Here is a 57,671-nt window from a genome sequence, read left to right on the forward strand (position 1 = left end):
GCAGTCGGCTGCTTACCAGCGCAGCAGTCAACCCCTGCCTGAAAATAAAGACGAAAAACGATTCTACTCCCGCTACTATCCCCGGCGGATGATGGCCGAAGTCCTGCTGGATGCCATTTCGCAGGTCACGGAAGTACCGGATGAATTCACAAAGTATTACGAACCGAATCCACAGAAAACGGACTTTTATCCCAAGGGGACCCGGGCAATTCAGTTATATGATTCGTCTGTGATCTCCTACTTCCTGAAGACTTTTGGACGAAACGAGCGGATGATTACCTGCGAATGCGAGCGTTCCGAAGAACCAACGATGGTCCAGGTGCTGCACCTCTCGAATGGCGACACCATCAATAACAAGCTCAAAGCCAAAGAGAGTCGGGTCACAAAACTGCTGAATGCGAAACAGTCAGACCAGGAACTGGTCGAGCAGATATATCTGCTGTGCCTCTCTCGGAAACCCACTCCAGAGGAAAATACCAAGTTGCTCAATATTCTGAAAGAGACCCCGCAGGCCGAGAGACGCCAGGTCGTAGAAGACCTGTTCTGGGGTGTGCTCAGCAGCCGCGAGTTTCTGTTCAACCACTGATGAGATCGAACTCATTAACAACATTCATACCATGATTTAAAGTCGCTCACTTGAGGCTATCCATGTTGAAACTTTCTGATAAATTCCTGCTGGTTACCGCCTGCCTGCTGCTGTTTCTCCCACAGTCAGTTCCAGCTGCGGAAGCGCCCATTGATTATTCAAAACAGGTCGCCCCCCTGCTCCGCAAATATTGTGAAGGCTGTCATACAGCAGACGACGGGGAAGGAAAATTCTCGACAGAGACTTTCGCTGACCTACTCAAAGGGGGAGAACATGGCCCTGCGGTCCTGCCGGGTGACAGTCAATCAAGCCGATTGATCCGCATGATCAAGGGTGAACTTAAACCTGTCATGCCTCCGGAAGATAGCGGCGAGAAACTGACGGCTGCTGAAATCGCAGTGCTGACAGAATGGATCAATCAGGGCGCTAAAGGCCCCTCAGGCAAGGAACCGTTGCGGATGGAATTGACCGTTCCTGAGATCAAACCGGCACAGGGAATCTCCAAACCGATTGCATCGCTGGTCTGGTCTCCCGCAAGCGACCTGATTGCCATCGCCCGTTTCTCTGAGATCGATCTGCTTTCAGGGAATTCGAACAAACTGGTACGCACCATCAAAGGCCTGCCCGGGAAAGTGAATTCGGTTCGCTTCAGTAATGACGACAAGTGGCTGATCACATCTTCGGGAACCACAGGGCTGTTCGGACAGGCGGACATCTGGGAGGTGGGCACCAGGAAAAAACTTCACAAATTTGTGGGTCATAAAGATGTTCTCTATGCAGCACAGGTCAGCCCGGACCAGAAATGGCTGGCGACCGGAAGTTACGATAACAACATTATTCTCTGGGATATCGCAACCGGCAACAAAGTCAGAACGTTAAGCGGGCACAACGGTGCGATTTTTGACCTCGCATTCAGCCCGGATTCGACGGCGCTCGCGAGTGCCTCTGCAGATGCCACGGTCAAAGTCTGGCAGGTTGCCACGGGAGAACGGCTGGATACGCTGAGTCAGCCTCTCAAGGAACAGACATCAGTGAGCTTCAGCCCGGACGGGAACTACATCGTCGCTACGGGAGCCGATAACCGGATTCGCAAATGGCGATTTGTTTCCCGGAAGTCAGCACGAATCAATCCTCTGGTGATTGCCCGCTTTGCGCATGAAAGTCCGGTGATTCAGATCACTTATTCTCCAGATGGAAAATGGCTGGCTTCCATTTCGGATGACCGTTCGCTGAAAATCTGGGATGCAGACCAGTTGCAGTTACTGCATGTCATTGAAAACCTGCCCGCGATCCCCACGTCGGTCGCTTTTGCCCCCGACTCACAGACAGCCATAGTAGGCTTCAGTAACGGACAGCTGAAACGGTTTTCCCTGCCTTCCAGCCAGCCTGCAGGCAGCACCGGACAGATTATTGCCCGGCAGTCCCCTGAAACAGACGAATTCACACCGATGGCTTCTGCTGAAACAGTGCAGATTAAAGAACAGGAGCCCAATAATCAGCCTGGTCAGGCGACGCCTCTCAAGGGAGTCTCTGTCGTCGCCAGCGGTCTGATCAATGGCACTCAGTCCGGACAGACCGATGTCGACCTGTACCAGTTCCAATCCAAAGCGGGCCAGGAATGGCTGATTGAAACTAACGCCGCCCGTAAGAAATCAAAGCTCGATTCTAAAATTGATGTTCTGGATGCTGAAGGCAACCAGATTCCCCGCGTCTTGTTACGGGCGGTACGTGACTCGTATTTCACCTTCCGCGGCAAGGATTCCAACATTGTCAATGATTTCCGTATCCATAACTGGCGGGAGATGGAATTGAATGAGTACCTGTATTGCAACGGGGAAGTCGTCAAACTCTGGCTCTACCCCCGTGGTCCCGACTCGGGCTTCAACGTTTATCCGGGTCTCGGTCGGCGTTATACCTATTTTGGCACCTCGCCGATCACGCATGCGTTACACGAACCCTGCTATATCGTCGATCCCTATCCTGCGGGAACCGAACTGCCTCCCAATGGACTGCCGGTGTTTACGATTTTCTACGAGAACAACGACGATGGCAGACGCGAGCTGGGAGATGACTCGCGACTGATCTTCAAAGCCCCCAAGGACGGCACCTACCTGGTGCGTGTCTCGGATGTACGTGGTTTTCAAGGGCAGGATTTTCATTACGATCTGACTGTCCGTCCCCGTCAGCCCGATTTCAAAGTGACACTGAATGGGGCCAATCCCAAGGTCAACGCTGGCAGTGGACAGGAAATTGAACTGGTCGCCCAGCGAATTGATGGTTTTGATGGTCCGATCCGCGTGGACATTTCTGATGTTCCCCCTGGCCTGCATGTTACCAGTCCCATCATCATTCAGGCTGGTCACGACCGGGCTTATGGAACAATTTACGCCGATCCCGTTGAGGAAACGAACGGCCCCCTGGTTGCTCCCCGCCCCTCCGATAGCCGTTACCAGAGTGTAAACGTCTCTGCGACCGCGACTATCGCAGGCAAAGAAGTCAGCCATAATGTCAATCCTCTCGGCGTAGTCCAGGTTCAGAAGAAGCCGCGTCTGATGATTCGAATGGTCACCCTCGATTCAGACGGATTGAGTATCGCCGGAGATCAACTGGCTGAAATCCCAGACAAACCACTGGAGTTGACCATCCATCCAGGTGAAACAATCGCAGCTAAGGTTGTGGTGCTGCGGGATGGTTATAAAGGTGTCGTCGGCTTTGGTCGTGAATATGCCGGCCGAAATCTGCCCCACGGCGTGTTTGTCGACAACATCGGCCTGAACGGTTTATTGCTGCTGGACGATCAGAGCGAACGAACATTCTACCTGACCGCCGCGAAATGGGTGCCGGAAACAACCCGGCTGTTCCATCTGCGTGCTGATCAGGAAGGCAGACAGACTTCCATCCCCGTCCTACTGCACGTCAAACGCAAAGAAAAACTGGCCAACCGATCGAACTGAGCAGACAACCATTTGAAAGCGACACATCCGGACTCGATGGCCGTCTATCTGGTTCATTCAGGTAACGGCAGTGACGGATTGGAGCTCAGATCAGGCAGGGGAGCGTGAGGATAATCGACGTGCTGATAATGAATCGCCAGTTCGGGCGTCTGCAGTTTTTTTCCGCCCTGAAACCTTGAATTCAGAGTACGATCGAGGATCCCGCTGGTTAACAGCGTTCGCTCGACGGGATAACTGGGTTGTCCCGTATGGAACATGCGTTCGATGGCCTTCAGCAGATAGGCGAAATGCGGATGCGCGGGTTCGGTACGTTCTTCGAACTGGGTCGCCAGTGGTTGCGGCTGACCTTTCAGCTTCAGGGCTACTGACGTCCGATTCACGGACTGCAGCATGAAGACGGCTCCCATGAACCCATCTTTGTATTCAAACAGGAACAGCCCCGCATCAGGATCTTTGCGGACATCCCCTTCCCTCACTTTCGGCACTTCAGCGAGTGCCGCATCGAAGAGAGCCTGCGAGACAATCCCCTGATCGAGTATGGCCCACATGGCATCTCCCTCCAGGTATTGAACCCATTTCACGCCTGTTTCCGCTCCCCGACGGCGTTCTACCAGGCACTGGAAGCTCTCAAGGGCATGAATGCCATAAATGTCGAGCCCCGAGTAACCAATGCCGACCGCCGCTTCAATTTCAGACCCCGGGGGGACTTTAATTTCCGGTTCCCGATATGTGAGAGGCAGAGAAGAACCGGCCATGAAAGGGATTTTCATCTCCCGGGCACGATCATACATCCATTTGGCATCATTCCAGACCGGTCCGGGATGCTTATCATTGAAAACAGGTACAACCCGCTCATATTTGCGGAAGGTGTCGGTAATCTCTTTGAAAAAACGACGACGCGGATAGAGCTGCTGACCTTTTTCATTGAAGGGATAGTCACCGTGCTCCCCGATACTGATGACACCATCCACGGGTATCTGATCACCCCCCACCGTGACTGTTTTTTCGATCGTATCGAAAACAGGTATGTTATATTTTTCAGCCATCCCGCGAGAGAGGTCCCGATCAGAAACCTGATCTACATATAAAGATGACAGCTTCAGTGCAGGCCCCGGTCCGCCATCCTGTTTCCAGCCCTCCAGGATTTTCCCAATCAGCACATCAGCGTGAGTCCCTGGCTCATAAATGGAGATCACCGCTGCGACCGACTTTGGCTTCACCTGATTGTTCAAAGTCGCATAGCCACGTTGTGTAGAAACGCCACACGCGAGTGCAGCAGCACTGGCCAGCAAGTCCCGGCGTGTGATGTATTGTGAATCATTCATTATTCCGCCTCAGCCCTGCATTGATTCAGACAGTTGTCCCGAAAGAAAAGTAGACTCCTGATTCCGGGATGGAATTCAGGAGTCTACGTCATAGCACGATAAGTTAATCAGTTGCGAAGTACTTCAATGGGGAAACCTGGTACTTCGCGCTGACTCTAGTCTTTCTTCTTAAACAGCTCGTGTTTTGAATTCCCACCAGATCGCAGGTAGGCGAGCAGATCAAGGGCTTCTTCCTTCGTCAGCGTATCCACCAGCCCGGTCGGCATCATGGATGATTTGGAAGGCATCATCTCCTCAACGCTATCTCGGTTAATCGATGCCAGATCACTGGGATTGGTCATATCGGTCAGCACCATCAGGTTTTTACCACTCAGGTTAATGACCCGCCCGTTGACAACGCGACCATCATCCAGAATGAACATGGTGGAGGCGTACTGATCGGAAATCACCTTGGAAGGCTCGATAATCGATTCGAGCAGATTCTGGGCATTGAAACGCCCACCGACGCCGGTCAGGTCGGGTCCAATGGTTCCCCCTTCACCGGCAAACCGATGACATTTGAAACAGGCTGCCACAGCAAACATTTCACGGCCCCGTTCAAAGTTCCGCTGGCCATCATCGTTATTGGCCGCGTGTAACAGTTCATCAACGGTCCATTTTTTCACAACCGGCCGCGGTGGTCCCTGGGGAACCGGTTCCGCTTTTTCCAGATTGATTTCCAGAACCGGTTTGAGGGCTTTCTCTTCCGCATCGGTCAGCGTTTTGATGGCTTCCGCGCGAATGTTAACCAGGAACTTATCAAACGATCTTCCGCCCTTATGAGCAGTCGACTTCAGATACCATTCGAAATAACGCTTTCGCAGATCATTGTTCCAGCCACTGGCCAGACTGCTGAGCACCTTGGCATAGTGAATCTGCTCTTCCTGAGTCAGGGCTTTGTCCTGAAGTGCCAGAGTTCGCTCGATCACTTTAGGAGCGTTGAGATAAACCAGCAGACGACTGAGTTCCCGGTTCATGAAGACATCACTGGCAGGATAAGACTTGTCGATTTGTGCCAGGACATCAATTCGTTCCCGCTCAGTTGGTTCACCGAGTCTGATGAAGACGAGTTGATAAAGACGCAGCAGATCCATTTTCTCGGTCTGAGATAATGCAGCCCAGTCGAGGCCGTTCAATTTCTCCAGCAGGGCGTGTTTCACTGCTGGTTTCCCGTTCCGGGCCAGCGCGATCCCTGCATTGATCAGCGTAGCGGGATCCTGTTCGATCAACACACAGTTCTGCCACTGTTCGACAGGCTGATGTTCCAGGGCAATCCGGGCAGCATAACGAATGTGACGATCGGCATGTCCCAGGTATGGCCAGACCTTGTAAACGACTTCTTCATTCTGCTGTTCGTGATATTTTTCCAGATCACGACGCAGTGCCCGATAACCGGCCAACTCGGCTGGAGTCGCCGACACGGGAGCCGTCGATTCTTTACCGGTGTAGGTAATCCGGTACAGACCTGACTGGGTGCGGCGTCCGCCAATCGTGAAATACAGCGCCCCATCAACCGGATTGACAACCAGATCGGTAACCGGCAGCGGAGTCGCCGAAGCAAATTTTTCGTAGGTCGCGACGTATGACGCTCCCTCGGGTTTCATATGCACGGCGTAAATGATGCCGTAACTCCAGTCGGAGATGAACAGCGATTGCTGGTACTTCGCAGGGAATTTGGTTCCGGTTCCGAAAACAATCCCTGTGGGCGAACCCTGACCGATATTTACTACAGCCGGCAGGCTGTCGGGATAGTATGCAGGCCATTTGCCCGTTCCTGAACGCCAGCCGAATTCGCTGCCGCTGGTCACGTGATTGACGCGCGTCGGACGGTACCATGGAGATCCCACGTCCCATTCCATGTCGGCATCGTAAGTAAACAGCTCCCCTTCCGGATTGAAGGCAATGTCATATTCATTACGGAACCCACTACTGACTAATTCAAACTCCTTCCCTTCCGGATCGGTGCGACAGATCCAACCACCGGGCGCCAGCTTACCAGCCGCATGTCCGCGGGCATCCCACAGACGTGGCAGCAACAGGTCTTCATCCCAGTTACGGGGAACGAGTGATTTTTCAGGGTTGGGCAGATCGGTATGGTTGCCGGCTGCGATGTAGAGTGATTTTTTATCGGGCGAGAGAATAATCGCATGCGGACCATGCTCACCGGCACCTTTAATCTCACGCAGGAACTGCACATCGTCGAACTGATCATCCCCGTTAGTGTCTTTAAGACGATAGAGACCGGAAGGACGCGTATCCCCACCATTCACTACGGCGTACAGACTGTCGAAGGCATAGAGCAGACCATGCGCCATACCCATATCGACATTCAGTTTTTCAACCTGGGTATCGTTGGTTTTAGCACCAATCTTAGCCGGCGTGATGCGATAGAGAGCACCGTATTGATCAGAGGCGATCAGACGGCCTTTCGGGTCGATGGTCATACTGACCCAAGACCCTTCGACATCGGTAGGTACCGAGTAAAGCAATTCGACTTTGTAACCCTCAAGCAACTTGATCTGATCGACCGGGGTGGCAGTCGCAGAACGCGGTGGTTCAGAATCTTCCAGCGATATCGACTCGATTTCTACCAGACCTTTTCGGCTGGAAGGATCGAAGCGAAGTCCCGTCAGAGGAGAGTCAGCGTAAAAGACAAAAGTCAGATCTTGCCAGTCTTTGTTATTTCCACGGGTATCGAACTTCTCGGATCGTTCATCCGCATACCCGTTTTTCTGTTCTGTTTTCCAGTAGAGTTCTCCACGCAGTCGATTGGGAGCCCGCAGACGGACTTTGACTTTCTTCCAGCCAGCCGGGGATTTGAGTTCGCGGCCAAAATGGGGATCTTTACCAGTGCTGTTTACCTGCAGCAGATTGTCTTTGACATCCAGAGTGCAGTCACGATAGGGAGTCCACCCGTGTTCTTTCTGTTTGAAGGTCCAGACTTGAGTCGAATCGGGTGCGCTGGAATCTTTGGCCGCGAGCATGGCCTGGGATACCAGCAGAACACTGGTAGCAATACACAATGTTTTAAGTGCTTGAATCACGTTGCTGCCCCTGTAATGCATTAAAAGTTAGATGAAATATGAAGTTGAATGGGATCGTGCCATTGAACAGCGAGACTGATAGTCTGTTTCATCAGATCGTCTCAAGAGATCAATCACACGGGAAGGTAAGCCTGTGACGGAGGAGAGAATGCCCCGGGTAGGCGATCTCTTATGATAACAGCCAATTGAAGCATTGAAAACCAGTCTGTATTCTTTTTTATTTATTGATTTGGCTCGGGTATACTCGATATTTCTACGAAATCATTGCATCATGTGACTGAGTCAATCATCATAATATCAACATTTCATTCGACCTGATCTTACGCACAATAAATACAAGGAGCCTCACTTGATGACCTGTCGCGAACTGATTCGGAGCTGCACCCTTTTTGCAACTATCTTAAGTATTTCAATACTGTTACCCGCCTGTAACCAGCAGAAAGGGAACGGTAAAAAAACAGTTGCCTTCGTCACAAACGGAGTCGACCCGTTCTGGGTGATTGCCCAGAGAGGTGCTGAAAAAGCGGGTGAAGACCTGGATGTGAATGTCGAAGTGAGAATGCCCCCCCAGGGTGTGGCGGATCAGAAACGAATGGTTCAGGAACTGCTGGCTCAGAACGTCGACGGGATTGCGATCAGTCCGATTGATCCGGAAAATCAAAATGAGCTGTTAAAAGAAATCGCCGAGCGATCGATTCTGATCACTCAAGATTCCGACGCACCGGAAAGTCCCCGTCAGTGCTATATCGGCATGGATAACTACACCGCCGGTCGGATGTGTGGAGAACTGGTTAAGGAAGCCCTGCCAGACGGAGGCGAGGTCATGTTGTTCGTGGGACGTCTGGGTCAGGCGAATGCCCGTCAACGCAGGCAGGGTGTGATTGACGAACTTATGGATCGCTCGCACGACGGTTCACGCTACGACGAACCAGGTGAGGTCATCAAGAATGACAAATACTCGATTCTGGATACCCGTACGGACGACTTCGACCATCCGCAAGCCAAAGCGAATGCGGAAGACGCGATTGCCAATCATCCCAATTTAAAATGCATGGTCGGTCTGTTTGCTTACAATCCTCCGCTCTGCCTGGAGGCGATTCGTGACGCCGGGAAACTGAAAGAAATCAAGGTTGTCTCATTTGACGAAAATGAAGCCAGCCTGCAGGGAATCATGGATGGCACGGTCGTAGGCACCGTCGTTCAAAACCCTTATCAGTACGGCTATGAATCGGTACGCGTTTTGAAAGCACTCGCTAACGGTGACAAATCAGTGATCCCGGAAAATGAGATTCTGCACATTCCGGCTCGCAAGATCCGTAAGGACAATGTTGAGGAGTTCTGGACCGAACTGAAATCACTGCTCGGCGATTCTGCGAAAAAAGATCAGGGTCAGCCCGCAAGCGAGACAACAAAATCCGCAAAGAAAACAGATCCGGGAGCAACACCAGACCCCCGTTACCCACAACAGCAGAAGGAACCGCAGAAGGATGAGTAGTCCTGCCACGACTCATCCGGCACCACTGCTCGAAGTAGTTCAGATCTCCAAACAGTTTCCTGGCGTTAAAGCCTTGAGCCAGGTCAGCCTGACCTTAAACCATGGAGAAGTACTGGCCGTCATTGGTGAAAATGGTGCCGGTAAAAGTACGCTGATGAAAATCCTGGCGGGTGTCCAGCCTCCGGATTCAGGAAAACTGCTGATTGAAGGAGCTGAAGTCTCAATCTCTGACGTAGAGGCTGCGTTGGAGAACGGGATCGCCCTGATTCACCAGGAGTTGAACCTCTGTGAGAATCTGGACATCGCAGCCAATATTTTTCTGGGACGAGAACCCGCTTCCTGGAATGTGATAAACCAGCAGCAGACTTACCTCGAATCCGAAAAACTGCTCAAACAGGTGGGGCTGAATCTTCCCCCGCAAACTCTGGTAGGGGACCTGACCGTCGGGCAGCAACAGATGGTCGAAATTGCCAAGGCTCTTTCGATCAATGCCCGAATCCTGATTATGGATGAACCCACCTCATCTCTTTCTCTGCATGAATCGGAGGCCCTGTTTGCCGTCATTCGTGAGCTGAAGGCACGAGGGGTCAGTGTGATTTACATTTCGCATCGGCTGGGTGAGGTCAACGATCTGGCAGACCGTGTCGTCGTCTTACGCGATGGCGAAAACGCAGGCGATCTGGATCGTGCCTCGATCTCTCATGAACGGATGGTGCAATTAATGGTGGGCAGGAATGTCTCCCAGTTTTTTCCACATACGCCCCATGAACCCGGCCCGGTCGTTATGGAAGTCAAGAATCTCCGCACCCCTGCTTATCCGTCTCACTTCATCAACTTCTCGATCAGGCAGAATGAAATCGTTGGGATTTCAGGACTGGTCGGAGCAGGCCGTACAGAACTGATGCAGGTGCTGTTTGGCATCGACGCCCCTCTCAGTGGTTCCATCTCTATCAACGGACAGGCAATACAGATCAATTCTCCCAAGGATGCCATTCGTGCCGGTCTGGCACTGGTGCCTGAAGACCGTAAATTGCAGGGACTGGTGCTGGAGATGGCAGTCCGCGAAAACATGAGTCTGGCCAGCCTGACGCGCGATCGAAAATCACTGGGTAGAATTAATTTTAATCAGGAACGCAACATCTCCGAAGAGATGATCGCGGCGATGAAAATCAAAACTCCCAGCGATAGTCAGATCGTGCAGTTTTTATCTGGCGGAAATCAACAGAAGGTCGTGCTGGGAAAATGGCTGGCCATGAATCCCCGCGTGCTGCTGCTCGACGAACCCACCCGCGGCGTTGATATTGGGGCGAAGGAAGAAATCTACACACTGATGAATCAACTGGCCTCTCAAGGCATGGCGGTCCTGTTCGTCAGTAGTGATCTGGAAGAGATCCGCGGTATCTCTGACCGTGTGCTGGTCATGCATGAGGGACAGATGACAGGCGAACTCTCCCGCGATGAATTGAGCGAGGAGGCCATCATGCAACTGGCGACCGGCCAGACACTCAGCCACAGTCAGACGCAATGATCATCTAAGCTGAAATCATACCTGAGAATCAGAATCATGAAAAAAATACTGGGAATTTTAATCTTACTGATTGTTGTCTGCGGCGTGACTGCCATCTCGAATGAGAACTTTGTGTCTGCATATAACATTCAGAATGTCACGCGACTCACATCCCTGTTTGGAATTATCAGTATTGGCGTCGCCTTTGTCATCATTTCCGGCGGCATTGATCTGTCGATCGGTTCGGTGATCTGCCTGATTGGGACCATGTTGCCATACCTGCTGGCCAAAGGGGTTCCCGTTCCGCTTGCCTTCCTGATCGTCGGCGCTCTCTCAATCTGTATCGGCCTCGCACATGGTTTACTGATTACCAAATTGAAACTGCAACCCTTTATCGTGACCCTGTGTGGCCTGTTGATCTATCGGGGTGTCGCCCGGGGGATTACCGAGGATCAAACCCAGGGCTTCGGTACGGCTCATGCAGGACTCCGCTATCTGGCAACGGGCAAAATCGATCTCCCCTTCATCGAAGGTTTCAAGTTACCTGTCCCGTTCTTAATTATGCTGGGCCTGGCTCTGCTGGCTGCTTTCCTGCTGAATAAAACGATTTTTGGCCGCTATCTGAAAGCTATCGGAAACAATGAGGCAGCCGCCCGGTATTCCGGCATCAAGACCGATAAAGTGGTGATTACGGCCTATGTGATCTGCTCGTTTCTGGCAGGCATCGGGGGCATCCTGTTCGGCCTGGATATCAACTCGGTCCAGCCCGAGGGGATTGGTAATTTCTACGAACTGTACGCGATTGCAGCAGCGGTGCTGGGGGGATGCAGTATTCGCGGCGGTGAAGGGACGATTCTGGGAGTGGTAATCGGTGCCGCTCTGATGCGGGTTCTACGTAATTCAATCACCATGCTGGGGATTCCCTCCCAGCTGGAATTTGCTATCATTGGTGCAGTAATTCTGGTCGGCGTCGTCTCAGACGAACTTGTGAAACGTTATGCACAGAAACGCCGGGCGATTCAGCAGGCCAGACAGACATCGGGATAGTCGTTTCGAAAGCTTCGGAATCATCAGTATGATCACCTACGAATATTTTTGTGAATCAAACAACGAAACAGTTGAAGTCAGCCATCGCATGAGCGAATCGCTCAAAACCTGGGGTGAAGTCTGCGAGAAAGCAGGAGTCCCCCTCAACGGCACTCCCGCGGCAGCTCCGGTCGAACGTCTGATCTCAGGCGGATTGCTTTTCAAAGGGGAAAGCAGTAATAAAAAATCTCAACTTCCCATGGCCGATCCCGGCTGTGGACGATCCAATTGCTGCCGCCACCATTAATCTTCACATTTCCGCGTCATTGCATTGTGCTGCTGCCTGATGTGACTGTCACGACAAAAGGTATCCCGTGTCACTCTTCCGGATAAAAAATGGAACGGTCTACGATCCAGCCAATGGAGTCAATGGTGAGGTCCGCGACCTCTGGATTCAGGATGGTAAGATCATCGACCGTCCCCTGGATGCAGACTCGTTCACCGGTAAAACCCTGGATGCCAGCGGCTACACCGTGATGCCGGGTGGGATCGATATGCACTGTCATATTGCCGGTCCCAAAGTGAACGCAGGCCGAAAAATGACGCCCGAGATGAAGCGTCAGGCTGCTCCCATCTTCCGCACAGAACAGACGCGTTCCGGCACAGGAGGCGTGGTGCCCAGCACCTTCGCCACCGGATACCTGTTCGCCAGTATCGGCTATACCACGGCCATGGACGCTGCTATTCCAGGATTGCACGCCCGCCATGCCCATGAGGAACTGCAGGACACCCCGATTCTGGATAAAGGCTTCTACCTGCTGTTCGGCAACAATCATTTCGTAATGAAGCATCTGCGGAATCAGGATCAGAATGCGCTGGACTCCTATTGCGCCTGGCTGCTGGAATCGGCCAAGGGTTACACGATCAAAATCGTGAACCCGGGTGGTGTGGAAGACTGGAAACAGATCAGTCGCAAATCGATGTGGGAACTGGATGCACCCGTAGAAGGTTTCGGCGTGACTCCCCGCCAGATTGTACGCGGACTGGCAGGCACCGCTGATCGCCTGGAACTCCCCCACTCAGTACATATCCACTGTAATAATCTGGGAATTCCCGGCAACTGGGAAACGACTCTAAACACGATGGAATCGCTTGAGGGGCACCGAGGCCATTTAGCACACGTCCAGTTTCATTCGTATGATGGCGATCCTAACGACCCGAGCAGCTTTTCCTCGGCTACCCAGAAACTGGTTGATTACGTCCAGTCACACGAAAACATTACCGTCGACGTGGGACACATCAATCCTGGGCTGACTCTCTCCATGACCGGAGACACGCCGTTCAGTCAGTTCCTGCATAATATCAATCGCAATAAGTGGTACACCGCCGATTGTGAACTCGAAAGCAGCTGTGGTGTGATTCCGATTGAATACCGACCGCAGCGGAGCCTGATTCATGCCGTCCAATGGGCAATCGCCCTGGAATGGTATCTGCTGATGGAAGACCCCTGGCGGGTCGTGATGACCAGTGATCACCCCAACGGCGGTGCCTTCTATCATTACCCCGAGATCATTTATCTGTTGATGGATAAAAGCTTCCGAGATGAATTCCTGTCACAGATGCCCGAAGCAATCCGCGAACGAAGCGTGCTGGCCGATCTGACGCGTGAGTATTCGCTCTATGAAATCGCTATTATTACCCGGGCTGCTCCCGCTCGTGTGCTGGGCATGAAAGACAAAGGGCATCTGGGCACCGGCGCTCACGCTGACATCACAATTTACTCCCCGCAGCAAAACCGCCAGGAAATGTTTGAACGCCCCCGCTGGGTCTTTAAAGATGGAGAGATGGTTGTTGCCGATGGAGAAATTCAGGCGCACCATTTCGGACGCACCTTCTTCACCGCTCCTGAATTTGACCAGGAATTCCTGCCTCAGATCAAGGACTGGTTTAACGATAACTACTCGATCCGCTTTGGTAACTACCAGATCGATGAGGGTGAACTGCCGCTGGCTGAAAAAATAGCCTGCACACCCGAATAAACACCCCATCTCTATTTAAGAAACAAGGCAGAGCGGGCAGCAGGCTTCTCCAGTGACGTTAGATGGGGGAGATAGGTGGCATCGCTTTATCCAATGCCTTTTCGGATAAGACGTCTTCTTCCAGAGGCAGGAACTGCCCCTCATCCGGATTAAAATTGAATACCTCGCCAGTTTCGAATTTATAAACCCAGCCGTGCAGCTTTAGCTCTCCCCGGGATACAGCAGCAGCTACCGAGGGGTGAGTTTTCAGGTTTTCAATCTGTACGAGTACATTTTCCTGAACGGTCAGAATTAGACGTTTTTCGGGCTCGGTAAGATGCCCGTAATTCTCATCCACAATCCGACGCGTACACTCGGCGTGCTCCAGATAACTTTTGACAGCAGGCATCTTCTCTATGAGTTCGGGATTGAGCAGACCTGACATGGCCCCGCAATGGGAGTGGCCACAGACGATAATGTCTTTCACTTTGAGTGCACTGACAGCATACTCGATTGTCGCTGCTTCACCACCGTGAACCGCTCCATAAGCTGGTACAATATTACCGGCAGTTCGCTGAATAAACAGCTCTCCAGGTTTGGTCTGAGTCATGTAATTCGGATTAATTCTGGAGTCCGAACAGGTAATGAACAAGGCGAGCGGATGCTGCCCCTCAACCAGAGTTTCAAACAGCTTCTGGTCCTGGCTGAAATAGTTTCTTTGAAACTTGTGAATTCCATCGACAAGTTTTTGCATCTCATTACTCCCAAGATATTTAAATGTTGTTCAATTACCGCGGTAATGTAGTCAAAGAGAAGGTTTGATAAAACACCTTTTCTCAGACATTCTAGTCAGTCTCTCAGACAATAAATGTTGATTTCAGTATAATAAAATAAATGTGTGACAGGTGAGATAAACTTCTTATTCGATTACCATACACTCAAAATATACATTCATACACATCCGTAGTCTCGCCTGTTCCAAGGGTTCTACAGACTTGTCACCCCTGTTAAAAGTACGTATATTGTTTTCCCGTATACCAGTTTTTGACCTCTGCTATTAGCGGTTAAGTTTCGTCCTTCTGACTGTTTTTCAGCGGCGAAACTGAAACTGTTAATGCTGGAACCATTAATGAGACTCCTCGTTTATTTAATTCTCTTCTGCGTACTGATCTTTGGATCTATGCCTTCGCAGGTTGCTGTCGGGGAAGGACAATCCTCCCCCATCAATCAGCCTGTGGGTAAAGAGAGTAAATCCAAGGACGAGTTAAAAAAATGGGAACTCACTTTTCAGCTTCTGAGAATATCGAGCGACTACTTTAATCAGACAGATTATGTTGATCGCTCTATTCATGATGTTGCTGTCACCCCCACAAGAATCGCTTACAGCCCCGACTGCTCCCGGGCCCCACCAGTTTCTGCAGTCTAATTGCGCAAATTCATTTTCAAAGATTTGCCTGCTGACTTCAACAACTCTGTCTTTATGCTGCGTGCTCGCGATATTTAAGCAGCCTTCATTTTAATCTCTGACTGTCTTTGTAGCAGGCCCCCTGCTTTCCCGAGACGGTTGTTGATCCCTCATACGGAAGTTATGCGCACACTCAACCGGGCGCAGCGATAACTTGTGATTCATCATGAATAAACCTACTGAAATCAAACCAGGTGATCAGCCTGAGTTATCGACAGACTCTGAAAAACATGCTGAGCTGATCCAGGTTATAAAACATGCCGCACATTATCTGCCAGCTCAGGGTCCGATTACGGTCTTCGTGCACCACAATACGCTGCATGCCTTTGAAAGCCTCCCCTTTGAGAACGGTGTCTCCGCAGGCGGCAAGATCTTTGGCTGCCACCCATACCTGCCAGAAGAGCGCTATCGAAAAAAACTGGAAAACCAGCGGATCCGCGTCCAGGACCTGCAGGCAGTCTTACACGATGAACTTGCTGAACGGGCAGATCAACTGATTGGTACGTTTGGAACCCGGTACGCCCTCCGCCTGGCCATGTTAGAGTTTCCCCTCCATTCAGGCCCCGTAGCGGAATTACGCTGGTTCATTGCAGAAACCGATGCTTTACGTCGCTTTCGACAGGAAGTTTCGCCCGCCACCCGAGCCCAGACGATTGCCAAAACACAAAACTGGATTATGCGGGACTTCCGCGAAGGTAAGCATCCAAATGATCAAAAGTCCGAAATGATCATGAGCAGCCTTTGTAGTCAGTTTAATACGAAATCCATGGATTCATGGAATGCGCAGAAGTGGGAATCATTTGCATTACACTTCCTGTGGGAAGTCTGCCACAACCGCGTCCAGTCCGCTAATATCAAACCGATGAGCACTACTCATAAATCGGTCAGACACCGAGATCTGTTAATGAGTGCAACCGGCGTTGATTCCGATCTGATCGTAAACGAAGTCTTAATTCGATTCTGTGCAGCATTTCTCGATCAGGGATTTGGCGCATGGACGCTCCCCGAGCGCAATACAGGATTTTATCATGCATTCCTGAATTTATATTCCGGTTCAAAACTGAGTCCCTCTGTCACACTCTCAGGACTCAACAGCGAAATCAATCGTCTGCTGGTCTCTAACCTCAGCCCCCTGGAATCAATCAGCGAATCCCTCTCGCTGCTGGGAGTCCCTGACGAAGAACGCGATGATTATATTTCTCAAACGCTGCTTGCGCTGCGGGGATGGTCAGGAATTGCCTGGCAAATGGAATCCAATGCGGAATGGGCTCCCCACCCCGCTCCCAAAGGAACTCTGATCGAATTCCTGGCGGTCCGCCTGATCCTGGATCGTCTCGCTGTGACGGCAGTGATGCAGGAATCACTTCATTTTGAGGGCTCCCTGGAAACTGTCCGCAATGAGATCCTGAAAAACACCCACCCCAGTATGAAAGACCATCAATATCAACTGGCGTTTACTTTATTTCAGCTTTCACAAGTGCGTGGCTGGAACCCGGAAGACCTGATGTATCTGTCGGATGAACAGTGGAGACTGCTCATTCAGGAAATTGAACAATTTTCGAGCCTGGAACGTCGACGCATATTCCACCTGGCCTATGAACGAAAATACCGAAACGACATCCTCAACGCAGTTTCAGCACATACAAAACGCTACCGGGAATTAAAGGCTCAGGCTGAGCCCCAGCAACCGATGCAGCCCGCATATCAGGTCGTCTGTTGCATTGATGAACGTGAAGAATCATTCCGCCGGCACCTGGAAGAAATCGCTCCTGATTGTGAAACGTTTGGAATCGCCGGTTTCTTTGGTGTCGCGATGTACTATCGCGGCGCCGCAGATGCCCATTTCACACCGCTATGCCCGGTTAACATCAAACCGGTTCATTTTGTGCAGGAAGAGACTCTCTATTCGCTCGAACGCATCAGTCGTCGCCGCGCGGTCACACGTCGTCGCCTCGGTCGAGCCACCCATCAGACGCATGTAGGGACCCGGACTTTCCTCGGCGGTTTGTTAACCGGTCTGGTTGGTTCACTGGCGGCGTTTCCCCTGGTTGCTCGCACGCTCTTTCCACGTACAACAGCCCAGATCCGCGGGATGTTTCAGAGCATCGTTGCCCCTCCCACGACTCAATTAAGGCTGGAGCGAATCAGTGCCGAGCCAGGGAATCATGGTGATCAACTGGGGTATTCGATTGTAGAAATGGCTCAAATCGTTGAAGGCGGATTACGAGCCATGGGCTTGGCACGATCAGAACAGTTTTCTCCCCTGGTCATTATTTGTGGCCACGGATCTTCCAGCATGAATAACCCGCACGAAGCCGCGCATGATTGTGGCGCATGCGGTGGGGGTCGTGGAGGCCCCAATGCACGCGCGTTCGCTCAAATGGCAAACGATCCCCGAGTACGACGTATCCTGTCTGAACACAGTCTGGTTATCCCCGACGAGACAAATTTTTTAGGCTGCTATCATAACACCTGTAACGACAACGTCACCTGGTATGACCTCGACCGTCTTCCGGTCTCCCACCGGAAACTGTTTGAAACGGCAGACAAGCACATCTCCGCAGCCCGCGCTCATAATGCCCATGAACGTTGCCGCCGGTTTGAATCGGCCGATCTTGATCTCTCAGTTGATGAAGCACTGCGACATGTCGAAGGTCGTGCAGAGGACCTATCACAGGTACGTCCCGAGTATGGCCACGCGACTAACTCGATCTGCTTTGTCGGTCGCAGAGAATGGAACCGTGGACTGTTTCTGGATCGTCGTGCTTTTCTGACATCCTATAATCCCCTGCAGGATGATGAAGACAGCAAGATTCTGGAAAGGCTGCTCCAGGCGGTCATACCCGTTTGTGCCGGGATCAATCTGGAATACTATTTTTCATACGTCGATTCAACGGGTTATGGCTGTGGCACAAAGCTGGCACATAATATCACATCTCTGTTAGGTGTGATGGACGGTTCTGCCAGCGATCTTCGACCTGGACTTCCCTGGCAGATGGTCGAGATTCATGAACCCGTACGGTTACTCCTCGTCATCGAAACGACAAAAGAGGCCATGTCCCGGATTATCAATGACAATCCAGGAATTGCGAGACTGGTGAATGGTAACTGGGTACAGTTAGCGATCCTTGATGTGGAAACCTCCCAGATCCATGAATATCGAAATGGATTTTTCACACTATATCGGCCTGAGTCAGAGCAACTCCCGCGTACAAACTCTTCCATAGACTGGTACCGTGGCAAACGGGATCATCTTGGTTTTGCCTCCATTGAAAATCCTGCCGTCTCCCCTTCGCTGAAACAGGTATCGGTTACCCAATGAATTCTGAAATTGCATTCCAGTTCCTCGGCGTATGTATTGTAGCAGGACCTGCCCTGCTCCTGGCATTATTCGGTACAACATCGCTGATCAACAAACCACTTGGAGAGCGACTGATTGCCCAGGCGACCCAGACGGTCGTCGTCATGGGACTGTTTGCCTCGATCGCTGTCCTGGTTCTGATGCTTACCCTGGGCAAACGATATGTTCCCGTCGAAATGGGTAACTGGGTCGTGCTCCCCGAGCAACATTTTCACTTCCATCTGAAGTTTATTTTCGATCGATTATCAATTCCCTTTTGTATTCTATCGTTTATCCTTTGTGGCACCGTTGGCGCATTCGCCAGTCGCTATCTGCATCGGGAATCCGGCTATAATCGTTTTTTCATCTGTTATGCCTTGTTTCTGCTGGGAATGATAGTTTCTTCGCTGGCAGGAACGATTGAGACACTCTTTTTCGGCTGGGAATTAGTCGGACTCTCTTCAGCACTGCTGGTGGCATTTTTTCACGAACGCCTCAACCCCGTTCGAAACGGGCTGCGGATCTGGTCGATCTACAGAATTGCTGATGCCGCATTTTTGGTGGCGGCAATCATGCTACACCATTTAACTGGCGCAGGTGACTTCGCCGAACTGATGGGAACAGGTTCATGGCCCGATGGTCAGGCTACGATTTCAGAGCAACACGCGTTGATTATCGGACTCCTGCTGTTATTCGCGGCAGCGGGAAAATCAGCTCTTGTACCATTTTCCGGATGGTTACCGCGCGCCATGGAAGGCCCCACGCCCTCGAGTGCTGTTTTTTACGGATCACTTTCCGTCCATCTGGGCGCCTATCTGCTGTTGCGTGTCAGTCCGATTCTCGAGCTATCCCCGCTACTCAGCCTGGCAGTCATTCTGCTGGGACTGGTCTCCGCGATCTATGGTACTCTCGTTGCCCGCGTGCAAACTGATATCAAAAGTGCACTCGCCTTTGCCTCACTGACTCAGGTGAGCATCATCGTCGTCGAAATCGGATGTGGCTTACGTTACATCGCGCTGATTCACATCATCGGGCACGCCTGTCTGAGAACATTACAGTTGCTGCGAGCGCCGTCATTATTTCATGATTACCATTCACTCGAAAATGCGATTGGGGCTCATCTGACACAAAAACCATCACTGTGGGTTCGAATTATGCCCGAACGGTATCGTGTATCACTGTATCGATTTGAACTGGAACGAGGCTATCTGGATATGCTTTGTAACCGATTCATCATCACCCCCTTTGTTGGCCTGTTTCGTTATTGTGACAGTTTAGAATCGCGCTGGACTAATCTGATTTCCGGAGAAGATCAAAGAGAATCTGAATCCGTCTCCCCTGTCTCTGATTCTCTGGAGGATAATTAATGTTGCCCGAACTCCATCTCCCCTGGATGGAAATCTCCGTCCTGATCACTCTGCTGGGATCAATCTGGCTCAAATTCACTCCAGATCGGGATCGTGCTTACAAGCGCTGCATCCGCATCTGCACATTGACCTGTCTGGTCACGATCTGCGGATGGATCGACTTTGTAAGTCTCAAAACGTTTGCTGCCTCTGAACCGTTCTCCCTGTTTTATCGACTGTTCCATAAAAACCTCTTTGTGGTCGATGACTTGAGTGCCCCTTTGCTGCCGCTGGCAGCGCTGCTTTACCTCCTGACGGTGCTTTCCACGCTGAAAACCAAGGGACATAGTTTTTCTTTCAGTAACACCTTAATCTCCGAAGCGATCCTGCTGTCGACGCTCAGCAGTAAAGAACCGTGGATCATCATTCTCTTACTTTCCGTGGCAACAATCCCTCCCTTACTGGAATTCCGGTCCAATAAACGCTCAAGCCGTGTCTATGTTCTACACATGGGGCTGTTTGTCCTGCTTCTGGTCGCTGGAGGCTTACTTTCCAGCTTCAAGGATCAAAGCGGTACACTCTCACTGATCGCTGGCGCGCTGCTGACCACCGCTGCCTTATTGCGTAACGGAATCATTCCACTTCACTGCTGGATGACAGATCTATTCGACAAAATCACATTCGGAACCGCCTTACTGTTCGTCACTCCCATGACGGGCGCTTACGCCATTTTACGGCTGGTCTTCCCCATTGCCCCTGACTGGGCATTGCAGGGCATCGCGATTGTTTCCCTGATTACAGCAGTCTATGCAGCCGGCATGGCGCTGGTGCAACAGGAAGCCCGCCGTTTTTTCTGCTATCTGTTCTTGAGCCATTCTTCCCTGGTGCTGGTTGGTTTAGAAATGGCGACTCCTCTGGGACTGACAGGCGGATTATGTGTCTGGATTTCTGTTGGAATTTCGCTGGCCGGATTTGCATTAACCCTGCGTTCTGTCGAAGCCAGAACCGGTAGGATTTCCCTGAAAACCTATCATGGACTTTACGAACATACTCCCACCCTGGCAGGGTTATTTCTGGTTACGGGCCTCGCTTCAATCGGCTTTCCCGGAACGCTGGGCTTTATCGGGACTGAACTTCTAATTGAAGGAGTGATTGAGGTCTACCCACTGGTCGGTACTGCGGTTGTGATTGCGACCGCTTTAAACAGCATTGCGATTCTACAGGTCTACTTTCGGGTCTTTACGGGAACGCATCATTCGGCGTCTATATCGCTCCGGGCACGGATCCCAGAACATGTCGCCATTCTGATCCTGGTCGCACTTGTCATCGGCGGCGGCCTGTACCCACAACCGGGTGTCATCTCCCGAAATCATGCAGCCATTCAATTAATTCAACAGCGTGATGAGGCCTTTCAAGAAAACAAAGTTTCCGTTGATTACAGTCTCAGCGAACATAAACATCATCTAACGACGTCTCCCTGAATCAGCTGGCGATCAGTACTGTTACAACGGAATAAGTAGGTTTAAAAGTCTGTTTAGCAAGCAATCTCTTTTTAAATTCAGTCCACGAATCGTTATAATCCAGCAGTCAGGTAGTAACGTGTTTGAGACCTGAGATACCTTATTGCTCTCTTTTCAGATCGATAATAAATGACAGCCAAAATAGGAATTGTGACCGTATCCGACCGCGCCAGTCGAGGCGAATATGAAGACCGGGGAGGCCCGGCAATCCACGAGTACCTGAAAGAAGTACTGACCAGCGACTGGACACCTGAGGCACGTGTCATTCCCGATGAACTCTCCACGATCACAGAAACTCTGATTGAGCTTTGTGATCAAGATCAGTGCTGCCTGGTAGTGACAACCGGCGGAACCGGTCCTGCCAGACGGGACATCACGCCGGAAGCGACACTCGCAGTCGCGGAAAAAGAGATGCCCGGCTTTGGAGAACTGATGCGTAAGGTCTCACTGGAAAAAGTCCCAACCGCCATTCTCTCCCGGCAGACCGCCGTGATCCGAGGCGGGACGCTGATCATCAATCTGCCTGGTCAGCCCAAGGCGATTCAGGAATGCCTGGACGCTGTCTTTCCGGCTGTCCCGTATTGTATCGACCTGCTGGAAGGTCCCTTTCTGGAGACCGATGAGGAACGTCTGGTCGCTTTTCGCCCAAAGAAGAAATAGGCGTTATCCTGAGATCCGCGCAGCAAAACAGGAGTCGAGCATAAACCCGACTCCTGTTTATTTCTTTCCGAGATCTGGTCGTTTTAGACCATATCTGTAATTTCTTCCTCGATCGTTTCCAGTTGAATCGGCTTGATATCGAACTTGGGATTCTGTCCCAGGAAGCGCGCCGGATTGTTGTGGAAGATTTCAATCGCATCCTGAACCGAGTAGCCACGTGCCCGGTACTGCACGACACACTGCTGCAGGGTAAAGGGATCACTGGGTCCCCAGTCAGCTGAGGAGTTCACCAGGATTCGTTCGTGACCATACATTTCGAGCATGTCACAGGCCCGTTTGGGCGAGCACTTGGTAATAGGATAGAGAGTGAAGCCGACCCAGTAGCCCGCTTCCAGCGGTTCGCGGATCGTGTGTTCTTCGACATGGTCGATCCAGACCCGTTCCGGATTGACGTTCATGTGTGCCAGGACTTCCAGGGTCCGCTTGGTTCCGCGGACTTTGTCCTGCAGGTGAGGCGTATGAATCAGAATCAGCTGATCATATTTGATCGCCTGCTCGACCTGAGCTTCGAAGATCTCTTCTTCATTCTTGGTCGTCTTATGGAACCCGATTTCTCCCACGCCCAGCACGTTCGGCTTTTCGTAGAATTCCGGCATGTGCTTGAGCACTTCGTGGCTCAATGTCGGGTTTTCAGCTTCCTTGGGATTCACGGCAACCCAGCAGTAATGCTTAATGCCATATTCAGCGGCACGGGTTGGTTCGAATTCACTGATCTGGCGGAAGTAATCCACAAAGGTTTCCGGATACAGACGGTCAAAGCCGGCCCAGAAAGCAGGCTCAGCAACGGCTACGACACCGGACATTGCCATCCGTTCATAGTCCTGGGCTGTTCGGGCGATCGCATGATAATGAGGTTGGATGATTTGCATATTCGTCTCGCTGAAAATTTAGATCATTAAATGGCGGGGAGGAAGAACGTAGGAGAATCAGTCCAGGTCGGAGAAAAGCAGCAGCAGACGCTCCGATCGATTGGGCAGGTGACTTTCTTCACTCAAGATCTTGATTGCCTGATTCAGTTGGTCCAGACGGGAATCCTGAAAATTGTTGGCCGCTTCTTCATGATCGTGAGCGCGATCAACGCGATCCAGAGCCGCAGCCAGTTCCAGCAGGGCACAGCGGGCTTCGAGGTATTCCCGGTCCAAAACCTGTAAAGCTGTTTGCATCATTAAAACCTTTCGGGTTATCGTAACAGGTCGTGATCCATCATCTCAAAACAGTGATTTATCCACATTATATACCTTACATCGGTACTTCCTACTCCCTCAACTGAACTCAACCCGAAATCCAGCGAACCGGAAACAGAAATTCAGTATAAATGCAGCAGTCGTAGTAATTGGCCCAATCAAGTTCTGGTGGCCGATCCCGTCTGTTTTCGGGTTTACGAGTCCTGAGACCTCTGAGAAAGGCAGAATTCGTACAGTCTCAAAACATAGATATACCAATTACTTGGGATTTTTTTCGTCGGCGGAGACTGGCTGATTTGATTTCAGAAACTGTGCCAGTTGTGACAGCTGCTCCTGCATCACGGTGAGATAATCTCCCTTTGCCGGTTTTGTGGTCAGCGGGTTGAGGACGAATGAATTCAGGCCCTGCTCATCCAATTTCTCACGCAGTTTTTTACCCGGAGACCGTTCCCAGAGGACACCTGAAATCTGATGTTCTTTCTGCAGCGTTTGCATCTGTTCCCACTCACTTTCAGTGGGCGCTGCCCCCGGTTTCCAGTGCAGGTGAAACATTTCCCAGCCGCACCTCCGGGCCAGGTATTGATAGACGGGACGCCGGGAAAACCAGTGCCGTCCTGAATAATCAGCTTTCATCTGATCGAGCTGCTGATTGAGTGGCGCGAGCGCTTCCTTGAACTTGAGTAGTCGGGACTCAATCTGCTGCTCATCAGCAGGGTTCAAATTGACCAGGCGTTGCGCGATGGCTTCCGCCTGTCGGTACATCAGATTGGGATCGAGCCAGAAAAACGCGACAGTACCCGCATGGGAATGTGCTCCCCCAGTGCCATGACTGTGAACTTCAAAATCAGGGACTGTCACCAGCGCATCTTTGAGTGACAACGATGTCCTCAGAACCTTCGATCGCGGGAGAGAGAGCTTTTTCACCCAGTCAGCAAAATCAGCCCCATTCGTGATAATCAGGTCTGCCCGTTGGATCGTTTCTGTGACTTCATCGTCGGGAATCCACGTTTCGGGGTCTGCCCCGGATGGAACTGGATTCAGAACTTTGACTTCCGAACCAGCCAGTGAGACCACAATGAATTCCAGTGGGTAATTGACGACCACCACGACAGGAGGTGCGTCAGCTGTTGACTCCCCGGTTGGCGAGCTCTCTTTTGACTCACAGGCAGACAACAAAAACAGCGCGGTCAGCACTAACCACAGGGCAGAATTTCGCATCATCAGACTCAATCTATAATCCATATTCGCAGCAGCTGTTCGGCATACACTCGCACGACAGCTGTAATACATAACACCAGAACCAGACTGCTGACCAGAATCAAGAGCACTTCGGTCAGTTGCAGCTTCCAGATCATCGAACGACTGCAGCCCAGTTGAAACATCGTCTGCCGTTCGCGGCGACGGAGACGCAACGACAATGTAAACACCAGCACCAGCAGCAGTCCCACAGAGAACGAAACCAGGAAAGTATTCACGTCAAACAGCTGCTTGACTCGAAACACAACCTGTAACAGTTCATCTACAATTTCGACAGGCCGAATCATCTGCACATCGGCATCCTTAGAGTCATACATGCCCAGCAGCAGGACCTCTGATTTGGCATCATTGGGTACCACGATGATCGAAGACACCGGGAACGTACCGGTATTCCCATGGAAGTGAAACGATGCCAGATTTTCATCGGTCACTTCATTGAATTGAGGTACCGCCGCATTAGCAACAGTCTGCTGGTCATTTTGTCCGAGCACCAGATCTTTGCTGGTCTCTGCATTAATGGTCTGATGCCCATGACCGATTCCGGAAATGATCCATTCCGTTTTCAAATCCACAAACACAGCTTCATCATCCGGCGAATGGGCTCGCTTGAGCACTCCCACTACTCGCATTTTCAACGGGTAATTCCCCGACAGATCGAAGACATTCAACGGATCGGACATCAGGCTGTCGCCGGGTTTCAACTGCAAACGCTCGGCGACACTGGCCCCCAGCACACAATCCCCGAGTCGTTTCAGGCTGGTTCCTTGAGCTAACTCCAGCTTTCGAAATTCAAAATAGTCGAGCGAAGTCCCCACGACTGGTGCGTCTTGCGCAGTAAACCGGACTGCCAGCGGAATCGGCATGGCGTAACCCGATTCCTGAATGGTTTCCACAGCCTGCATATCGGTCGGTTCCAGATCAGCCCGACTGAAATACATACTCTGCAGTGCCAGGTCGAATCGACTGCCTTTCACACCCGCCACCAGGGGTGTGGCTTTGGCGCGGGAGTGCAGATCCTGCTCGAACCAGCTGACAGCAAATTGCAGCAGGACCGGCAGCAGGACCGCCAGCGTCACACATAGAATCAGTGTGACTGTTTTGAGTTTGTTATACGCCAGGTAGCGTAATGTGAGACGCAGAATCCCATTCATGCCGTTTTCACCATTTCATGAAAACGCTCGATGTCGATCGTCCGGTCGAACTCATCCAGCAGGCGATCATCATGAGTCACCATAATCAGTATGGCGTTGGTACGGGTGGCATGCTCCAGCAGCAGATCCCGGATCAGGCGTTTGTTGGCCGGATCCAGATTCCCGGTTGGCTCATCAGCCAGCAGGATCTGAGGTTGAGTCAACAGTGCCCGGCAGATCGCAACCCGCTGACGTTCTCCCTGGGAAATCTGATCAATGCGTGAATTAAGATACTGCTCGATCTGCATCGAGGCAGCCAAATCACGTGCCCGTGCCTGCACACTTTCATCCAGCTTGAGAGTCTGATTGATATAAAAAGGCAGCAGGATATTTTCCCGGACATTGAGATAATCAATCAGCTCAAATTCCTGAAAGACAAAGCCGATTTGAGAAATGCGATAGGCTCGTCTCTGGCTGTCATTTAGAGTCCGCAAATCAACATCACCTGCAGTCAACTCACCCTGATCCGGAATCAGGATCCCGGAGATCAGATTCAACAGGGTCGTTTTGCCGCAGCCACTGGGACCAATGACGGCGACTTTTTCCGCATCCTGAATCTCCAGCTCAGGAATATTTAACCGGAAACTCGATTCCGGATAGCCAAACTTGAGCTGTCTGATCTGAATCATGAGGAACTCGAATCCGAGGATTTAGTAGTCTTGCCTTTGCGCGATTTTTTTCTAACGGGTTCAGGCTCCGGCTTAACTTCTTCGATCTTGACTTCCCGCAAACCGGTTTCAAACCGCAGACGTTCCTGATCGAGCAGATTCATGCCCGTCAGTTTCCAGACACCTTCCACCGGCTGAAGATAGAAAACGGCCTGATAACGATTGGTGCGGGTATGGATATGCCCCCAGTGTTCTACAGTGCCCGAGACCGTCCAGGTCGACTGAACCGAAAAACTACGCTCATCAGTTGGCGAGATTGTATCCGCGGTGGAAGCGGAATGGGGTTCGATGGTCTTCCATTGCACGTCGGTCACCCGCGCTACGGCGCCCCCCTGCTCCTGCATTTTCAGGCTCTGGTTAATCTGCCGATAAAGTGTCTCCAGAAAAGAACCATCTGCACTCTTGGCGAGTGCATCGTAGATATCGCTCTCGGTGTGATAGTCAAAAGAGCGATAAATATTTTTGTGCAGGGTTTTGAAAACCGTTTCTGCTTTTTCTGCCGACACATGCGGAACCGGTTCCAAGGGACTGGCAAAAGTCACACGGGAGACCGGCCAGCAGAGCAGACTCGCCACCAGTAAAATAGCCAGCATGGTATAAGTCGATTTCCGTCTCTGACGTTGGCTGATCAAGCTTAATGCCAGCAGAAGGCAGAGAAATAATCCCCCTGCCGTCAGCATCGAGACCGACCACTGTGTCCGCGGCTGCAAAGCGACTTCTACCGGATTGACCTCCAGGCTGACTTTGCGTCCCGGATTGGTCCACACAAATTCGCTGTTCCGTTCCAGCTTGGAAAAGATCGGCTTGTAAGCTTTGTCGAATGCGAAGCAGACGGATTCCACGCTCCACACACTACGATTGAACATATCCCAGGTTACCTTGACTTTGTCGGGAGTCCCCTTGGTACTGTATGTCAAGATGATACCCACGCGGGCATTCGCAACGCTGACCCGCTTCTTATCCGCCGGCTTCGCGAAATCCTTGAAATCCAGCCCGTAAAAATCGAGGCGGCTGATCACCGGCTTCACTACAATTCCATCAATCTCGATCGGATTCGCTTTGGCAAAAAATTCCTCGATCGTGTCGCGCGATGCTTCCTGCTCAGCGACAGACAGAAAATCTTCATCCTTGCGTTCGAGCGTGAAGAATGACTCCAGCGTCGCCAGCGGAATCAGAATTTCGTGACGGATTTCAAAATCCTCAATGTAGAGAAACGAGTAAACGGTACCATAACTGGTAATCCCCAGCGTCTCTTCACGACGTTCTTTCAACCACTTCTGCCAGTCTTCCTCTGAAGCATCTGGAGCCAGCGGCGGGTGATCCCAGTTAAAGCGAATTGTCTGGGGCTCGCGGGGTTTCATTGAGACCGAATAGGGAGTCTCCGATCCTTCCTGCTTCAGGTTGAACTGAACCATGGCTGGAAAGCCCGCATTGGAATCGACGAGTTGCTGGCTGAAGGTCAAAAACTCTGGGGGCTCTTTGAGTGGATACTCCAATTGGAAATCCAGCATGAAGGCCATCAGGTCGCTCATGGCCACCCCTTTAGAGGAGACCGAAGAATCGTCGACCGAGACGACTTTTCCCTTGAGCCGCTCACCGTTAATGTCCCGCACCAGCAGGCGATCCAGCAGAAACTGTTTGTGCTTTTCGATCGCTTCTTTGATTTGTTTCTGCGAGACAATGTTCTCTTTGTCTGGTTCCAGCTTTTGAAAGAAGTAGAGATCCTCGACATAAATCTGCATCGAGATCACCACTTTTTCCCGCGTGACATAGACGTTTTCCTGGCTGACCGAAATGGGATGTGCTTCGGCTTTTTCTGAAAACCAGAGCCCCGACAGCAGCGTCAGGCAAATCAGCACAAGCAGTCGAGCAGACCGGAACAGTTTCCTGTCAGGGGCAGAGAGAAACGGGGAGTAAGCAACGCGCGTGAACATATTTGATTTCGCAGCAGGTCGTATCGGGCTATTTCTGACAGGTGAGACGTCAACAGGCAGGATCGTTACAATTCTATATTTTTTGATCGTACCGAGACCCGGTATAGAATTGCAATCGTGGTCCGCTTATAAGACACTACGAGTAGAAGATTCACAATGATTGAGAAAAAGGGACTCCCATGGAAGAAAATCAGGAATCTGTTCAACCCGAACCCGAGACAGATCAAGGTGTTACAGAAGAGCTGCCTCCCAACGAGAGTATCCGACTGCTCAAACGGACCGGACTCTGGTCCCTGGCATTTGTTCTGGCCGCTTCTGCGATGATTTACCAGCGTGCAACTGGTCCTACCTATCCCATGAAAGTTGAAGTGACGGGAGACATCGTCGCAAAATTGATCCGAACACACGAATCGACCAGCGACGCAATGGTAGAACTGCCGGTCGAGCAGAGTAAGGAACAGCCCCCCTCAGGCACACTGTATTATAAACGCTTCCGGACCGACGACGAATTCACGGCTGTTCCGATGCAGGCCGCCGAAAAAGATAAGCGTTATCAACTGGAAGCGCCCCTGCCCAAACAGCCGGCAGCGGGTAAGCTCGAATACTATATCGAGGCCAATCTGGAAGGTCAGGAACGCCGGTTTCCCCCGACTCAGGATTCGAACGTCGTCATCCGCTTTAAAGATCCTGTTCCTGACGGAGTGTTGATTCCGCATGTGACCCTGATGATTTTTTCGATTCTACTTGGCATGCGCACCGGACTGGCAGCCCTGTTCGCCCCTTACAACATGCGACAACTGGCGTGGCTTACTCTGTGCGGTATGACCGTAGGTGGGATGATTCTGGGTCCTTTTGTACAAAAGTATGCCTTCGGTGAATATTGGACCGGGTTCCCCCTTGGTGGTGACTGGACCGACAATAAAATGTTGTTCATGTTTCTGGCCTGGGTCTTTGCCTGCTCTGTAATCGGGTTGAATCCCCGGAAGAAAACCACGGCTCTGCATCGGGTCGTCGTGTTTACTGCAGCAATCGTCATGACGGTCTGCTATCTCATCCCGCACAGTATGGGGGGCAGTGAACTCGATTACAGCCAGGTCGATAAAGGTGTCGATCCCAGCAAAGCGATTGAGACAGGTCGGAAATGAACGCAGCTCATCTTCATCTGATGACAGTCCATGTTCCTGTTGTCGGTTGCTGGGGGCTGTTCATCCTGTTCCTGTTGTCAGCCCACTTACGTGATGAACGACTGTTTAAAATCAGCTGCTGGCTGCTGCTCTCCGTGCTCCTGCTGGCGACCGTGGCTTACTTTTCAGGGCCTCCCGCATATGAGCTGCTGGGAGACCAGTATCAGTTGGATCAGGAAACCGTCGAATTTCACGCGGTCCTGGCGCGGTCCTGCCTGCTGGCGATGGTCGTACTCTCGATGGTCGTCGGGAATGCACTGATCCAGGGTTTTCAGGGAGAAACTGTCCCACGCTGGCAACGCACGGTGATCATCGTCGGCACCCTGGCGCTCGCAGGCTTCTGGAGCGTGGCAGCACACTGGGGCGGCAGAATTCGCCATCCGGAAATCAAGTTCGAGACAACCGCTCCGGTCGAAGCGGTCAAGCCAGTTCTGGAATCAATGGAGGGGTGAACCGAAACGCTATTTAACGATTTCCGTTCCGATCCCTCTATCAGAATAAATTTCCAGCAGAATCGAATGGGGCAGTCGGGCGTCAACGATGTGCACTTTTCCCACACCGCTGGCCAGGGCCTCCAGGGCAGCGTCGACCTTGGGAACCATTCCGGATTCGATCGTGCCATCTTTAATCAGTGCCCGGCAGCGTTCTGTTTCCAGATGGGATACCAGTGTCCCCGGATCGTGTCGATCCAGGAAAATTCCCGGCACATCGCTGAGAAAGACCAGTTTTTCCGCTTTGAGGATCCGGGCCAGGGCTGCGGCAGCTGTGTCTGCATTCACGTTCAGCTTCTGTCCGGAAGCATCCAGGGCGACCGAGGGAATCACCGGAATCGCATCTGACTGACAGACCTCGGCAAGGAGTCCCTGATCAATATCATTGACATAGCCCACGTGTCCCAAGTCGATGGGACTGCCATCCTCGGCCTGTAGTGTCAGTTGCTCACCGCGCAGACAGTTTCGGGTGCCGAAATGCAGGGGTTCTGCCTGGGCTCCCTGGGCGCGGATCTCCTGAGCCAGTGATTCACTGATCTGATTCGCCAATACGCCGGTAGCGATTTCCAGTGTTTTCTCATCAGTATAGCGCCGTCCGTTCACGAAATGAGGTTCGATGCCGGCTTCATTCATGGCCTGACTGATCGCTTTTCCGCCGCCATGTACCAGGATCGGATACATGCCCACGGTGCGCATGAAGATGACATCGGTCAAAAAACTTTTGACTGCAGCCTCTTCTTCGAGGGCACTCCCCCCCAGTTTGATGACCACGTAGCGTCCTCGAAATCTTCTAATCCAGCTTAACGCTTCAATCAGGACGACTGCTTTACGAACGGCATCTTCCACTGTGAACCTTATTCCTTCCGAACTCATCAACACTTATTGATTTAACTGCGAGCATACCAGCTGGTGGACTCTCTGCTCACCCCGGCGGGTTTCATTTGAATCGATCCATTTTAGAAGACGGGGAGACAGTGTCAAACCACTGGCCCGGCTCACTGTAGCCAGAATCGGCTCCGGCGGCCTACCCTGTAATTTCGTTGTTTCCCGTTGAATTTTTTGATTTTGCCTCAACTTCAGTAGCAAATGATGCAAATCACAAATTCAATGATTTTTTCTCCGGGCAATACGACATAATCGAACTTGAGCCGGGCCCTGGGAAGGCAACACAATCGGACTGATCAGTACGGCCCCGGCAGATAGCGGGAATGGTGCGACAGTCCGCTTCGGCAATTTTGCGCCCACGCACACTCGAAGCATCTCATCTCCCACGAAGAACAGAATTGTTGTGTGGTCTTTCTTGTGAATTCCCCGATACTTAACACTACAACCCCCAATTGCAACACCTGAGAGAGTGCATAATACTTCTTCCCCAGAGACCCCCAGAAGATTGAGACGGAGAAACAACGTTGGCCCATTCACACTTGCCGATTCAACACCTGATGAAACAGATGGAAAACTTCAATTCGGAATCAATGAATCTGAATTGTCGCCCCTTATGGCTCAACAGCTTTGTCGACGAAGTTGCCGATATCTTTAACCCCTATGAAGAAGTCGGTCGCGTCGGTTTTGATTGTCAGTTCACCGAAGAATGCTGGGAAGTGGGCCTCTTCCTGGGCAGCACCGAAATTGTCGGCGGTGAACGGGACGGTCAATTTATCGCCGCCAGCTTTCAGTTCGACCTGCTGCAGCTGCTCGACCGGTTCGAATCTGTGAACCGATTCCATTTTAACTTCCTCGAACAGATTGAAGCCCAAAGCACATGCGATCCGGCTTCAGCCTATATCACCATCGAAGGACATCTGGCCGACCTGGAACTGGTCCGCCTGAATGTCTATGCGACTCCCCCGGAAGAAGCGGGACCGGGATTTCGCAAATCGCACGATGGGAAAATTGATACCGTCTGAGCCTCCCCGGCTCAGAAATAGACTCAACCAATCGTAAGCAGCGTCAAATATTTCGATTGCGCCATTCAGCTGCGATCCTCTGGTATCGCAGCTGAATGTTTTTATGACGCGTCTGTCGACAATGCTTCCGCCTGATGATCTTCAGCAAGCTTGCCATCACGCAGACGGAGAATGTGATCTGATTCCCTGATGTAGCGTTCGTCATGTGTCACAATCACGACCGTCGTCTTGTATTGCTCACTCATCTGCCTGAGGCAACTGAATATCTCTGCGCCGGTCTCGGTATCCAGTTCGCCCGTCGGTTCGTCTGCCAGAATCAGCAGAGGCCGCTTGAGCAATGCCCGGGCAATCGCCACCCGCTGCTGTTCCCCGCCGGAAAGCTGATTCGGACGATGTGTAATCCGCTGCTCCAGCCCCACCTGCTTTAGTAACTCCCGCGCCCGCTCTTTCTGTTCGGCAGTCACTCCCTGAGGCAGATAAGGAGCCAGCACGTTTTCCAGGGCATTCAGGTTCTTCAGCAGATTGAAATTCTGAAAGACAAAACCTACCTTCTCCCGACGGTACGTATCACGTTCACTCTGGGAAAGGGCTGCCAGGGAACGGTTCTGGACGAAGATCTCGCCGCTGGTAGGTGAATCGAGTGCCCCCATCAGATAGAGCAATGAGCTCTTGCCACTCCCAGAGGGCCCGAGGATGAACGAAAATGTGTGACCGGGGAATCGACAGCTCACGCCGCGAAGTGCATGGACTTCGGTTTCACCACTCTGATGAACTTTCGTGACATCTCGCACTTCAATCATAATTTCGCTACTCACTCTCTGATACAAGTCAATTCTTTGATTTCAGCTTAACCGCGTCGAATCGCATCAATGGGCGTCATCCTGGTCGTCCACCAGGCGGGATACAGGCCGCCCAGAACTCCCAGGCTGGTACTGAAGAACACGCCAAACAGTAACAACCCCGGGCTGGCATAGAGGTGAATCTGGTCTGCGAACTTCCAGTTGACGATTGCAATCGCGATCAGCCCCAGGATTCCACCCAGAACACCGCCAACAACGCCCAGTAACGAGCTCTCTGCAGTAATCAGCAGCATTACATCCCGATTGGACCAGCCATTGGCCTTCAGAATTCCGAAATCAACAATCCGCTCCATCACGCTCATCAACATCGTATTGATGATGCTCAGCATGGCAATCAACACACCGATGCCTGTCAGCAGTCCCAGAAAGATATCCAGATCCGCGGTAAAGGTTTCCAGACGATCTCCCCAGTCCGCAGCCGCCCGGACTTCCAGGGCACTCGGAGATTCTTGCTCTCTATCCTTAATGTTGGCTTCGGTCGATTTCGCAGACTGTTTTTTCACAGGAACCTCAGCCTCGTTCGGTTTCGATTCAGCAGGAGGATTGCCCTTTAGTCCCTGATCGAGGCTCTGCATGAGATCCTTGAGGAGATTGGAAGACGAGCCATTGGCCAGTGCCAGTGAAGCGGGCTGCCAGGAGGCCAGCTCACGATCCCGGAACTGGTCTTTAATCGATTCAACGAGCGGATCGTTTTTTATCTCGCCGGTCTGCTCGATATAGAAACAGCTGACACTCTCCGGATCAAAACGGGTGATTTCACGAACCACATTAATATCCAGAATAATGGCGACATCAAGCAGGATGGAGTCTGTTTCATAGAGCCCGATGATCTGGAGATCCTGACCATTCACCTCGATCGTATCTCCCACCTGTTTCTCATGCTGCTCGGCAATCTGGCGACTGATGACCGCGTTTAATTGGCCCTGATCATTGAGGTCCAGGAAGCGGCCTGCGTAAATAGAATCCCGGTAGATTCCATGTTTGAGCCGGGTGCGGGTCGGGAGATCAGTTCCAAACAGGAAGCGAGGTGGACTCACCACCGGTTTCCCATCGATGATATTGACCCGCGACCAGATTTCCGGATTCACAATAGCCACACCGGGGATCGTTTTGATTTCTTCCCCCCAGGCGCGAGGAACCCGTGAGAAGAGGGGGATGGGGGCCCCGGGCTGCATGGCCACAATACCTGAAATCTTCCCAAACGTCTGGGCGACCGTCTTTTCCAGTCCCCCCGCGATGGAGAACAGGCCTACCATGCCCGCGATGGCAATGGTTAACCCCATCAAGCACAGAAACGATCTCAGTGAGCGGCTCAGCAGGTTTCGAAAGGCAAATTTCAGCATGCAGGCAGTATTCCAGTCTCAAACAACATCCCTGACTTCAGACAGTACAGGCATTCTATGCAGATCGTTTCCAGCAATGAATGAATTTCATTCGTATTCTTTAAATAAAAGGACTGATTATAAGGAGTTATAGACGAAGCAAACTTGAAAACCAGCTAAAATCAAACGTAGAATGCTGCCAGACCTGAATCAGCTGAAGTGTGTGACTTCGGCCCTGATTCTCACTAAGAGCATTCGTTTAGTGTCAGTGTTTTCAGATACTCGCCAGAGGGCAGGACTCACCCCTGCTAATATCCTCTGGGAGCCAGTACGAATAAAATATCCATGAGTAAACGCGATTATTACGAGATCCTGGGAGTTTCCCGCAGCGCTTCTGCAGATGAAATCAAGAAAGCGTACCGCAAACTGTCCCGTAAGTATCATCCCGATATGGCTCCGGACGATAAAACCGCTGATCAGAAATTCAAGGAAGTCCAGGAAGCCTACGAGGTCTTGCGCGACGAGAATAAACGCAAACAGTACGACCAGTTCGGCCACGCATTCCAGCATGCCGGCCAGGGCGGTGGCGGCGGAGGTTACTATCAGGCCGGAGGCGGTGGTGGTGGCCCTGTTGACTTCGAGGATCTGTTCGGCGGAGGAGGCATCGATCTGGGAGACCTGTTCGGCGGTGCGTTTCGTGGTGCCAAGCGTTCTCAGCCCCGTCCGCAGAAAGGGGAATCGAAACGTCTGCAGATTGAAATTCCCTTCCACCTGGCAGCGGTCGGCGGACAGCATGAAATCAGCGTCCAGCGGGGAAGTTCTACCGAACGACTGACAATCAAAATCCCGGCGGGCGTCGATAATGGCTCCGTCATCAGACTCAGTGGTCAGGGAGGCCCCGGAGTTCACGGTGGTCCCACCGGCGATTTACTGATTACACTTAAGGTCGGCAGTCACCCCTATTTCAAGCGGGACGGAAGCAATCTGCTGCTGGAAGTTCCCATCACCCTGACCGAAGCGGCCCTCGGAGCGAAAGTTGATGTTCCGACTCTTTCCGAAGGGGAAGTCACGGTGACAATTCCCGCAGGTACATCCAGTGGTAGCAAATTGCGACTACGAGGTAAGGGAATCACAAATCAGAAAACCAAACAACCGGGTGACCAGATCTGCTCGATCAAAATCGTGGCCCCCAAAGACCTGAGTGATCAGGAAAAAGAACTCTACGAACAACTGCAGCAACTGAAACACGATAATCCCCGTTCGAAAGTATGGTGATCCCGATGAATGTCATCCAGAGGAAAACCGGGCATCCAGCCACTCACTCACTGCTGATCATCTGCCTGACCGTCACTTGCATGCTGCTGACCTCAACAGCAGTACCGGCACAGGCCCCGGAAGCGGGTTCGGCAACGGTCGAAGAAATGAAGCAGGCGGATGTCGATCTGCCCGCAGGTTCCACTTCAGAGGACGCGAACTCCGAAGATGAGAAAAAAGACGAACGCCCCCGGGAACTGGGTGTCATGATTCTGGTGGTCTGGATTCTGGCAGGGGCAGGAATCGGAATTCTGATCTTCACATCCCTGTTCGGACACTCGGTGCGCACGATGATCAGAAGACCGTATCCGCCACAGTCGCACGCCAGACATCTGCCTCCGACGGAAGAATCGGAAAGCGAACCGGAAGACGAATCTGCGACAGTTGAAAAAGATCCGCCTCAATCCTGATGTATCAGCCGCGTGTCGGCAGGCAGAAATTCTCTTGAAACAATACGGCCACCCTCCTACAAACCGGATTCGCAGTCAGCAGGATTTTGCTGCAATCTACGAAGCGCGCCAGCGGGCCGGAGACCAGAATCTGCTGTTGTTTGCGATTCGCAACTCACTGGGGCACTGTCGGCTGGGGGTCAGTGTTTCTAAAAAAAACGGGAATGCGATCCTGCGAGCCAGAAAGAAAAGACTGCTGCGGGAAGCATTTCGCCTGATCCGTCATCGGTTACCTGCAAACCTGGATCTGATCGCGATCCCGCGTCCTGATGTAGATGGGGACCTGAAAGCGTATCAGCAGTCCTTCCAACGTCTGACACGGAAACTGGACCAACGTCTGCCAACAGTTGAAAGCCCATGAAAGCCACGCTTGCCAGCATTGGCCGATTTCTCTATCAACTGCCGGCCATGATTCTTATTGGCCTGGTTCGCGTCTACCAGATGACACTCAGCCACCTGATCGGAAAACAGTGTCGCTTCCACCCGACCTGCAGCGCCTATTTCATTGAAGCCGTAAAAAAATACGGAGCCATGAAAGGCTCCGTAAAAGGTATATTGCGTATCTGCCGTTGTCATCCCTTTCATCCGGGGGGCTATGATCCCCCTTAAGATCAGGACTCCAAAGTCAACGCGAGGTGCTCTGAACCTGCGTGTGATGAGCGACCGATCGGCTCTATTTGCTCCAGTTAATTTTCCGGACGGGAGCCGCTTCTTCCTGTGAGATCATGGAAGGTACGGTCAATTCCCGGGGGTGATTCAGTTCCGGTTGAGTTTCCAGAGTGCGTGGTGCGGAGACCGGGGTTGCAGTCTTGAAATCAAACTTTTTGGCCTGCTGCATCCGCTGTTGAGAATACGGCCACATTTCGATCTGGTCATCCAGTGTTGAATAATCTTTCACGGGCAACTGTTCCAGGGTTGCAGAGACCCGCCAGGATTCATCCCATTTTGTCGCTTCTCCCGGGGGGGGCAGTTGCGGAAGCTGCTGCGATTTCAGTTCAGGCTGAGGCTGCAGTTTCTGAGGTGGCTCAGTCAGGGAACGAGCCGGTGGTTGTGGTGCCGAATACGCTGGAGTAGGCTCCAGATCGATCGACTCTGATTCCATCAGCACCTCCTGTGGAAAAGGAGATGATTCGATACAGGACATTCCTTCAGAGATGACTTCTGTTTCCGACACTTCCACGTAGCTGCCGGAAACCTTGCGTACCCAGTCTGGAGTTTTGACGTGTGATTTCATTTTCGAGTAGATATCTTTCACTTTGCCATTCATCTGTTTCACCTTGCGGGAAACAGAACTGGAGACTGTGGAATAATGGGGTACCAGTCCGAGGTGTTTCTCGGCTGGCTCAACCGGTTCCGAATCGAACATCGATTTGAAGTATTCCTGGTCTTCGACCTCCTCTTCCTGCGACGTTCTCAGGATATAAGAAACTCGTTCGTTAGCTGCCTTTTCCGGCTGGGGTGGAATCATGCTGGGCGGTGCTGCCGGGGGGAACGAATCATCTACGGGAGCTGGAGCAGGTTCGCTCAGGTAACGACTTGGGCTCTGGTAGCGCGGCAGGGGTTCCTTTTCGGTGAACGTCTCTATGTCATAGTCGGCTCCGGAGCGGGCCGCCTGCTGATAGACCTTCTCTTTTGCGTACTGACAGCCATATAACCCCGTCATGGTGGACAGACAGAGTGCTAATGAAATCGATTTCGAATATGGCAGTGACATGTTGAGTTCCTCGTTGCATCCCGTGTGGCGGGCAATTTGAAAAAACCACAATAGCCGTTTGACAAACAATCAGAATGTGGTATGGCACACGCAATCAAAATCGGTTTAACTGGTCACGACCTGCCAGCGGAAAGTGCTGAAACGATTAGAATCGCTGCAACCGCCCTCCGTTTATTCTTGGAAAAACGATTTCTCATAAATGCAAGTGTCGTGATTGATAAATCTATTTTTTGAGCTCTAACGGTCGTATAACCTGTAACTGATCTGTACCTGCTGATTTACACGGATCAAATCGGTTGTTCAGAATCAGACAGAAAAAACAGCTGGCCCGGTTGTAGCAGTTCTTCCCCATTTTTCAGGGCTACCGGTTTTGTCTATCTGATGGGATCTGATGAATTTCTGATAAGAGAGCCAGCCGGTATCGGCATTGCCCGGGGATATTGATTACAATAGAGGATGTAATCGTTCTGATCATGAAATGGAGCCACGAGGAGTAAACCGATGATCGATCTCAAAAAAATTCTTGTTCCCACTGACTTCAGTGAATTCGGGCAGCACGCTCTGCTCTATGGATGTGAATTAGCCAAACGTTTTGGAGCCGAATTACACCTGCTGAACGTAGTACAGGATGCGGTCGCCATGTTTCCGGAACCCAATATGATGGGGACCTCCATGAATGACCTGGTGGCTGACATGCAGAGCCTGTCAGAAAAGCAGCTGGCAGAAATGCCGGGACTTCCCGGATCAGAGGATCTTAGTGTCATCCGCAAGGTCTGTGTGGGACCAGCCTTTCTGGAGATCATCAGATATGCCAAGGAGCAGGAAATCGATCTGATTGTGATCGGCACCCACGGGCGAACTGGCCTCAAGCATATGCTGCTGGGAAGCGTCGCAGAGAAAGTGGTCCGCAAAGCCCCCTGCCCGGTACTGACGGTTTCCCACCCGGAACACGAATTTGTGATGCCAACCTAGGAATTCTCCCCTGTTATCATCAAACAGAATGCATATAATTCGTAATATAGTAATCTGTTAACACGTATCAGTTCATGATGAATTTTGATTTTAATCACCACCGTAAATTGAGGATCTAATGCCAAAACTGACAGTAGAAAATGTAGGAGAATTCGATGTGGAACCAGGCAAGCGTCTGGTTTTAGCCCTGACGGACGATGCCCAGATCGATCAATTACATGCCTGCGGAGGCGCAGGACGCTGTACGACATGTCGGGTTGAGTTCATCGAAGGCGAACCGGACAAAATGACGGTCGCTGAGAAAAACACCCTGGAAGCCCGCGAAGTTACCGGTTGCCGCCTGAGCTGTCAGATCCTCTGCGATCATGATATGACTGTCCGGGCCATCAGTCGTCTGGAAGGCAGCGGCCGTGCCGATGCCGGCAATCGCCCCAATGATGAGATTGAACCTCAGCCTGTTGAATGGGTTGAAAAATAATTACCTGAAGAATCTGCAGACTTCCTGAGTCAGAACGTCTCGCTGACGACTCAGGAGCCTGCAGCGTTTTTTACCCGCTCAGATGAGGGGGTACCTTTTCCTCTGAACAGAGGGAGTTTTCTATGCACAAAACTCTGATCGGAATCCTTTTCTCAGTCTGGTTGACTCTGTGTGGAGCAGACTCCACCTTCGCCAAGAACCGCGATCCCAAGTACCAGAAGGCCGTTTCGAACGCACTGGAATACCTGGCTCGTGAACAACGACGACAGGGTTACTGGGAAGCCAATGGGGGCCAGTACCGGGTCGCGATGACGGCGCTCGCCGGCAATGCGCTGCTGGCCGAAGGCTCGACGACTACTCGCGGGAAGTACGCCCGCAACATTCAGAATGCCGTCGATTACCTGCTGGAAATGAGTCAGCCGAACGGGCTGATCGGGTACAAGAACGACTATCATTACACCTATGGCCACGGCTATTCGATGGTCTTTCTTTCCCAGGTTTATGGTGAGGAAGAGGATGCCCTGCGTCGAGAAGAACTCAAAAAAGTCCTGATCAAGGCGGTGGAGTTTTGCGCCAGCGCTCAAACCACCCGTGGAGGCTGGGGCTATGTCTCCGCCAAAGATGGGAACGACTTCGATGAAGGTTCGACCTGCATCACCCAGGTTCAAGGCTTACGCGCCTGCCGTAACGCGGGCATTCCGGTCGACAAAAAAATCATCGACCGGGCCAAAAAGTACATCTCTGATTGTACGACTCAGGAGGGTGGGGTGCAGTACAGCATCCGTGGGGGCGGTGCCCGTCCCGCGATCACCGCCGCTGCCTGTGCCGCATTATTCAATGCCGGAGAATACGACTCCGATCACCTGAAAAACATGCTGGATTACTGTAAGAAAAATGTCTGGCCTGGCGGAAACGCCAACCGGTATTTTGGGCACTGGCATTACGCCCACTTTTACTATGCCCAGGTCATGTACCGTGGAGAAAACAAGGATTGGGACAAGTACATCAAGGATATTGGTCAGCAGATCCTGCGCAAGCAGTCGGCTTCCGGTGCCTGGATGGAAGGGCATGTAGGGCCCGTCTATACCACCGCTATCAATGCCACGATTCTGCAGCTCGATAACGGTTATCTGCCCATCTATCAGAAGTAGTCTGGATCCCGATCAGGCAGCCCCTAACTCCTGCAGATGGCAGACCACAGACTCTGCCAGTCGCTGGGGGTTGTAGCCTCCTTCCAGCAGACTGACGATACGGCCTTCACAATACTGGTTCGCCACGCCAGCCACGAGTCTGGTTAATCGGCCAAAGTCTTCCGTCTCCAGCCCCAACGAGCCGATCGGATCCTCTTTATGAGCATCAAAGCCGGCACTGATCAGCACCAGTTCCGGTTGACATTTCTCAGCGGCCTGAAGCAGCATTCGCTCAAACTTTTTAAAGTAGTCTTCGCGAGAAATCCCAAAGGCCAGGGGCAGATTCCAGATTGTCCCCAGCCCTTTCCCTGTTCCCGTTTCATCCCCCATCCCGGTTCCAGGATAAAATGGATGACGGTGCGCGGAATAGAAATAGACCTGGTCTTCTTCGTAAAAGATATCCTGGGTGCCGTTACCATGATGTACATCCCAGTCCACAATCAGGACCCGATTCAACTTGTGCTGAGCGACTGCATGCTTCGCAGCTACAGCCACATTGTTGATCAGGCAGAACCCCATCGCCTGTTTTGAGAGTGCATGATGCCCCGGCGGCCGCACTGCACAGAAGATCCGTTTCGTTTTCCCCAGTAACACCTGATCCACCGCCTTAACAGCACAGCCGGCTGCATACTGGGCGACTTCGAAAGACCGGGGACAGACGACCGTATCAGTCTCAATCCGCCCTCCACCATCCGCGCAAAACTGCTGCACTGATTTCAAATAGTCGGTGGAATGGACGCGTTCAATCTCCTGTCCGATTTTGATTATCGGATCGTTCTCCACTGTCAGACCGGCAATCTGTTTCGCTGCCACTTCGTCCATCACGGCCTGTAAGCGTTGAGGGCTTTCGGGGTGAGATCCGGTTTCGTGTTGCAGAAAGGTTTTGCTCTGGTAAAAAACGGTCATTGATCATCCTTCCTACTGGATCTGTTCAATTCCTGAGTCCGCTTCAGGTCCCCCTGCCACGCAGCTTGTCAGCCCTCTGCCTGCAGAATCGACTCCTGCCACGCCAGGTTGCTTTGCAGGGAATATACCGGTTCCACGCATTACTACGAGAGCTCTGTTTATAAATTTTGCGGGAAGACGCCAGCCTCCGTCAGATTCAGACCCGAAATCGGAGCCAGAAAGGGGAAAAAACTTGACAGCTCGTAAGGTAAAGCGATAACGTAAGATAATACAACCATCGGTTTTAAAACAACCTGAAGTCGCGCTCCGGGAATTCTCTCGATATTTCAGACAGTTCAATTCATACGAGCCGGTGGTTAACCACTTCGATTGTTATTAAATACTAGATTTAATTGGTAACGGCACAGCATTTATCGTATTATTATACTAAGTCATCTCCTCATTCCGTTTCATTCGGAACCATTTAAGCGGTCGGTATTTTATCACAGGAATTCTTTTCGGCTGCCATAGAGTTTTTTGCCTTATTTGTGTAATATTTTCTTGAATGTCACGCTCCCAATTGTAGTCGAGAAGACCCCGTAAGTTGTTCCGCGGAACAGGGGTTCGAGCAGAACGTTGAATGAAGGAACTTTCCGTGCGACAATCCAGATGCTCGTATGAGGCCTTTTCAGTAACTGAAGTGCCAGCCGCCAGAATTACTGGTTTCTTTCTGCTGGTTGCCGGATTATTCTTCGCAGACAGCTCCCTGCTGTTCGGTCAGAACGAGGCTCCAGCCAATCCGCCTGAGGCAAAACAGCAGGACGATAAAGCGCTCTCTGAATACAAACCCCTGATGAAGCCGGAAGAGGCCGTCAATTTTCGCAAGACCAAATTACGCGATTTTGATGAGCTCCTGCGGGGAGGAAAAATCAGCAGTAGTGCAGACAAGAAGCTGATTGCAGATGGTGCCCGTTACCAGTTGTACCTGATGACGTTTAAAAACGATCCCAACAAACCCGAAAATGCCACCGACCTGAAAAAGCTGCGTGCCAATATTCTGCGTGACATTCAATTTTCCGGACGCGTCTCTGGTAACTACCAGGCGCGTGAACTGTATCTGGAAGAATTAACCAAACAGGCTCCCGATCTGTTTGACAATCATCGCCTGGTCCGTTTCAGTGCGGTCGTGCTGCTCTCCGAACTGGACCTGCGAGATGAAGACCGCCGCAAGAAGACCAAACGGACCGCCTACACCCTGGCATACGCTCCGTTACTGAAAGTAATCGAATCCAAAACACAACCGACTGAAGTCAAAATCGTCGCCGCCAATGGCCTGGGTCGCATCGGTGAGATGGGTGATCCCAGTAATGCTCTGCGTGTGAAAATTGCTGAAGCCCTGATTCCCCAGCTCAAGAACTCGATTCAGGATCATTCCTGGTATCAGCGGAGCCTGGTCGATGCACTGGGATCTCTGGGAATTACCGACAACCTGGCGCGTCAGCCTGTTGTTGTCGATGCTTTACTGGACGCTATGAAAAACCCGAAGCGAACCTGGGGAGTCCGTTCTGCAGCCGCCTATAATATTGGTAAGCTGCCTCTCAATTCCCGTTCCGATATTAAATTGATTACGTACTCCATTGTAGATCTGACCCGCAAAATGGTTACGGAGTACAATAAGAACAATAATGCCCGTTTCTGGAAACGCTGTTTCTGGAATGTCTACCTGGCATTCAAACCGGCAAATCAGGGTTCTGAAGAGGGTTTGACACAGAAAAAAGTCAACCAGACAGTCGTTAACGATGCTTACAAGCAGATCATCAAACCGGTGGCGACCATTGTTCAGCCCGGCAATACTCCCAAAATCGGTGCTGATGTCACCAAGTCGATGGATGACTGGCTGAAAAAGAACCTGCCTAAAAACTTCCGGGTCGCTCCCGTTCAGGTTAAACCCAATAATCAGCAGGTTGCAGAAGGTAACTGACCGTTCTCTGTTTAGCTGCTGCCAGGTTGAACCTCCGCGAAAATTCTCTTTCCCGCAGATCAAATCAGAAATCAGATCGCTGCATTTTGTATTGAGATCCGCTAGACTGTCTGTATGAAAATTATAGACGTTCGCGCAATACAACCCGTGGGTAAGAACTCTCCCCCCGACTGGCGTACCAGCCTGGGACAGATTCTGGTTGCCATCGATACCGACTGTGGAATCACAGGCTACGGAGTCGGCGGCGGTGGACTGGCAGGGATTCACGTCGTCAAAACCGTCTTGCGTGATCTGCTCCTCGGTCAAAGCCCCAAAGATATCTCCCGGCTCTGGGATGAAATGTATCAGTCCACGCTGGCTTTCGGACGCAAAGGTCTGGCCATCATGGCCATCAGCGGCGTTGACCTGGCTTTATGGGACCTCAAGGGGAAAGCCGAGAAAGTACCCGTAGTTTCACTCCTGGGTGGCCAACCAGGTCAGCAGCTTCCCACTTATTGCACCGTCTGGAATACGCAAGATCTGGAGTCGATTGACTCTCACGCCGGCTATAAACTGCATCTGGGAAAAGTTTCCAATGCCGGTCAACAGGATGAAATGATCCAGGCTATTGAAACCGCCCGGACACTGATCGGCCCCGATCCCCTGCTGATGGTAGATGCCTGGATGAAATGGACGGTGGAATCAACCATTGCCATTTCCCGGGCGATCGAGCCTTTTCAAATCGACTGGATTGAAGAGCCGCTCTCTCCCGATGATCTGTCCGGTTATGCACAACTCAGCGAACAGTCGGCCGTCGCCATTGCAGGAGGCGAACATGAATTTACAGCAGCAGCGTTTACTCAACTGATAGACCAGAAACTGCACACCGTTTTGCAACCTGATGTCTGCTGGTGTGGCGGTATGACGGAATTGATCAAAATCTACAAGATGGCAAATCGTGCCGGCCTGCGTGTCTGCCCCCATCGCGGTGCGGAAATCTGGGCTCTGCATGCCATCGCAGCGCTGGATCCTGACCCGTTAGCTGAAACTGGCCGGCCCTGGATGACCTGGGTCACTGGTCAACCTGAAATCGACGGGGGGCTGATCTCTGTTACAGATCGCCCCGGCTGGGGACTGACATTTGACGAACAGTCTCTTGAACTGGTTTACTGATATTTTCAAAACGAATTAGATTCTTCTGCCTGCGAAAGCACGTTTCTATATGAACCTGTATCCTCACCTGACCAGCGTTATTGTATTTTGTCTTGTTGCCTCTCCGATGATCAGCGCCGGCTGCTCAGAAGAGCAACCTGCCGAGCCAGAGGCCCAGGTCACCAGGGAAGATCCTCCGATTCCTACCGCCCCGCCTGCACCCGTCGTATTGACTGAAGAAGACATCCACGAGCGACTGAAGAAAGATAACCCCAAGTATCAGAACACTGCTGAATTTGGTAAACGCCAGGGGAAAATCATTTCAGTGAATCTGTTCAATATGAACGTCGAAAACATCTCGGCGCTCAAAGGGCTCGAACTGGAATATCTGGACCTGACCAACTGCCCGGTAAGTGACTTGAGTCCCATCAAAGGCATGAAGCTGGAGCAACTCTTCCTGGAAGGAACCTATGTCACAGATCTGCGGCCCCTGCAGGGAATGCCGTTACAGGTTCTTCGCATGGAACACACGCCTGTCTCCGATATTGCACCTCTGGAAGGTATGCCGCTGAATCAGCTGAATCTGTTCGACACTAAAGTAAAAGACCTGAGTTTGATTAATACGCTCCCGTTGAGAACCCTCTGGATTCCCAAAACAGAGATCTCTGACATCAGCCCGCTGAAAGGGATGCTGCTGGAAAGCCTGGACTTTGAGAAAACCAAAGTTTCCGATCTGACCCCTTTGAGAGGGATGCAGATCCTGCGTTTGAATATGACGGGATCTGAAGTGACCGATTTAACTCCATTGAAAGGCATGCCTCTCCAACGTCTGATTTTCACCCCGTCGAAAATCACAAAAGGCATTGAAGTCATCAGGGATAACCCTACTCTGCAGGGCATTGGCACAAACTTTGACAATGTGAAAGCAGCCGCTGAATTCTGGCAGGAGTACGATGCCGGCAAATTCAAAAAGCAGGAATAGCCACAACACTCAGTCGATGAGCTGAGGCTGTTTCTCTTTAAACAGTTCTGACTTCCAGATCCCGAGTCGGTGCAGCCAGTACTGCAACATGACGTTGAGCGTCAACAGACCATATTGGGCACTGCGTTTGAAGTTAATGCTGGAGGCTTCCTCGAAATACCGCACGGGCACCGGGATGTCGCTGATTTTAAAGCCGAACCGAACCGACTGCGCCAGGAACTGGCTGTCGAATACAAAATCATCCGAGTTTTTTTCAAAGGGGACTTTCTCCAGCACTGCGCGACTGTAAGCACGAAACCCGCTGTGAAAGTCTCCCAGGTTCTGTCCCAGGGCAATATTTTCGATAATCGTCAGAAACCGGTTCGCAATGTACTTGTAGAGAGGCATCCCCCCCTCCAGGGTTTCTGCACGGGTTCTGATACGTGAGCCCAGAATTACGTCGCAGATTCCCAGTCGGATTAATTCAACCGCAACCGGGATCACTCGACTGTCGTACTGATAATCCGGGTGAATCATGACTACGTAATCAGCGCCCGCTTCCATTGCATACCGATAACAGGTTTTCTGATTTCCGCCATAGCCGGTATTACGCTCATGCTGGATGACCGTCAGCCCCAGTTGCCTGGCGACTTCGACAGTGTTGTCGCTACTGCAGTCATCCACGAGTACGATCTCATCAACAGAACCTGCGGGGATATCGGCTACAGTCCGTTCCAGTGTACTGGCTGCATTGTAGGCTGGCATCACAGCGATGACCCGACCTCTTTCAGAACGGGAACCGGGTTGGTGGGAAATCGAATCAGACATCGGAATACTATACTTCGAATCGGAGACAGAGACTGAGCTTCAGACAATTGGTGCCAGATCATTGTTCATGACATCCACTGCTGAGACAAGCCTGAAAGCGAGAGATTTGAAGATTCGCTCAGACTGGTGCAGAAGTCAGGCTGCAAACTCGATTTCGACCATCCGATTTCGCCTGATATAGCGCTCCATCGGCGGCTGCGACCAGCGTCTGTACACTTTCCATGGCTTGTGAAGTGTAGGTTGAAAGCCCCAGACTGGCAGTCACAGGAATCCGAGTATCATTGAACTCGATGGTAGCCGTTTCTATGGAATGCCGAATCACCTCTGCAATTCGTTCAGCCCCCGCCAGGCCGATCTCGGGCAGCAGGATTGCGAGTTCCTCACCTCCGTAGCGGGCCGCGATCACATTGTCCGACGAACGGATTTCTTTAATCCGATCCTGTAGAATTCGGGCTACCCGTCGTAGAACCTCATCCCCCGCCTGATGCCCGTAAGTATCGTTGATTGACTTGAAATGATCGAGGTCAATCAGGATCAGAGAACAGGCAGACTGAGCCGCCTGGGCCCGTCCGAATGCATTGTCGATCAATTCATCGAACGAACGCCGATTTACCAGTCCAGTCAAACCGTCCTGCCGGGCCTGCTTTTCAATGTTGGCATGATTGAGAACTTTGAGCAGCGTATTGGAGAGAAACTGTGATGCCCACGAAATCAGACGCAGAGCTCTTTCATCGAATGGTTGGCATTCCTGATTCGTCAGACAGATCGCCCCGATCCGTTTACGGTTTGTAATCAAGGGAGATACCAGTGCCGCACCAATCAGCGACCGAACTCCATGATTCTCCAACTGCTCACCTGACAGTGATGTATTCTCACCGGAGTTGAGTCCGAGTCGAACAAGAGTCAGTTCATGTTCTTTCCAGCGGGTTTTGACTCCCGCCTGCAGGGTCATGCCACAATCCACAATAGACTTACAGTTTGAAAATTCATGGGGTGTGGAAAGAAACAGACTTGCTCTGCTCGAGTTTGTTAACTGACGGAGTCGATCCAGAAATTCTTCCAGCATGATTACCGGAGTTTTAAACTGCTGGTCGGCGAGTGCCCGTAATTCAAGTTGCTCGCGGGTGACACGTAATTCAAAGCGATACGATTCGTAATCCTGATTTTTCACGATGTTCCGAGAAACGCAGACCAGCAGTCGCTTGGCCAGCTTAATCTGCTGCTGTTCATCCACCCCATCGGGGTAGAGGTTCGTCGTCAGGAACACACCAGAGATGGCATTTTTATCATAAACTGCGAGCAGACACAATTTGTGAATCCGCGGCTTGTCCTGCTCATCAAAGCATTGATAAATTTTCGAATTTCGTAATTCCTGCCCGCGCAGGATGATTACATTCTGTGTCTTTAACTGTTTGAGCTGACGCTCGTCGAACTCGAAAACAGCTTTGGAATTCCTGGTAATCCCCCGCGAGTCACGTACTTTGAATTCGCCGTTCACTCGGTTTAAGTACAATCCCAGCCCTTCCCGGATGGACGGTACATAGCGTTTTAACAGCAGGTCAATGGTCTGATCAAATTCAGACTGGGCCACAAACTCACGCAGGATGTGATTCTCAATCAGAGTCATTGCCCGGTCTGACTGGACATCATTCAGCTCTTCTTCCACATCGTGATAATGCTGCTGGAATTCCGCATTTTCCTTACGGACAGCAGACATTTTCATCGTGTAAACGACATATTGAAGCAGACACACACTGGCAATCGCCAACACGCTGGCACTGGACGCACCCGAAGCGACGTGGTTTGTGAAGACTTCAATAATCGAGGCAATAAGAAAATACAACGGGGCCCTGCGCTTTCTGAAAATCCGGCTGAATGAATAGAATTTTTCCATCCGTCTTGTGATAGCTTGCAATCAAACCTAGTTCAGAAACGGGTAAATGATGAACACATTTTTCATCACGGACCGGGGAATCAGCAGCCTCACATTCACTGTTCCCTGAATTCGTTATAATCCCGATAAACTGTATTTTTTCGCTTTCAGATCAACGCCCGTTGTTTTCTAATAGAAGCTTATCTAACCCCCTGACAACTCACTTGTTATACAGTTTCGGAACATCCCATGTACAAAAACTTCGCGACGTTCGTATCGAGTTCGAATGCTTCTAATTACAGTTTCCGTCTGCTCTTAATGAGCCTGGTAGTTGCAGTTTCCACGAGCACTTTCGCTGCTGATAAAAAACAGGAAGCTGGTAGCGACAAACCGGCAGCCCAAGCCAAAAAAACCAAAGAATGGGTCTCCCTCTTTAACGGGAAAAACCTGGATGGCTGGAAAAGTCCCCAATTCGGAGGAGAGGGAGAGGTCCACGTCGAAGACGGGAAAATGATCCTCGAAATGGGTGTCGATCTTACCGGTGCCACATTTACCGATGCCAAAAAGCTGCCAGAGACTAACTATGAAGTCGAACTGGAAGCCATGCGTGTCGATGGCACCGATTTCTTCTGTGGTCTGACCTTTCCTGTGAAAAAAGATCCCTGCTCATTTATTCTCGGAGGCTGGGGTGGTGCTCTGTGTGGTCTTTCCAGTATTGACGGCGACGATGCCTCACAGAACAGCACAACCACATTTCAAACCCTGAAAAAAGGGGAGTGGTATAAAGTGCGTCTGCAGGTTACCGATCATAAAATCCAGGTCTGGTTGAATGAGAAACAGATCGTTGATCAGAATCTGAAGGATCGTAAAATTTCGATCCGCCATGAGGTCGAGCTTTCCCGCCCCTTCGGAATCACATCCTTCGCCACCACCGCCGCCTTGAAGAACATCCGCCTGCGGAAACTCTCTCCGGAGGAAGTCGCGAAAACGGCACCGAAAAAGTGAGCTCGTGTTGATTTTTATCAACACGCTGGTGGATTAGCTCAGCGCTGAACCCCGCACAAAAATTCATAACTCTCTCATAAACCGCTACATATAAGGCGTTTATGAGAGAGTTTTTTATTTGGAGAGGGAACTGGTATCAGTTTTGCGAAGTATCAGGCACAGGGGATAGAACATTCCCCTGGTAAACGCTCTCGCTTGATTATCTAATTCATCTCTCAGCTCGGAATGGTACTAAATTGAATTCTCAACTGACCGCTCAGGTGGCTGCACTGATCAGTTCTCAAAGTTTTTCTCTGGTGGAGGGTTCCGATCCTTTCGCGCCAGAACTCCTGTGTGATTTCTGGTCGCATGGACAGAAACATATCAAACATCGACGAGCGACACTGGATGCATTCACCCAGTCAGAATCGAAAATTGAAGCTGCAGAGAACGAACTGGAAATCATTATTAGAGATTTCTTCGCCGAAGAGATGCTGATTCGAGTTGTCACCGCGATCTTCACAGCCGCTGATCAACGACGCGGACAATGTCAGGCCGAACCCATTGCCCGCAGCCTGTTCCTTTCCTTTCTGGATGTGAAACGGATCATTTTAAAAATACTGGTGTCCGAACAGGGATTAAGTACAGAGACTCTCAAACGCATCAATGCCACCCGTCGTTCGATTGAACGCTGGACCGACATGCTGCTTGGCCCATACGTGCAGAGACTGGGCCTCGAAGAATTTGCCCACGACGTAGAACGCGCTCGTGATTTTGGTGAAGATCAGTTGTCCGAACAGAATGCCATCCATGCTGCACAAACCTGGAATCTGATTAACGCCGGCCTGCGGATTTCATTTCCATCCGGTCTCACCAGTCAGACCACTGCGGACTGGGAGTCCATGCTGGGAGCCGTGCTGGCCTGCTTTCCGGCAGACTGTTTCAGTCAATCTGCGACGATCAAATCACTCCGACAAATACGCTACGAACGCAGCGGAACCGATGCTGAATCATCGCCAGACGGGTTGCCTGAGATTATTCGCCAGCGAATGCTTGGTCTCTTAATCAGTGATGTCAGTCCTGGTAAAATGAGCAAACAAATCAGCCCCTCTGATTCCCAAAAGCCTGCGTTCCCTTCCCCTCAGTCGATCAGTTTCACCCAGATCAGACACCGCAATCAGAAAGAGTCTTCCTGAGAGCAGAACCCGGTGCGGGAATCTTTCCGGAAAACCGGTTGACTTCAAACAGGACAGAGCGGTATGATCAATCTGTTGATATTTTTCTGAATCCGAAAATTCTCCGATTTGGAGTTTCTCTGTGACACATCGGTTTGGTACTTTTAGCTTTAATTTTGTGCGGCTGTCATTTTATTCAGCCTGGCACTTTTTTAGCTATTGGTTTACCGGAACAGGTTACCTGACCGATCGAAGCATACACCGTTCATAGTACTTGAACAGCCCCCGAAATTCGATTGGCCCTGTAACCTGCCTGGTTACAGGGCTTTTTTTATTCCCTGAAACTGAATTAGAAATGAGTCAAAGCCATGATTGTTGTAATGAAACCAGGCGCCACGGAAGAAATGGTTCAGGCCATGGTCAAACGGGTCGAGGAAATGGGCCTGAAGGCACACGTGATCGTTGGTGAAGAGCGCACCGTCATCGCGGCCGCGGGCATCAAACGTGACAGCCATCAGGAAGAACTGGAATCCTGTGCAGAGGTCGAAAAAGTCGTCCCGATCGTAGCTGCCTACAAGGTTGCCAGTAAAGAGACGAAACCAGAGCCGACCGTCGTCAAAACCCGGGATCTGACTATCGGCGGTTCTCACGTAGGCGTGATTGCCGGCCCCTGCTCCGTAGAAAGCGAAGAACAGATCCTGCAGGTTGCTCACCAGGTTAAGGCAGCAGGCGCGACGGGGCTTCGCGGGGGCGCATTCAAACCACGTACCAGCCCTTACTCTTTCCAGGGAATGAAAGAAGATGGCCTGAAGCTGCTGGCGCTGGCCCGCGAAGAAACGGGACTGGCAGTCGTCACGGAAGTCATGACTCCGCATCATGTCGACCTGCTCTGTCAATATGCCGACGTACTTCAAATCGGTGCCCGAAACATGCAGAACTACCACCTGCTGCAGGCCGTGGGTGAGACACGCCTCCCCGTGCTGTTAAAACGGGGACCAGCGGCTTCCATCGAAGAGTTCCTGCTGGCCGCAGAATACATCCTCGATCAGGGTAATCAGCAGGTCATTCTCTGTGACCGGGGTATTCGTACTTTCGAAACTCACACCCGCTTCACGCTTCCTTTGGCAACAGTTCCCTACCTGCATGAGCGAACTCACCTGCCTGTCGTGATTGACCCGAGTCATGGCACCGGCGTTGCCAGCCTGGTGCCTCCCATGTGTGCCGCTGCTATCGCCGCGGGTTGTGATGGACTGATTCTGGAAGTTCATCCAGATCCCTCACGGGCCATGAGCGATGGCGCCCAGTCATTGACCCCCGAGGCATTCGCCGAGACCATGGAAACCTGTCGTAAAGTTGCAGCTGCACTCGGAAAAGAGCTGGGATAATCGGGAACTCTGGATCGTTTCAGAATAGGAATCACAACATGAAGTTCTGCCTGTTTTCGGTGAGTTATGCCGGTTTCTGGGGTCAGCAGCAGCTCAGCCTGACGGAATTTATCGCTCAGGCTGCTCAAACCGGCTACGACTCTGTCATGCTCATGGGGAAACGGCCTCATCTGTCACCGCTGGATGTCACTCCCGAGCAGTTGGAGTCCATCAAAGATGCGCTCGCAGAACACCAGATTCAGTGTGCGATCATCGGTGGCTACACAGATTTCGCAGGCTCTTCAGCCACAGAGGTTCCTCTTCTGGAACTGCAGATCCAATACGTTCAGCAACTCTCCCAGATCGCCCGGGAACTGGGAGCCGGCACCGTGCGGATCTTTACCGCCTACGATACGCCCCGGATGAGTCCCCACGCACTGTGGGGACAGGTGGTCTCGGCTCTGCAGGAATGTTGTGATCGGGCAGCCGAGTATGACGTCACACTGGCAGTCCAGAATCATCACGATGTGGGTGTCCATTCCGACGCCCTGCTCGAACTGCTGCACGACATTGACCGACCAAACTGCAAGCTCGGATTTGATGCCTGGTCCCCTGCCCTGCGGGGGGAGAACCTGTATGATGCTGCCCGGAAAATGGCTCCGCACACCGCGATTACCACAAATGCAGATTACATCAGGCTACCGCGATATTCTTATCAACCCGAGCTGATCAATTACCAGAAAGAGGAGCCCGATCTGGTCCGGGCAGTCAAATTCGGTACCGGTTTCATCGACTACTCCGCCTTCTTCCATGGTCTGAAAGAGGGGGGCTTCAATGGAATCGCCACCTATGAAATGTGCTCTCCTATCCGGGGCGGAGGCAGCCTGGAAAATCTGAATGCCTACGCGGCTGAGTATTTGACCTGGATGAAAACTCATTTACTCTGAGTGTCCGGGATCGCCTCTAGCAGCTGATTCACGAGTTCCGTTTTCTCTTTCGCCAGATTCTGCACTGGGTCAGGAGTCTTGGAAACATCATAGAGTTCGACGCTGGCAGGCCGACCTTTCTTCAGCGTCGCCGTCAGCCGATAAGACTGGTCTCGCACGCTGACTGCAGAATTCCAGTAGCTGAATGCAAAATCACGTACCTTACTTTTCTGACCATTGAGAATCGGCTTGAGGCTGACGCCATCCAGTGGAAATTCGGTTTTCCGGAACGCCGGCTGACAAAGATCTACCAGGGTGGGATATAAATCGATGGTCTCGACCAGAGCGGCTGTTTTCAGTCCCGGTTGTGATACCCCCGGTGCCCGGATAATCAGAGTGCTGTTCAAGGCCCGCTCCAGTGGAGCATGCTTGGCCCAGAGTGCAGAATCCCCCAGAAACCAGCCATGGTCTCCCCAGACGACAACAATTGTATTTTCACTCAGGCCCAGTTCCTCAAGTGCAGTGAGAACCTTTCCCACCTGGCGATCGACATAGCGCACACAGGCCAGATAGCCGCGTCTGGTCTGTAAACGGTTTTCCCGGGCCAGCGGTCGGGTTTTGGGAAACTCCATATTATAGCTGTAGAACTCCCCGCTTTTATGCCAGTAGCTCGATTCCGTTTTCTCAGGGTGAGGTGCATCAGGAATCTCGATCTGGGAAATCGCCTCCCAGTCCTGTCGTGGCGCGACAAAGGGTAAATGCGGCTTGAAGAACCCCAGTCCCAGGAAGAACGGTTGTGTTCCGGTCTTGAATGCTTTGAGTTTTGTGATTGCTTCCTGTGCCAGCAATCCATCGGGCAGATCCTCATCCTTTTCGACGGTGAACTGCATCAGATCCCGAATTCCGCTGCCGTCTTCCCTGCTCCGTCCATTTGCATAGGCAAAAAAGATTCCCCAACCCCGCTTCCAGGAACCGAAGGGCGTCACCAGTTCATCCCATGCGTGCGGAACTTCGTCTCGACCATCACCACTGCCATTGTATTCAAATACGCGACCATCGGCCGTATGTGAGATTTTACCAATGCAGGTCGTCTGATAGCCGCTTCTGCGAAACAGTTCCGGCATGGTTTGCGCCCCGGCCGTCTTCTCTGCGGAAAGTGCAGATTTACCGCGATAGAAGGCCTGGTTGCTGCGGGTCACTCCCGAATTTCTCGGACTGCGTCCGGTCAACAGGGCATAACGAGAGGCGCCACAGGTGGGAACCTGTACGAAGTGATTTGTGAACAGGACCCCCTGCGCTGCCAGCCGATCCAGCGCGGGACTCTGCACGTGCGGATGACCATAACAGCCCAGTTCCGTACGGAGATCATCAATGGCGATGAATAATACATTGGGCGGCTTTTTCTCTTCAGCCCGAATGGAATCAGCCTGACTAAATTGTAAGAACGCAAAAGTGCAAATCATCACACAGGTAAAAACAAAGCGCATCGGAAGCCTCTAAATTAATCTGGTACTAAAGCAAAGTATCTCGTCGAACTTCCAGTATAACCAGAACCTTCCACTGCACGCATCCGCAGAGTCAGTCTAGAGAGATTCGCTCACAAAAGTAATTCAGAGGTCAGTCATCCATAACCAGTACGCCGGTACCGTTGATCTCATCGTTTTTGAGCAGGTTAAGCGCCTTGTTCGCTTCTTCCAGCGTAAATGTGGTGAGGTGTGGATGGATGGGAATCTGTGCGGCTTCCTGCAGGAGATGCTGACCGTCCTGACGTGTATTCGCGGTGACCGAACGCAGGTTGCGTTCGTAAAAGAGACTCTCCTCATAATTCAGTTGAGGGATGTCCGTCATGTAGATTCCTGCCAGTGCGAGTGTCCCCCCTTTTTCCAGGTACTTCAGAGCGGGAGGAACCAGCTCTCCCGCGGGAGCAAAGACAATTGCCGAATGTACTTTTTTCGGCATCTGCTCAGCATATTCCCCGACCCAGGTCGCCCCCATGGGCCGAGCGAGTTGTCGATGCTTCTCTCCCCGGGTGACCACATAAACTTCACAGCCCCGATGTTGCGCAATTTGAATCACCACATGGGCACTCGAACCAAATCCATAAATCCCCAATCGCTGGCCGGGCTGCAGTTCGCTGCGTGACAGAGCGCGATAACCAATGATGCCGGCACACAGTAACGGTGTCGCCTCTGTATGACTGAAAACATCAGGAATCGCGTACGCATACTCCTCATGCACGATAGCCAGTTCAGCGAAGCCGCCGTCCGCGTGATAACCGGTAAACAGCGACTGCTCACAGAGATTCTCTCTGCCGGACTGACAGAACTGACACTGGCCACAGGTCTTGCGGAGCCAGGCGATTCCAACACGGTCTCCGATCTGGAAACGCTGACAATCGGCCCCAGTCTGAATAACACTCCCGACCACCTGATGTCCGGGAATCACCGGGGATTTCGCTGCGGGTAGATCCCCTTCAATCACATGTAGATCGGTGCGACAGATCGCACAACAGTGTACCTTAATCAGGATTTCATGTGGCCCCGGTTCAGGGTTGGGAACATCCTGGCAGACCAGTGGTTCGGAACTGATCATCGCACGCTGTTTTAAGACCATGGCTTTCATGCGTCTGACGAACTCCTGCTGTCCCTGTCAGCAACATTGTCTGGAATATTTTTGAGTGCTGCCACTCACAGCCTTTAATCTCCGGCTGATTTCTCGAAGGCTTCCTGAACCAGCCTGATTTCCCGGTTCTCATGATCGCGAATGTCCGACATCAGACTATCAAACTCCCGCATGGCCTCGCTCCAGTTTTTAAATGGAGGCTGAGACTGCTTGAGCCGATCAATAAAATCGTCAAAGCGTGACAGGGTCACTGCATGCTTCTTCTGGAAATCGGGAACCATGATGCAGAAGCCAGGCTCTTCATCCATCAACGGTTTGAAGTAGCCTTCCTGCTCTTCGTCCTCAAAATGCTTCGCCAGTAAATCACGAAAACCGGCAACACGTGTTCCCATTTCACCAAATTTGGGTAAGCCATGCTCATCCAGTTCCGTCCACCAGCGATTCAGATCCTTCATGTGAGCCAGAAGCTGTTCATGCTCATCGAGCAGATATTGCAGGTGTTCATGGGGATCTTTCTTTTTGGTGTTTCCTTCTTCAGACATCATTTTGCGCTTATTCATTGCCTGATCCTTTCTCTATGGAATCACTTTCACACAGTAACATCACTCCTGGTCTGGGAAGCAGAACCCTGTGAATCCAGTTCTGCTTCGACTTCTACAATGCGGGAGACCGTTTTCATCACGGCATCGGGGTTCAGTGAAATACTGTCAATCCCCTGCTTAACCAGGAACGCGGCGATCTCCGGATAATCACTGGGAGCCTGACCACAGATACCAATTTTTCTTCCGGACGCTTTCACCCGTTGAATCGCGGTCGCCAGCGAATCCATGACTGCCGGATCCCGTTCATCAAAGATATGTGCCACGACTTCTGAGTCACGATCGACGCCGAGGGTTAGTTGTGTCAAATCATTGGAGCCGATCGAAAACCCGTCGAAGATTTCCGCGAAAGCCTCGGCCTGAATGACGTTACTGGGAATTTCACACATGATGTAAATTTCCAGCCCGTCTTCGCCCCGCTTGAGTCCATGTTCTGCCATGACTTCCAGTACCTTGCGGCCCTCTTCCACAGTCCGGCAGAAGGGGATCATCAACTTCATATTCTTGAGTCCCATCTCTTCACGAACTTTTCGCATCGCCTGGCATTCGAGCCCGAAAGCGTCGCGGTAGCGCGGGTGGTAGTAGCGGGATGCACCGCGGAAGCCGATCATCGGGTTCTCTTCTTCCGGCTCATACTTCTCGCCCCCGATCAAATTCGCATATTCATTTGTTTTGAAGTCACTCATTCGCACGATGACATCGCGGGGATAAAAGGCCCCTGCGATCATTCCGACACCCTGGGCCAGAGTATCTACGAAGAAAGCGGGCTTATCACTATAAGACGCCGTCAGACGATCGATCTCTGATTTAAGTATCGGATCTTCCAGTTTGTCGTACTCCAGTAAAGCCATGGGGTGAATTCGAATGAAGGAGTTGATGATGAACTCCATCCGCGCCAGCCCCACCCCCTCGCTGGGCAGCATTGACAGGCGGAACGCTTCATTGGGATTTCCCACAATCATCATGACTTTGGTTTTCGGATGCTTGAGTTCGGACAGATCGACTTCCTGAACTTCGTAATCCAGTTGACCATCATAGACCTGCCCCGTATCACCCTCGGCACAGGATACGGTAACCATCGATCCGGAGGGAATCGCTGTCGTCGCATTTTCGGCTCCCACGATCGCAGGAACCCCCAGTTCGCGACTGATAATCGCGGCGTGACAGGTCCGGCCTCCACGGTTGGTCACGATGGCGGACGCCTTCTTCATGATTGGTTCCCAGTCCGGGTCGGTCCGGTCGGTCACCAGCATATCTCCTTCCTCAACCTGATCCAGGTTTTCAGCACTTTCCACGACCCGGGCAACACCATGGCCGATCCGCTCTCCCACGCTATGCCCGGTCGCCAGCACGTGGCCATGTTCTTTCAGATGAAATGTTTTGAGGACTTTGAGTTCCTTGCCCCCATGAATGGTTTCCGGTCGTGCCTGGACAATAAACAGTTCATCGGTCAGACCATCTTTGGCCCATTCGATGTCCATGGGACAGAAATGCCCACGGACTTCTGAATAATGTTCCTCGATGAGACAGGCCCAGCGTGCGAGTTTGAGAATGTCTTCGTCGTCGATGGCGAACCGTTTCCGATCGACCGGATCCACGGGGACATTGCGAGTCATTTTCTCCCCGCCGGTATCGTAGATCAGCTTGAACTCTTTCGATCCCAGTGTTTTCTTAAGAATCGGCTTGAAGCCTTCTTTGAGAGTCGGTTTAAATACGTAAAACTCGTCCGGATTGACACTCCCCTGGACGACATTTTCTCCCAGCCCGTAAGCAGCGTTAATCAGAACTGCCTGCCGAAAACCGGTTTCCGTATCGATGGAGAACATCACTCCCGAAGCGGATT

General features: G+C 51.7%; 50 protein-coding genes (2 of these 50 cut by a window edge). 30 read left to right on the forward strand and 20 right to left on the reverse strand.

What is annotated here, in order from left to right; translation table 11 throughout:
• Together HG66A1_RS19090 and HG66A1_RS19095 are read left to right on the forward strand one after the other, a co-directional pair.
• A protein-coding gene (locus HG66A1_RS19090; RefSeq protein ID WP_145187531.1) for a DUF1549 domain-containing protein crosses the window boundary here: on the forward strand, positions 1 to 586 show its end. The gene continues 1,922 nt to the left of window position 1, outside the view; 586 of the gene's 2,508 nt are visible here — the last part of the coding sequence; its start codon lies beyond the left edge, outside the window; it ends in the stop codon at positions 584 to 586.
• A 62-nt stretch (positions 587 to 648) separates the two neighbouring features.
• The gene (locus tag HG66A1_RS19095) at positions 649 to 3,540 is read left to right on the forward strand and encodes a c-type cytochrome domain-containing protein (RefSeq protein WP_145187534.1); all 2,892 of its coding nucleotides are present in this window, start codon (positions 649 to 651) and stop codon (positions 3,538 to 3,540) included.
• 53 nt (positions 3,541 to 3,593) lie between these two features.
• On the opposite strand, the gene HG66A1_RS19100 is transcribed toward HG66A1_RS19095, so the two are convergent.
• A complete protein-coding gene (locus tag HG66A1_RS19100) occupies positions 3,594 to 4,865 on the reverse strand; it encodes a hypothetical protein (protein ID WP_232106615.1) in 1,272 nt (423 codons plus the stop codon).
• Positions 4,866 to 5,020: 155 nt separating this feature from the next.
• Positions 5,021 to 7,948, reverse strand: a complete 2,928-nt coding sequence (locus tag HG66A1_RS19105) for a c-type cytochrome (protein WP_145187537.1) — start codon at positions 7,946 to 7,948, stop codon at positions 5,021 to 5,023.
• Between the two features lie 352 nt (positions 7,949 to 8,300).
• Here HG66A1_RS19105 and HG66A1_RS19110 point away from each other — a divergent pair, with 352 nt between their 5' ends.
• From HG66A1_RS19110 to HG66A1_RS19130, 5 genes are all read left to right on the forward strand, one after another.
• Positions 8,301 to 9,443, forward strand: coding sequence for a sugar-binding protein (locus tag HG66A1_RS19110; protein WP_232106616.1), 1,143 nt, complete (start codon positions 8,301 to 8,303; stop codon positions 9,441 to 9,443).
• On the forward strand, positions 9,436 to 10,971 hold the full coding sequence (locus HG66A1_RS19115) for a sugar ABC transporter ATP-binding protein (RefSeq protein WP_145187543.1): 1,536 nt from the start codon (positions 9,436 to 9,438) through the stop codon (positions 10,969 to 10,971). Before HG66A1_RS19110 ends, HG66A1_RS19115 begins: the two co-directional genes overlap by 8 nt.
• A 36-nt stretch (positions 10,972 to 11,007) precedes the next feature.
• Positions 11,008 to 11,997, forward strand: coding sequence for an ABC transporter permease (locus HG66A1_RS19120; protein ID WP_145187546.1), 990 nt, complete (start codon positions 11,008 to 11,010; stop codon positions 11,995 to 11,997).
• Positions 11,998 to 12,025: 28 nt separating this feature from the next.
• Positions 12,026 to 12,283, forward strand: coding sequence for a zinc ribbon domain-containing protein (locus HG66A1_RS19125; protein WP_145187548.1), 258 nt, complete (start codon positions 12,026 to 12,028; stop codon positions 12,281 to 12,283).
• A 67-nt stretch (positions 12,284 to 12,350) separates the two neighbouring features.
• Entirely contained in the window at positions 12,351 to 14,015 is a 1,665-nt protein-coding gene (locus HG66A1_RS19130; protein ID WP_145187551.1) for a formylmethanofuran dehydrogenase subunit A, read from the forward strand.
• Positions 14,016 to 14,073: 58 nt separating this feature from the next.
• Here the strand turns inward: HG66A1_RS19130 and HG66A1_RS19135 are convergent, their stop codons facing one another.
• Entirely contained in the window at positions 14,074 to 14,748 is a 675-nt protein-coding gene (locus HG66A1_RS19135; protein ID WP_145187554.1) for a carbonic anhydrase, read from the reverse strand.
• A 360-nt stretch (positions 14,749 to 15,108) separates the two neighbouring features.
• On the opposite strand from HG66A1_RS19135, the gene HG66A1_RS19140 reads away from it, so the two are divergent.
• The 5 genes from HG66A1_RS19140 (at position 15,109) to mog (ending at position 22,325) form a co-directional block, all read left to right on the forward strand.
• On the forward strand, positions 15,109 to 15,420 hold the full coding sequence (locus HG66A1_RS19140; RefSeq protein ID WP_145187557.1) for a hypothetical protein: 312 nt from the start codon (positions 15,109 to 15,111) through the stop codon (positions 15,418 to 15,420).
• A gap of 205 nt (positions 15,421 to 15,625) precedes the next feature.
• The gene (locus tag HG66A1_RS19145) at positions 15,626 to 18,781 is read left to right on the forward strand and encodes a DUF2309 domain-containing protein (protein WP_145187560.1); all 3,156 of its coding nucleotides are present in this window, start codon (positions 15,626 to 15,628) and stop codon (positions 18,779 to 18,781) included.
• Positions 18,778 to 20,166 carry a proton-conducting transporter membrane subunit gene (locus HG66A1_RS19150; protein ID WP_145187562.1) on the forward strand — a complete coding sequence of 463 codons (1,389 nt, stop codon included), beginning with the start codon at positions 18,778 to 18,780 and terminating at the stop codon, positions 20,164 to 20,166. The genes HG66A1_RS19145 and HG66A1_RS19150 overlap by 4 nt, the downstream gene beginning before the upstream one ends.
• On the forward strand, positions 20,166 to 21,626 hold the full coding sequence (locus tag HG66A1_RS19155) for a proton-conducting transporter membrane subunit (RefSeq protein WP_145187565.1): 1,461 nt from the start codon (positions 20,166 to 20,168) through the stop codon (positions 21,624 to 21,626). Before HG66A1_RS19150 ends, HG66A1_RS19155 begins: the two co-directional genes overlap by 1 nt.
• 168 nt (positions 21,627 to 21,794) lie before the next feature.
• Positions 21,795 to 22,325 (forward strand): molybdopterin adenylyltransferase, encoded by a 531-nt coding sequence (gene mog, locus HG66A1_RS19160; RefSeq protein WP_145187568.1) that lies wholly within the window; start codon positions 21,795 to 21,797, stop codon positions 22,323 to 22,325.
• 83 nt (positions 22,326 to 22,408) lie between these two features.
• On the opposite strand, the gene HG66A1_RS19165 is transcribed toward mog, so the two are convergent.
• The 6 genes from HG66A1_RS19165 to HG66A1_RS19190 all read right to left on the reverse strand — a co-directional run bounded on the left by HG66A1_RS19165 (position 22,409) and on the right by HG66A1_RS19190 (position 28,618).
• Positions 22,409 to 23,254 (reverse strand): TatD family hydrolase, encoded by an 846-nt coding sequence (locus HG66A1_RS19165; RefSeq protein WP_145187571.1) that lies wholly within the window; start codon positions 23,252 to 23,254, stop codon positions 22,409 to 22,411.
• A gap of 57 nt (positions 23,255 to 23,311) precedes the next feature.
• A complete protein-coding gene (locus HG66A1_RS19170) occupies positions 23,312 to 23,551 on the reverse strand; it encodes a hypothetical protein (protein ID WP_145187574.1) in 240 nt (79 codons plus the stop codon).
• Positions 23,552 to 23,827: 276 nt separating this feature from the next.
• Positions 23,828 to 24,790, reverse strand: coding sequence for a metal ABC transporter substrate-binding protein (locus HG66A1_RS19175; protein ID WP_197996683.1), 963 nt, complete (start codon positions 24,788 to 24,790; stop codon positions 23,828 to 23,830).
• A 5-nt stretch (positions 24,791 to 24,795) separates the two neighbouring features.
• The gene (locus HG66A1_RS19180; RefSeq protein WP_145187580.1) at positions 24,796 to 25,977 is read right to left on the reverse strand and encodes an ABC transporter permease; all 1,182 of its coding nucleotides are present in this window, start codon (positions 25,975 to 25,977) and stop codon (positions 24,796 to 24,798) included.
• A complete protein-coding gene (locus HG66A1_RS19185) occupies positions 25,974 to 26,645 on the reverse strand; it encodes an ABC transporter ATP-binding protein (protein WP_145187583.1) in 672 nt (223 codons plus the stop codon). Before HG66A1_RS19185 ends, HG66A1_RS19180 begins: the two co-directional genes overlap by 4 nt.
• Positions 26,642 to 28,618 carry a hypothetical protein gene (locus HG66A1_RS19190; protein ID WP_145187586.1) on the reverse strand — a complete coding sequence of 659 codons (1,977 nt, stop codon included), beginning with the start codon at positions 28,616 to 28,618 and terminating at the stop codon, positions 26,642 to 26,644. The genes HG66A1_RS19185 and HG66A1_RS19190 overlap by 4 nt, the downstream gene beginning before the upstream one ends.
• A gap of 179 nt (positions 28,619 to 28,797) precedes the next feature.
• Here HG66A1_RS19190 and HG66A1_RS19195 point away from each other — a divergent pair, with 179 nt between their 5' ends.
• Both HG66A1_RS19195 and HG66A1_RS19200 read left to right on the forward strand, forming a co-directional pair.
• Positions 28,798 to 29,763, forward strand: coding sequence for a hypothetical protein (locus HG66A1_RS19195; RefSeq protein WP_145187589.1), 966 nt, complete (start codon positions 28,798 to 28,800; stop codon positions 29,761 to 29,763).
• Positions 29,760 to 30,254: a hypothetical protein gene (locus HG66A1_RS19200; protein WP_145187592.1), complete on the forward strand. Its 495-nt coding sequence runs from the start codon at positions 29,760 to 29,762 to the stop codon at positions 30,252 to 30,254. Before HG66A1_RS19195 ends, HG66A1_RS19200 begins: the two co-directional genes overlap by 4 nt.
• Before the next feature lie 9 nt (positions 30,255 to 30,263).
• Here the strand turns inward: HG66A1_RS19200 and argB are convergent, their stop codons facing one another.
• Complete coding sequence (gene argB / locus HG66A1_RS19205) at positions 30,264 to 31,139, reverse strand: acetylglutamate kinase (protein WP_232106617.1); 876 nt, start codon at positions 31,137 to 31,139, stop codon at positions 30,264 to 30,266.
• Between the two features lie 563 nt (positions 31,140 to 31,702).
• Here argB and HG66A1_RS19210 point away from each other — a divergent pair.
• A complete protein-coding gene (locus tag HG66A1_RS19210) occupies positions 31,703 to 32,200 on the forward strand; it encodes a hypothetical protein (protein WP_145187598.1) in 498 nt (165 codons plus the stop codon).
• A gap of 101 nt (positions 32,201 to 32,301) precedes the next feature.
• Here HG66A1_RS19210 and HG66A1_RS19215 read toward each other — a convergent pair whose 3' ends face one another.
• Together HG66A1_RS19215 and HG66A1_RS19220 are read right to left on the reverse strand one after the other, a co-directional pair.
• Positions 32,302 to 33,000: an ABC transporter ATP-binding protein gene (locus tag HG66A1_RS19215; RefSeq protein WP_145187601.1), complete on the reverse strand. Its 699-nt coding sequence runs from the start codon at positions 32,998 to 33,000 to the stop codon at positions 32,302 to 32,304.
• Between the two features lie 47 nt (positions 33,001 to 33,047).
• Entirely contained in the window at positions 33,048 to 34,403 is a 1,356-nt protein-coding gene (locus HG66A1_RS19220; RefSeq protein WP_145187604.1) for an ABC transporter permease, read from the reverse strand.
• Between the two features lie 324 nt (positions 34,404 to 34,727).
• Here HG66A1_RS19220 and HG66A1_RS19225 point away from each other — a divergent pair, with 324 nt between their 5' ends.
• The 4 genes from HG66A1_RS19225 to yidD are packed head-to-tail and all read left to right on the forward strand — an operon-like array spanning position 34,728 to position 36,754.
• The gene (locus HG66A1_RS19225; RefSeq protein WP_145187607.1) at positions 34,728 to 35,657 is read left to right on the forward strand and encodes a DnaJ C-terminal domain-containing protein; all 930 of its coding nucleotides are present in this window, start codon (positions 34,728 to 34,730) and stop codon (positions 35,655 to 35,657) included.
• Between the two features lie 5 nt (positions 35,658 to 35,662).
• A complete protein-coding gene (locus HG66A1_RS19230; RefSeq protein ID WP_145187610.1) occupies positions 35,663 to 36,106 on the forward strand; it encodes a hypothetical protein in 444 nt (147 codons plus the stop codon).
• A gap of 34 nt (positions 36,107 to 36,140) precedes the next feature.
• Positions 36,141 to 36,506 carry a ribonuclease P protein component gene (gene rnpA / locus HG66A1_RS19235; protein WP_232106618.1) on the forward strand — a complete coding sequence of 122 codons (366 nt, stop codon included), beginning with the start codon at positions 36,141 to 36,143 and terminating at the stop codon, positions 36,504 to 36,506.
• The gene (gene yidD, locus HG66A1_RS19240; protein WP_145187613.1) at positions 36,503 to 36,754 is read left to right on the forward strand and encodes a membrane protein insertion efficiency factor YidD; all 252 of its coding nucleotides are present in this window, start codon (positions 36,503 to 36,505) and stop codon (positions 36,752 to 36,754) included. The genes rnpA and yidD overlap by 4 nt, the downstream gene beginning before the upstream one ends.
• Before the next feature lie 64 nt (positions 36,755 to 36,818).
• Here the strand turns inward: yidD and HG66A1_RS19245 are convergent, their stop codons facing one another.
• Positions 36,819 to 37,859 (reverse strand): hypothetical protein, encoded by a 1,041-nt coding sequence (locus HG66A1_RS19245; protein WP_145187616.1) that lies wholly within the window; start codon positions 37,857 to 37,859, stop codon positions 36,819 to 36,821.
• A gap of 81 nt (positions 37,860 to 37,940) precedes the next feature.
• Between HG66A1_RS19245 and HG66A1_RS32080 the strand changes: the two genes are divergently transcribed.
• The 4 genes from HG66A1_RS32080 (at position 37,941) to HG66A1_RS19260 (ending at position 40,460) form a co-directional block, all read left to right on the forward strand.
• On the forward strand, positions 37,941 to 38,093 hold the full coding sequence (locus HG66A1_RS32080) for a hypothetical protein (RefSeq protein WP_155366620.1): 153 nt from the start codon (positions 37,941 to 37,943) through the stop codon (positions 38,091 to 38,093).
• 267 nt (positions 38,094 to 38,360) lie between these two features.
• Positions 38,361 to 38,831 (forward strand): universal stress protein, encoded by a 471-nt coding sequence (locus HG66A1_RS19250; RefSeq protein WP_145187619.1) that lies wholly within the window; start codon positions 38,361 to 38,363, stop codon positions 38,829 to 38,831.
• A 118-nt stretch (positions 38,832 to 38,949) separates the two neighbouring features.
• On the forward strand, positions 38,950 to 39,309 hold the full coding sequence (locus HG66A1_RS19255; RefSeq protein ID WP_145187622.1) for a 2Fe-2S iron-sulfur cluster-binding protein: 360 nt from the start codon (positions 38,950 to 38,952) through the stop codon (positions 39,307 to 39,309).
• A 122-nt stretch (positions 39,310 to 39,431) separates the two neighbouring features.
• Complete coding sequence (locus tag HG66A1_RS19260) at positions 39,432 to 40,460, forward strand: prenyltransferase/squalene oxidase repeat-containing protein (RefSeq protein ID WP_145041985.1); 1,029 nt, start codon at positions 39,432 to 39,434, stop codon at positions 40,458 to 40,460.
• Positions 40,461 to 40,472: 12 nt separating this feature from the next.
• Here HG66A1_RS19260 and HG66A1_RS19265 read toward each other — a convergent pair whose 3' ends face one another.
• Positions 40,473 to 41,405: a histone deacetylase gene (locus HG66A1_RS19265; protein WP_145187625.1), complete on the reverse strand. Its 933-nt coding sequence runs from the start codon at positions 41,403 to 41,405 to the stop codon at positions 40,473 to 40,475.
• 634 nt (positions 41,406 to 42,039) lie between these two features.
• Here HG66A1_RS19265 and HG66A1_RS19270 point away from each other — a divergent pair.
• From HG66A1_RS19270 to HG66A1_RS19280, 3 genes are all read left to right on the forward strand, one after another.
• Positions 42,040 to 43,365, forward strand: a complete 1,326-nt coding sequence (locus HG66A1_RS19270; RefSeq protein WP_145187628.1) for a HEAT repeat domain-containing protein — start codon at positions 42,040 to 42,042, stop codon at positions 43,363 to 43,365.
• Between the two features lie 114 nt (positions 43,366 to 43,479).
• Positions 43,480 to 44,517, forward strand: coding sequence for a mandelate racemase/muconate lactonizing enzyme family protein (locus HG66A1_RS19275; RefSeq protein ID WP_145187631.1), 1,038 nt, complete (start codon positions 43,480 to 43,482; stop codon positions 44,515 to 44,517).
• 49 nt (positions 44,518 to 44,566) lie between these two features.
• The gene (locus tag HG66A1_RS19280) at positions 44,567 to 45,478 is read left to right on the forward strand and encodes a leucine-rich repeat domain-containing protein (protein WP_145187634.1); all 912 of its coding nucleotides are present in this window, start codon (positions 44,567 to 44,569) and stop codon (positions 45,476 to 45,478) included.
• Positions 45,479 to 45,487: 9 nt separating this feature from the next.
• On the opposite strand, the gene HG66A1_RS19285 is transcribed toward HG66A1_RS19280, so the two are convergent.
• Positions 45,488 to 46,285, reverse strand: a complete 798-nt coding sequence (locus tag HG66A1_RS19285) for a glycosyltransferase family 2 protein (RefSeq protein WP_232106619.1) — start codon at positions 46,283 to 46,285, stop codon at positions 45,488 to 45,490.
• 118 nt (positions 46,286 to 46,403) lie between these two features.
• Positions 46,404 to 48,128: a sensor domain-containing diguanylate cyclase gene (locus HG66A1_RS19290; RefSeq protein ID WP_197996684.1), complete on the reverse strand. Its 1,725-nt coding sequence runs from the start codon at positions 48,126 to 48,128 to the stop codon at positions 46,404 to 46,406.
• Positions 48,129 to 48,407: 279 nt separating this feature from the next.
• On the opposite strand from HG66A1_RS19290, the gene HG66A1_RS19295 reads away from it, so the two are divergent.
• The 4 genes from HG66A1_RS19295 to HG66A1_RS19310 all read left to right on the forward strand — a co-directional run bounded on the left by HG66A1_RS19295 (position 48,408) and on the right by HG66A1_RS19310 (position 52,628).
• A complete protein-coding gene (locus tag HG66A1_RS19295) occupies positions 48,408 to 49,163 on the forward strand; it encodes a DUF1080 domain-containing protein (RefSeq protein WP_145187640.1) in 756 nt (251 codons plus the stop codon).
• 236 nt (positions 49,164 to 49,399) lie between these two features.
• Positions 49,400 to 50,338 carry a hypothetical protein gene (locus HG66A1_RS19300; RefSeq protein WP_145187643.1) on the forward strand — a complete coding sequence of 313 codons (939 nt, stop codon included), beginning with the start codon at positions 49,400 to 49,402 and terminating at the stop codon, positions 50,336 to 50,338.
• A gap of 347 nt (positions 50,339 to 50,685) precedes the next feature.
• Positions 50,686 to 51,702 carry a 3-deoxy-7-phosphoheptulonate synthase gene (gene aroF, locus HG66A1_RS19305; RefSeq protein WP_145187646.1) on the forward strand — a complete coding sequence of 339 codons (1,017 nt, stop codon included), beginning with the start codon at positions 50,686 to 50,688 and terminating at the stop codon, positions 51,700 to 51,702.
• Positions 51,703 to 51,740: 38 nt separating this feature from the next.
• On the forward strand, positions 51,741 to 52,628 hold the full coding sequence (locus HG66A1_RS19310) for a sugar phosphate isomerase/epimerase family protein (RefSeq protein WP_145187648.1): 888 nt from the start codon (positions 51,741 to 51,743) through the stop codon (positions 52,626 to 52,628).
• On the opposite strand, the gene HG66A1_RS19315 is transcribed toward HG66A1_RS19310, so the two are convergent.
• The 4 genes from HG66A1_RS19315 to ppsA form a co-directional block, all read right to left on the reverse strand.
• Positions 52,616 to 54,094, reverse strand: a complete 1,479-nt coding sequence (locus HG66A1_RS19315) for a sulfatase (protein ID WP_145187651.1) — start codon at positions 54,092 to 54,094, stop codon at positions 52,616 to 52,618. The two genes, HG66A1_RS19310 and HG66A1_RS19315, sit on opposite strands and share 13 nt — an antisense overlap.
• Before the next feature lie 130 nt (positions 54,095 to 54,224).
• On the reverse strand, positions 54,225 to 55,229 hold the full coding sequence (locus HG66A1_RS19320; protein WP_145187654.1) for a zinc-dependent alcohol dehydrogenase family protein: 1,005 nt from the start codon (positions 55,227 to 55,229) through the stop codon (positions 54,225 to 54,227).
• A gap of 74 nt (positions 55,230 to 55,303) precedes the next feature.
• A complete protein-coding gene (locus HG66A1_RS19325) occupies positions 55,304 to 55,789 on the reverse strand; it encodes a hemerythrin domain-containing protein (RefSeq protein ID WP_145187657.1) in 486 nt (161 codons plus the stop codon).
• A gap of 29 nt (positions 55,790 to 55,818) precedes the next feature.
• Positions 55,819 to 57,671 carry the 3' portion of a phosphoenolpyruvate synthase gene (ppsA, locus tag HG66A1_RS19330; protein WP_145187660.1) on the reverse strand. Its footprint extends 595 nt past the window's final position, so only the last 1,853 of its 2,448 coding nucleotides appear in the window; the start codon falls outside the window, past its right edge; it ends in the stop codon at positions 55,819 to 55,821.

Source organism: Gimesia chilikensis (assembly GCF_007744075.1).
GTDB classification, from domain to species: Bacteria; Planctomycetota; Planctomycetia; order Planctomycetales; family Planctomycetaceae; genus Gimesia; species Gimesia chilikensis_A.

Coding starts and splice junctions, on each gene's coding strand:
- HG66A1_RS19175 (WP_197996683.1), bottom strand. CDS start 24,790: ATGATGCGAAATTCTGCCCTGTGGTTAGTGCTGACCGCGCTGTTTTTG.
- yidD (WP_145187613.1), top strand. CDS start 36,503: ATGAAAGCCACGCTTGCCAGCATTGGCCGATTTCTCTATCAACTGCCG.
- HG66A1_RS19135 (WP_145187554.1), bottom strand. CDS start 14,748: ATGCAAAAACTTGTCGATGGAATTCACAAGTTTCAAAGAAACTATTTC.
- HG66A1_RS19095 (WP_145187534.1), top strand. CDS start 649: ATGTTGAAACTTTCTGATAAATTCCTGCTGGTTACCGCCTGCCTGCTG.
- HG66A1_RS19100 (WP_232106615.1), bottom strand. CDS start 4,865: ATGAATGATTCACAATACATCACACGCCGGGACTTGCTGGCCAGTGCT.
- HG66A1_RS19145 (WP_145187560.1), top strand. CDS start 15,626: ATGAATAAACCTACTGAAATCAAACCAGGTGATCAGCCTGAGTTATCG.
- HG66A1_RS19190 (WP_145187586.1), bottom strand. CDS start 28,618: ATGTTCACGCGCGTTGCTTACTCCCCGTTTCTCTCTGCCCCTGACAGG.
- HG66A1_RS19225 (WP_145187607.1), top strand. CDS start 34,728: ATGAGTAAACGCGATTATTACGAGATCCTGGGAGTTTCCCGCAGCGCT.
- HG66A1_RS19295 (WP_145187640.1), top strand. CDS start 48,408: ATGTACAAAAACTTCGCGACGTTCGTATCGAGTTCGAATGCTTCTAAT.
- HG66A1_RS32080 (WP_155366620.1), top strand. CDS start 37,941: ATGGCACACGCAATCAAAATCGGTTTAACTGGTCACGACCTGCCAGCG.
- HG66A1_RS19115 (WP_145187543.1), top strand. CDS start 9,436: ATGAGTAGTCCTGCCACGACTCATCCGGCACCACTGCTCGAAGTAGTT.
- HG66A1_RS19250 (WP_145187619.1), top strand. CDS start 38,361: ATGATCGATCTCAAAAAAATTCTTGTTCCCACTGACTTCAGTGAATTC.
- HG66A1_RS19150 (WP_145187562.1), top strand. CDS start 18,778: ATGAATTCTGAAATTGCATTCCAGTTCCTCGGCGTATGTATTGTAGCA.
- HG66A1_RS19245 (WP_145187616.1), bottom strand. CDS start 37,859: ATGTCACTGCCATATTCGAAATCGATTTCATTAGCACTCTGTCTGTCC.
- aroF (WP_145187646.1), top strand. CDS start 50,686: ATGATTGTTGTAATGAAACCAGGCGCCACGGAAGAAATGGTTCAGGCC.
- HG66A1_RS19200 (WP_145187592.1), top strand. CDS start 29,760: ATGAACGCAGCTCATCTTCATCTGATGACAGTCCATGTTCCTGTTGTC.
- HG66A1_RS19325 (WP_145187657.1), bottom strand. CDS start 55,789: ATGAATAAGCGCAAAATGATGTCTGAAGAAGGAAACACCAAAAAGAAA.
- HG66A1_RS19140 (WP_145187557.1), top strand. CDS start 15,109: ATGCTGGAACCATTAATGAGACTCCTCGTTTATTTAATTCTCTTCTGC.
- HG66A1_RS19120 (WP_145187546.1), top strand. CDS start 11,008: ATGAAAAAAATACTGGGAATTTTAATCTTACTGATTGTTGTCTGCGGC.
- HG66A1_RS19125 (WP_145187548.1), top strand. CDS start 12,026: ATGATCACCTACGAATATTTTTGTGAATCAAACAACGAAACAGTTGAA.
- HG66A1_RS19280 (WP_145187634.1), top strand. CDS start 44,567: ATGAACCTGTATCCTCACCTGACCAGCGTTATTGTATTTTGTCTTGTT.
- HG66A1_RS19265 (WP_145187625.1), bottom strand. CDS start 41,405: ATGACCGTTTTTTACCAGAGCAAAACCTTTCTGCAACACGAAACCGGA.
- HG66A1_RS19185 (WP_145187583.1), bottom strand. CDS start 26,645: ATGATTCAGATCAGACAGCTCAAGTTTGGCTATCCGGAATCGAGTTTC.
- mog (WP_145187568.1), top strand. CDS start 21,795: ATGACAGCCAAAATAGGAATTGTGACCGTATCCGACCGCGCCAGTCGA.
- HG66A1_RS19230 (WP_145187610.1), top strand. CDS start 35,663: ATGAATGTCATCCAGAGGAAAACCGGGCATCCAGCCACTCACTCACTG.
- HG66A1_RS19260 (WP_145041985.1), top strand. CDS start 39,432: ATGCACAAAACTCTGATCGGAATCCTTTTCTCAGTCTGGTTGACTCTG.
- HG66A1_RS19255 (WP_145187622.1), top strand. CDS start 38,950: ATGCCAAAACTGACAGTAGAAAATGTAGGAGAATTCGATGTGGAACCA.
- HG66A1_RS19320 (WP_145187654.1), bottom strand. CDS start 55,229: ATGAAAGCCATGGTCTTAAAACAGCGTGCGATGATCAGTTCCGAACCA.
- HG66A1_RS19180 (WP_145187580.1), bottom strand. CDS start 25,977: ATGAATGGGATTCTGCGTCTCACATTACGCTACCTGGCGTATAACAAA.
- HG66A1_RS19315 (WP_145187651.1), bottom strand. CDS start 54,094: ATGCGCTTTGTTTTTACCTGTGTGATGATTTGCACTTTTGCGTTCTTA.
- HG66A1_RS19275 (WP_145187631.1), top strand. CDS start 43,480: ATGAAAATTATAGACGTTCGCGCAATACAACCCGTGGGTAAGAACTCT.
- HG66A1_RS19310 (WP_145187648.1), top strand. CDS start 51,741: ATGAAGTTCTGCCTGTTTTCGGTGAGTTATGCCGGTTTCTGGGGTCAG.
- HG66A1_RS19155 (WP_145187565.1), top strand. CDS start 20,166: ATGTTGCCCGAACTCCATCTCCCCTGGATGGAAATCTCCGTCCTGATC.
- HG66A1_RS19220 (WP_145187604.1), bottom strand. CDS start 34,403: ATGCTGAAATTTGCCTTTCGAAACCTGCTGAGCCGCTCACTGAGATCG.
- HG66A1_RS19215 (WP_145187601.1), bottom strand. CDS start 33,000: ATGATTGAAGTGCGAGATGTCACGAAAGTTCATCAGAGTGGTGAAACC.
- HG66A1_RS19110 (WP_232106616.1), top strand. CDS start 8,301: ATGACCTGTCGCGAACTGATTCGGAGCTGCACCCTTTTTGCAACTATC.
- HG66A1_RS19195 (WP_145187589.1), top strand. CDS start 28,798: ATGGAAGAAAATCAGGAATCTGTTCAACCCGAACCCGAGACAGATCAA.
- HG66A1_RS19285 (WP_232106619.1), bottom strand. CDS start 46,285: ATGTCTGATTCGATTTCCCACCAACCCGGTTCCCGTTCTGAAAGAGGT.
- HG66A1_RS19170 (WP_145187574.1), bottom strand. CDS start 23,551: ATGATGCAAACAGCTTTACAGGTTTTGGACCGGGAATACCTCGAAGCC.
- HG66A1_RS19165 (WP_145187571.1), bottom strand. CDS start 23,254: ATGCAAATCATCCAACCTCATTATCATGCGATCGCCCGAACAGCCCAG.